This window comes from Tamlana sp. s12, from assembly GCF_016767215.1.
Taxonomy (GTDB): Bacteria; Bacteroidota; Bacteroidia; order Flavobacteriales; family Flavobacteriaceae; genus Pseudotamlana; species Pseudotamlana agarivorans.
In genome coordinates, this window is sequence record NZ_CP068547.1 from 1,557,129 (window position 1) to 1,614,799 (window position 57,671).

Annotated in this window: 52 protein-coding genes (2 of these 52 cut by a window edge); 14 read left to right on the forward strand and 38 right to left on the reverse strand. The window is 35.7% G+C overall.

The window, feature by feature from the left end; genetic code table 11:
* From JJL45_RS06735 to JJL45_RS06745, 3 genes are all read left to right on the forward strand, one after another.
* Window positions 1–1,327, forward strand: partial view of a M1 family metallopeptidase gene (locus JJL45_RS06735; RefSeq protein WP_068602522.1) — the 3' portion only. It extends 980 nt beyond the left edge of the window; 1,327 of the gene's 2,307 nt are visible here — the last part of the coding sequence; its start codon lies beyond the left edge, outside the window; the stop codon is at window positions 1,325–1,327.
* Between the two features lie 93 nt (window positions 1,328–1,420).
* Window positions 1,421–1,708, forward strand: coding sequence for a twin-arginine translocase TatA/TatE family subunit (locus JJL45_RS06740; RefSeq protein ID WP_068602521.1), 288 nt, complete (start codon window positions 1,421–1,423; stop codon window positions 1,706–1,708).
* Window positions 1,709–1,965: 257 nt separating this feature from the next.
* The gene (locus JJL45_RS06745) at window positions 1,966–2,616 is read left to right on the forward strand and encodes a peroxiredoxin-like family protein (RefSeq protein ID WP_068602520.1); all 651 of its coding nucleotides are present in this window, start codon (window positions 1,966–1,968) and stop codon (window positions 2,614–2,616) included.
* A gap of 90 nt (window positions 2,617–2,706) precedes the next feature.
* On the opposite strand, the gene JJL45_RS06750 is transcribed toward JJL45_RS06745, so the two are convergent.
* The 13 genes from JJL45_RS06750 to JJL45_RS06810 form a co-directional block, all read right to left on the reverse strand.
* The gene (locus tag JJL45_RS06750; RefSeq protein ID WP_068602519.1) at window positions 2,707–3,348 is read right to left on the reverse strand and encodes an O-methyltransferase; all 642 of its coding nucleotides are present in this window, start codon (window positions 3,346–3,348) and stop codon (window positions 2,707–2,709) included.
* 29 nt (window positions 3,349–3,377) lie between these two features.
* A complete protein-coding gene (locus JJL45_RS06755; RefSeq protein WP_068602518.1) occupies window positions 3,378–4,463 on the reverse strand; it encodes an amidohydrolase family protein in 1,086 nt (361 codons plus the stop codon).
* An 88-nt stretch (window positions 4,464–4,551) separates the two neighbouring features.
* Window positions 4,552–5,085, reverse strand: coding sequence for a 3-hydroxyanthranilate 3,4-dioxygenase (locus JJL45_RS06760; RefSeq protein WP_067149616.1), 534 nt, complete (start codon window positions 5,083–5,085; stop codon window positions 4,552–4,554).
* A 154-nt stretch (window positions 5,086–5,239) separates the two neighbouring features.
* Window positions 5,240–6,022 (reverse strand): SDR family oxidoreductase, encoded by a 783-nt coding sequence (locus JJL45_RS06765; RefSeq protein WP_068602517.1) that lies wholly within the window; start codon window positions 6,020–6,022, stop codon window positions 5,240–5,242.
* 15 nt (window positions 6,023–6,037) lie between these two features.
* Window positions 6,038–7,474 (reverse strand): aldehyde dehydrogenase, encoded by a 1,437-nt coding sequence (locus JJL45_RS06770; protein ID WP_068602516.1) that lies wholly within the window; start codon window positions 7,472–7,474, stop codon window positions 6,038–6,040.
* Between the two features lie 62 nt (window positions 7,475–7,536).
* Entirely contained in the window at window positions 7,537–7,941 is a 405-nt protein-coding gene (locus JJL45_RS06775) for a RidA family protein (protein WP_068602515.1), read from the reverse strand.
* A 5-nt stretch (window positions 7,942–7,946) separates the two neighbouring features.
* Complete coding sequence (locus JJL45_RS06780; RefSeq protein ID WP_068602514.1) at window positions 7,947–9,365, reverse strand: FAD-dependent oxidoreductase; 1,419 nt, start codon at window positions 9,363–9,365, stop codon at window positions 7,947–7,949.
* 35 nt (window positions 9,366–9,400) lie between these two features.
* Window positions 9,401–10,675 carry a kynureninase gene (gene kynU / locus JJL45_RS06785; RefSeq protein ID WP_068602513.1) on the reverse strand — a complete coding sequence of 425 codons (1,275 nt, stop codon included), beginning with the start codon at window positions 10,673–10,675 and terminating at the stop codon, window positions 9,401–9,403.
* Window positions 10,676–10,900: 225 nt separating this feature from the next.
* Window positions 10,901–11,551 (reverse strand): hypothetical protein, encoded by a 651-nt coding sequence (locus JJL45_RS06790; protein WP_068602512.1) that lies wholly within the window; start codon window positions 11,549–11,551, stop codon window positions 10,901–10,903.
* Window positions 11,552–11,606: 55 nt separating this feature from the next.
* Complete coding sequence (gene msrA / locus JJL45_RS06795; protein WP_068602511.1) at window positions 11,607–12,266, reverse strand: peptide-methionine (S)-S-oxide reductase MsrA; 660 nt, start codon at window positions 12,264–12,266, stop codon at window positions 11,607–11,609.
* Window positions 12,267–12,504: 238 nt separating this feature from the next.
* The gene (locus JJL45_RS06800) at window positions 12,505–12,963 is read right to left on the reverse strand and encodes a hypothetical protein (protein WP_068602510.1); all 459 of its coding nucleotides are present in this window, start codon (window positions 12,961–12,963) and stop codon (window positions 12,505–12,507) included.
* Window positions 12,964–13,060: 97 nt separating this feature from the next.
* Window positions 13,061–13,840: a zinc ribbon domain-containing protein gene (locus JJL45_RS06805; RefSeq protein ID WP_068602509.1), complete on the reverse strand. Its 780-nt coding sequence runs from the start codon at window positions 13,838–13,840 to the stop codon at window positions 13,061–13,063.
* Between the two features lie 3 nt (window positions 13,841–13,843).
* Window positions 13,844–14,938 (reverse strand): Nif3-like dinuclear metal center hexameric protein, encoded by a 1,095-nt coding sequence (locus JJL45_RS06810; RefSeq protein ID WP_068602508.1) that lies wholly within the window; start codon window positions 14,936–14,938, stop codon window positions 13,844–13,846.
* Between the two features lie 215 nt (window positions 14,939–15,153).
* On the opposite strand from JJL45_RS06810, the gene lpxK reads away from it, so the two are divergent.
* A complete protein-coding gene (gene lpxK / locus JJL45_RS06815) occupies window positions 15,154–16,161 on the forward strand; it encodes a tetraacyldisaccharide 4'-kinase (protein ID WP_068602507.1) in 1,008 nt (335 codons plus the stop codon).
* Here the strand turns inward: lpxK and JJL45_RS06820 are convergent.
* The 6 genes from JJL45_RS06820 to JJL45_RS06845 all read right to left on the reverse strand — a co-directional run bounded on the left by JJL45_RS06820 (window position 16,148) and on the right by JJL45_RS06845 (window position 22,467).
* A complete protein-coding gene (locus JJL45_RS06820) occupies window positions 16,148–18,385 on the reverse strand; it encodes an ATP-binding protein (RefSeq protein WP_068602506.1) in 2,238 nt (745 codons plus the stop codon). The two genes, lpxK and JJL45_RS06820, sit on opposite strands and share 14 nt — an antisense overlap.
* A gap of 32 nt (window positions 18,386–18,417) precedes the next feature.
* Complete coding sequence (gap, locus tag JJL45_RS06825) at window positions 18,418–19,428, reverse strand: type I glyceraldehyde-3-phosphate dehydrogenase (protein ID WP_068602505.1); 1,011 nt, start codon at window positions 19,426–19,428, stop codon at window positions 18,418–18,420.
* A 2-nt stretch (window positions 19,429–19,430) separates the two neighbouring features.
* A complete protein-coding gene (gene lipA, locus JJL45_RS06830) occupies window positions 19,431–20,312 on the reverse strand; it encodes a lipoyl synthase (protein WP_068602504.1) in 882 nt (293 codons plus the stop codon).
* Window positions 20,313–20,607: 295 nt separating this feature from the next.
* A complete protein-coding gene (locus tag JJL45_RS06835) occupies window positions 20,608–21,153 on the reverse strand; it encodes an RNA polymerase sigma factor (protein WP_068602503.1) in 546 nt (181 codons plus the stop codon).
* Entirely contained in the window at window positions 21,144–22,256 is a 1,113-nt protein-coding gene (locus JJL45_RS06840) for a glycosyltransferase (RefSeq protein WP_068602502.1), read from the reverse strand. Before JJL45_RS06840 ends, JJL45_RS06835 begins: the two co-directional genes overlap by 10 nt.
* A 7-nt stretch (window positions 22,257–22,263) precedes the next feature.
* Window positions 22,264–22,467: a membrane or secreted protein gene (locus JJL45_RS06845; protein ID WP_067149645.1), complete on the reverse strand. Its 204-nt coding sequence runs from the start codon at window positions 22,465–22,467 to the stop codon at window positions 22,264–22,266.
* Window positions 22,468–22,621: 154 nt separating this feature from the next.
* Between JJL45_RS06845 and aqpZ the strand changes: the two genes are divergently transcribed.
* The gene (aqpZ, locus tag JJL45_RS06850) at window positions 22,622–23,308 is read left to right on the forward strand and encodes an aquaporin Z (RefSeq protein WP_068602501.1); all 687 of its coding nucleotides are present in this window, start codon (window positions 22,622–22,624) and stop codon (window positions 23,306–23,308) included.
* A gap of 73 nt (window positions 23,309–23,381) precedes the next feature.
* Here the strand turns inward: aqpZ and JJL45_RS06855 are convergent, their stop codons facing one another.
* The 5 genes from JJL45_RS06855 to JJL45_RS06875 all read right to left on the reverse strand — a co-directional run bounded on the left by JJL45_RS06855 (window position 23,382) and on the right by JJL45_RS06875 (window position 27,599).
* The gene (locus JJL45_RS06855) at window positions 23,382–24,170 is read right to left on the reverse strand and encodes an anti-sigma factor (RefSeq protein WP_067149648.1); all 789 of its coding nucleotides are present in this window, start codon (window positions 24,168–24,170) and stop codon (window positions 23,382–23,384) included.
* Window positions 24,171–24,182: 12 nt separating this feature from the next.
* Complete coding sequence (locus JJL45_RS06860) at window positions 24,183–24,713, reverse strand: RNA polymerase sigma factor (RefSeq protein ID WP_068602500.1); 531 nt, start codon at window positions 24,711–24,713, stop codon at window positions 24,183–24,185.
* Window positions 24,714–24,777: 64 nt separating this feature from the next.
* The gene (gene murB / locus JJL45_RS06865; protein ID WP_068602499.1) at window positions 24,778–25,791 is read right to left on the reverse strand and encodes a UDP-N-acetylmuramate dehydrogenase; all 1,014 of its coding nucleotides are present in this window, start codon (window positions 25,789–25,791) and stop codon (window positions 24,778–24,780) included.
* 5 nt (window positions 25,792–25,796) lie between these two features.
* Window positions 25,797–26,987: a pyridoxal phosphate-dependent aminotransferase gene (locus JJL45_RS06870; protein WP_068602498.1), complete on the reverse strand. Its 1,191-nt coding sequence runs from the start codon at window positions 26,985–26,987 to the stop codon at window positions 25,797–25,799.
* A 204-nt stretch (window positions 26,988–27,191) separates the two neighbouring features.
* Window positions 27,192–27,599: a DUF1573 domain-containing protein gene (locus JJL45_RS06875; protein WP_068602497.1), complete on the reverse strand. Its 408-nt coding sequence runs from the start codon at window positions 27,597–27,599 to the stop codon at window positions 27,192–27,194.
* A 306-nt stretch (window positions 27,600–27,905) separates the two neighbouring features.
* Here JJL45_RS06875 and JJL45_RS06880 point away from each other — a divergent pair, with 306 nt between their 5' ends.
* Together JJL45_RS06880 and JJL45_RS06885 are read left to right on the forward strand one after the other, a co-directional pair.
* The gene (locus JJL45_RS06880; protein WP_068602496.1) at window positions 27,906–30,542 is read left to right on the forward strand and encodes a valine--tRNA ligase; all 2,637 of its coding nucleotides are present in this window, start codon (window positions 27,906–27,908) and stop codon (window positions 30,540–30,542) included.
* 396 nt (window positions 30,543–30,938) lie between these two features.
* The gene (locus tag JJL45_RS06885) at window positions 30,939–32,033 is read left to right on the forward strand and encodes an OmpA family protein (RefSeq protein ID WP_068602495.1); all 1,095 of its coding nucleotides are present in this window, start codon (window positions 30,939–30,941) and stop codon (window positions 32,031–32,033) included.
* Window positions 32,034–32,531: 498 nt separating this feature from the next.
* On the opposite strand, the gene JJL45_RS06890 is transcribed toward JJL45_RS06885, so the two are convergent.
* The 6 genes from JJL45_RS06890 to rsfS form a co-directional block, all read right to left on the reverse strand.
* On the reverse strand, window positions 32,532–32,798 hold the full coding sequence (locus JJL45_RS06890; RefSeq protein WP_067149658.1) for an acyl-CoA-binding protein: 267 nt from the start codon (window positions 32,796–32,798) through the stop codon (window positions 32,532–32,534).
* The gene (locus JJL45_RS06895) at window positions 32,798–33,451 is read right to left on the reverse strand and encodes a phosphatidylserine decarboxylase family protein (protein ID WP_068602494.1); all 654 of its coding nucleotides are present in this window, start codon (window positions 33,449–33,451) and stop codon (window positions 32,798–32,800) included. The genes JJL45_RS06890 and JJL45_RS06895 overlap by 1 nt, the downstream gene beginning before the upstream one ends.
* Entirely contained in the window at window positions 33,441–34,262 is an 822-nt protein-coding gene (locus tag JJL45_RS06900; RefSeq protein ID WP_068602493.1) for a phosphatidate cytidylyltransferase, read from the reverse strand. The genes JJL45_RS06895 and JJL45_RS06900 overlap by 11 nt, the downstream gene beginning before the upstream one ends.
* 1 nt (window position 34,263) lies before the next feature.
* Window positions 34,264–34,872, reverse strand: coding sequence for an LUD domain-containing protein (locus JJL45_RS06905; RefSeq protein ID WP_067149661.1), 609 nt, complete (start codon window positions 34,870–34,872; stop codon window positions 34,264–34,266).
* 116 nt (window positions 34,873–34,988) lie between these two features.
* A complete protein-coding gene (ftsH, locus tag JJL45_RS06910; RefSeq protein WP_068602492.1) occupies window positions 34,989–36,956 on the reverse strand; it encodes an ATP-dependent zinc metalloprotease FtsH in 1,968 nt (655 codons plus the stop codon).
* A 9-nt stretch (window positions 36,957–36,965) separates the two neighbouring features.
* Window positions 36,966–37,337, reverse strand: coding sequence for a ribosome silencing factor (gene rsfS / locus JJL45_RS06915; protein WP_067149663.1), 372 nt, complete (start codon window positions 37,335–37,337; stop codon window positions 36,966–36,968).
* A 93-nt stretch (window positions 37,338–37,430) separates the two neighbouring features.
* Between rsfS and JJL45_RS06920 the strand changes: the two genes are divergently transcribed.
* Complete coding sequence (locus tag JJL45_RS06920) at window positions 37,431–38,162, forward strand: biotin--[acetyl-CoA-carboxylase] ligase (RefSeq protein WP_068602491.1); 732 nt, start codon at window positions 37,431–37,433, stop codon at window positions 38,160–38,162.
* Here the strand turns inward: JJL45_RS06920 and JJL45_RS06925 are convergent.
* Both JJL45_RS06925 and pyrE read right to left on the reverse strand, forming a co-directional pair.
* Window positions 38,159–38,554: an orotate phosphoribosyltransferase gene (locus JJL45_RS06925; protein WP_068602490.1), complete on the reverse strand. Its 396-nt coding sequence runs from the start codon at window positions 38,552–38,554 to the stop codon at window positions 38,159–38,161. The genes JJL45_RS06920 and JJL45_RS06925 overlap by 4 nt on opposite strands.
* Window positions 38,555–38,638: 84 nt before the next feature.
* Complete coding sequence (gene pyrE / locus JJL45_RS06930; RefSeq protein WP_067149668.1) at window positions 38,639–39,283, reverse strand: orotate phosphoribosyltransferase; 645 nt, start codon at window positions 39,281–39,283, stop codon at window positions 38,639–38,641.
* A 136-nt stretch (window positions 39,284–39,419) separates the two neighbouring features.
* Between pyrE and JJL45_RS06935 the strand changes: the two genes are divergently transcribed.
* The 4 genes from JJL45_RS06935 to JJL45_RS06950 all read left to right on the forward strand — a co-directional run bounded on the left by JJL45_RS06935 (window position 39,420) and on the right by JJL45_RS06950 (window position 43,164).
* A complete protein-coding gene (locus JJL45_RS06935) occupies window positions 39,420–40,001 on the forward strand; it encodes an NUDIX hydrolase (RefSeq protein WP_068602489.1) in 582 nt (193 codons plus the stop codon).
* A gap of 59 nt (window positions 40,002–40,060) precedes the next feature.
* On the forward strand, window positions 40,061–40,564 hold the full coding sequence (locus JJL45_RS06940; protein WP_068602488.1) for a GNAT family N-acetyltransferase: 504 nt from the start codon (window positions 40,061–40,063) through the stop codon (window positions 40,562–40,564).
* 35 nt (window positions 40,565–40,599) lie between these two features.
* The gene (locus JJL45_RS06945) at window positions 40,600–40,926 is read left to right on the forward strand and encodes a DMT family transporter (RefSeq protein ID WP_067149674.1); all 327 of its coding nucleotides are present in this window, start codon (window positions 40,600–40,602) and stop codon (window positions 40,924–40,926) included.
* A gap of 576 nt (window positions 40,927–41,502) precedes the next feature.
* Window positions 41,503–43,164, forward strand: coding sequence for a SulP family inorganic anion transporter (locus JJL45_RS06950; protein WP_068602487.1), 1,662 nt, complete (start codon window positions 41,503–41,505; stop codon window positions 43,162–43,164).
* Window positions 43,165–43,588: 424 nt separating this feature from the next.
* Here JJL45_RS06950 and coaD read toward each other — a convergent pair whose 3' ends face one another.
* The gene (coaD, locus tag JJL45_RS06955; RefSeq protein ID WP_068602486.1) at window positions 43,589–44,047 is read right to left on the reverse strand and encodes a pantetheine-phosphate adenylyltransferase; all 459 of its coding nucleotides are present in this window, start codon (window positions 44,045–44,047) and stop codon (window positions 43,589–43,591) included.
* A gap of 97 nt (window positions 44,048–44,144) precedes the next feature.
* The gene (locus JJL45_RS06960; RefSeq protein ID WP_068602485.1) at window positions 44,145–45,125 is read right to left on the reverse strand and encodes a D-alanine--D-alanine ligase; all 981 of its coding nucleotides are present in this window, start codon (window positions 45,123–45,125) and stop codon (window positions 44,145–44,147) included.
* 146 nt (window positions 45,126–45,271) lie between these two features.
* Here JJL45_RS06960 and JJL45_RS06965 point away from each other — a divergent pair, with 146 nt between their 5' ends.
* Window positions 45,272–45,829 (forward strand): PASTA domain-containing protein, encoded by a 558-nt coding sequence (locus tag JJL45_RS06965; RefSeq protein WP_068602484.1) that lies wholly within the window; start codon window positions 45,272–45,274, stop codon window positions 45,827–45,829.
* A 2-nt stretch (window positions 45,830–45,831) separates the two neighbouring features.
* Window positions 45,832–46,866 carry an RluA family pseudouridine synthase gene (locus tag JJL45_RS06970; protein WP_068602483.1) on the forward strand — a complete coding sequence of 345 codons (1,035 nt, stop codon included), beginning with the start codon at window positions 45,832–45,834 and terminating at the stop codon, window positions 46,864–46,866.
* A gap of 2,012 nt (window positions 46,867–48,878) precedes the next feature.
* Here the strand turns inward: JJL45_RS06970 and JJL45_RS06975 are convergent.
* The 4 genes from JJL45_RS06975 to JJL45_RS06990 form a co-directional block, all read right to left on the reverse strand.
* On the reverse strand, window positions 48,879–50,384 hold the full coding sequence (locus tag JJL45_RS06975) for an aminotransferase class V-fold PLP-dependent enzyme (RefSeq protein WP_068603126.1): 1,506 nt from the start codon (window positions 50,382–50,384) through the stop codon (window positions 48,879–48,881).
* A 754-nt stretch (window positions 50,385–51,138) separates the two neighbouring features.
* The gene (locus tag JJL45_RS06980) at window positions 51,139–53,127 is read right to left on the reverse strand and encodes a protein-disulfide reductase DsbD family protein (RefSeq protein WP_068603125.1); all 1,989 of its coding nucleotides are present in this window, start codon (window positions 53,125–53,127) and stop codon (window positions 51,139–51,141) included.
* A gap of 1,743 nt (window positions 53,128–54,870) precedes the next feature.
* Window positions 54,871–57,234, reverse strand: coding sequence for a GumC family protein (locus JJL45_RS06985; RefSeq protein ID WP_082935922.1), 2,364 nt, complete (start codon window positions 57,232–57,234; stop codon window positions 54,871–54,873).
* 7 nt (window positions 57,235–57,241) lie between these two features.
* Window positions 57,242–57,671: the 3' portion of a polysaccharide biosynthesis/export family protein gene (locus JJL45_RS06990; protein WP_068603123.1), read on the reverse strand. The gene runs 353 nt beyond the window's last position; 430 of the gene's 783 nt are visible here — the last part of the coding sequence; its start codon lies off the right edge, out of view; the stop codon is at window positions 57,242–57,244.

Sequence of the window (57,671 nt, forward strand, 5' to 3'; positions counted from 1 at the left end):
TGATTTTGGTTTCGCAACTTCTAGAAAGTATATTTTAGATATGATGGCTGTTAAAATTGGCGGCAAAGACGTTATGGCGGTTTCTATGTATTCTAAAGAAGGAAACCCACTTTGGGAACAATGGTCTACTAAAGCTGTTGCAAGTACTTTAGAATCGTACTCTCGAATGACTTTCGATTACCCATACCACAAAGCTATTTCGGTTCATGCGAAACGTCAAGGTATGGAATACCCAATGATTTGCTGGAATTACGGTCGCCCAGATAAAGATGGCACTTATAGCGATCGTGTAAAATACGGTATGATGGGGGTTATCATTCACGAAGTAGGGCATAACTTTTTTCCTATGATTGTGAATAGTGACGAACGTCAATGGACATGGATGGACGAAGGTTTAAATACATTCGTACAGTACGTAGCCGAGCAAGATTTTGGTGAAAAATACCCTGCAGCACTATCTCCAGAACATAAAGCATTTCCTTCCGATCGTGGACCTGCAAAAATGATTATACCTTACATGAGTGGCAACCAAGATCATATTGCGCCTATTATGACTAAAGGTTTAAACACGTATCAGTTTGGAAATAATGCATATGGTAAACCTGCTACAGCACTTAATATTTTAAGAGAAACGGTAATGGGTAGAGATTTGTTCGATTACGCGTTTAAAGAGTATGCTAACCGTTGGAAATTTAAACACCCAACCCCAGAAGATTTCTTTAGAACGATGGAAGATGCTTCAGCTTTCGATTTAGATTGGTATTGGAGAGGTTGGTTTTATACTACCGATTGGGTAGATATAGGAATTAAAGAAGTTAAAAAATTCTATGTCTCTTCAGAACCTAATGCTTATGTTAGAAAAATGGCTAAAGAACAAGGCTTCAAGCTAGAAAATTTACGTCCATTAGTATATATGGTAGAAGAAGGTAGTGAAGACTATAAAGAAGAATTATCTCAAGGTTCACTTTTAGAAAACAGCACGCCATTAAAAGAATATATCATGGATAATTTTACCCCAGAGGAGCGTAAAAATTTAAAAAATCCTAAGTATTTCTATAACGTGACGTTTAATAAGCCTGGAGGTTTAGTTATGCCTATTATTGTTGAGTATACCTATGCCGATGGTTCGACTAAAACCGAAACATACCCTGCTCAAATTTGGAGACTTAACGATAAAGAGGTGTCAAAAGCCATTGCTTCCGACAAAGAAATTATCGGTATTAAATTAGATCCAAATGAAGAAACTGCCGATGTGGATACCTCTAATAACATCTGGCCAGCACAAGAGCAAAAAAGTGAATTCGATCAGTTTAAAGAAAGCAACTAAGTTTTTTTAAAAAACAGCATCTCATAAAAAGAAAGTCGATTTTTAAAATCGGCTTTTTTTTATTCTAAACAAACAACTTAGTATATTTGCATTGTGATACAGCAAGCAACATTCTTATTTATTAGCGGTGCAGAAATAGCCTTCATACTATTTATTGCTATCATGGTATTTGGTGCCGATAAATTACCGGAAATCGCAAGAGGTCTAGGTAAAGGCATGCGTACGCTTAAAGATGCTTCAAACGATATTAAGCACGAAATCACAAAAACGGCCGAAAAAAGTGGTCTCGACACTAGCATTACCAGCGATGTTAAAAAGGAACTCGATAAAGTTAAAGACGACCTTGAAGAGTTTACAGGTTCTGTAAGAAGAAAGTTCTAAATCATTATTGTTCTGGGCGTTACCCCGCTCTGGCGGCGTCAGGCTGTCGGCAGTCGCTCTTTGCAAGGAGCTCCAACAATGCCTCAATCCTTAACGCGAATATCCACTAAAACAGTTTAAGCCTAAAAGTTAGTGTGTACTTGCTAAGGAATAACGTATTTGCACAAAAAATAGCCGTAAGTTTAATTAAAAATCATAATGTGTTAGTGAAAAGAATCATGTTTCCTAGCTAACAATGAAACCTATAAAGTCATTCCATGAAAACATTAAAAGAACTCACCGATGCTAAAATAGAATCAGGACGACAAGCTAACCCTAAGTTTATGAGTGGTGTTGATGACATCATTAAAAAAGCAAAAGACTTTGAGCTGGGGAAGGATGCCATTAAAGTAGGACAAAAAGCACCTAGTTTTAATCTGCCTAACGCCGAAGGGAAATCCATTTCGTTAGATGCTTTATTAGAACAAGGTCCTGTTGTCGTTACTTTTTATCGAGGCAGTTGGTGTCCATATTGTAACCTACAACTTAGAGCACTGCAAGCTAAATTAGACGAAATTCATGCATTAGGAGCGACACTTGTTGCTATAAGTCCGCAAGTTCCAGATGGATCATTATCAAAGGATGAGATTAGTAACATGGACTTTACTGTATTGTCCGATCAAGATGCAAAAGTTGCTCAGCAATACGGCGTTGCATGGGAAGTACCAGAGTTTTTAGCAGAACACATGCGCGTAGATCGTAAACTTGATTTAGAAAAAATTAATAATGGCAATGGAAATATCTTGCCAATCCCTGCCACATTTATAATAGGGCAGGACGGCGTTGTAACATGGAGCTATGTTAACGTTGATTACAGAACCCGATCGGAACCCGATGAGATTATGGAAGCCTTGAAAAGTCTATCCTAAAGTATCTGTACTTATAAAGTTCACCATAATAATTTAGAGCTCATTTATTTCTGTAAAACCGAATGTAATGAGCTCTTTTTTGTTTTAGTATTACAGTTTTCTACTAATCGTTAAACCATCACGAATGGGTAATAAAACGGTTTCTACTCTTGGATCCTCTTTTAAAAGGGCGTTGTATTCTAAAAGGGCCTTAGTTGAGGTGTCGTCTTTTTTTAAGGTTTCAAGCACCTTACCACTCCATAATACGTTATCCGATAAAATGATGCCTCCTACATTAAGTTTGTCTATAATGACATTAAAATAGTTGGGGTAATTGTCTTTATCGGCATCAATAAATATTAAATCGAAGGTTTTGTCAAGTTTTGGTATGATATCCATGGCATCTCCTAAATGTTGAAAAATCTGTGTACCATATGCCGATTTATCAAAATATTTCCTCTGAAAATCGAACAATTCTTCATTAATATCTAGGGTGTGTAATTCGCCATCTTTTTGCATACCCTCAGCTAAACAAAGCGCTGAATACCCTGTGTATGTTCCAATTTCTAAAATGTTTTTAGGATTAACAAGTTTTGAAATCATACTTAAAACACGCCCTTGATAATGCCCACTAAGCATACGTGGTTGTAATATTTTTTGATAGGTTTCGCGAGTTAATTGCTGTAATAATTCAGGTTCATTTTCAGAATGTTTTACAACGTACTCGTCTAAGGCTTCAGGAATAAAATGCATGCTTGTTATCTTTTAGTGCAGCTTCAAAATTAATTTAAAATTCTTTCAATAAGCTTTTCTTTAGCCAATTTATCTTCACCACATAACCACTGTATCACATTATCTTCCCAAATGGCTTCGTATTCTGTTTGATTGATAATCTTTCTTTCTTTAGCTAAATCTAAAATTTTACCAGGGTACGACGATTGTTTTTCGTTTTCCATTTCTCCTAACGGATAAGGGTCATCAAGCCCCATAATCACTTGTTTCGAACTGTGATTGTTTATAAGGAGTTCTAAACTTCCTGTATCATGCACTAATGTATCAAAAAATATGTTTTTATGCCCCACCGCTTTTCTTGGGTGGTGTTTGCCTTCAAATAAATCGGGTCTGCCATCAAATCCCTGAATACGACGTCCTAAATTAATTTGAGCTAATTGGCCACCATGAGCGAAACAAGTTCGCATGTTAGGGTATTTTTCTTGATAACCATTAAGGGTTAAAAAGTGGTAAGCATCAGCACATTGGGCAAGCATCCAAATGAGGTGAAATCGCCAAGACGTATTTTCTAATTTTATAAACTTTTCACCATCATAAGGGTGAATTTCAACAGCTAAGTTGTATTTGTTAGCGAGTTCAAAAATGGGGTCGTTGGCTTCATCAAAAATACAGCGCCAGGTGCCTATGGTATCCATGTAATGCGTTGGTAGGCAAAGTAACTGTAGGCCTAAGGTTTCTACACAACGTTCAATTTCCCAACACGCGCTATTTACAAATCCAGGGTGTACTACGAACCCACAAGTAAATTTACTTGGGTGCTGGTGTTGTACGCCTGCATTAAAATCATTTTGGAAACGCAAGGCCTTTTTCATTTCTTCAACACGTAAACCATTTCCGTAAAGTTGCGAGAGATTTAAAACTACCGCGTGATCAATTTTGTTGCGCGCCATCCACTCTAATTTTTCATCTAGAAAAAAACTGGAATGTGTTACTGGGCGGCTCCAATCTTTTTGAAGCATGAATTTACGGTCTTTATCAACCCAAAAGATCTCTTTTTCTCTCATGAAATCTGGAATGTCTTCCGGGTAGGGTAAAAGGTGTGAGTGGCCGTTTATACGAAGTTTACGTTTTTCCATGTTATTCTTTCTACTTGGGTAGCGGTCTGTTTTAATTTTTGGTTACAATGAATATCATGAGTTTCTAGATGGTACTAGCCTAAATTGTTTACTCGATTTTAACTTGCTTTGGAGGCTGCATAACGTTTCCGCAGTTAGGGCAATGCCGTTTAGTTTCATCGCTGTAAAATTTATCGAATATTTTAGGCATATCGGTTTCGATGTTTTCTAAGGTGAAATCTTCTTCATAGAGCTTCGTAACACAATTTTCACAAAACCATAAAAGCGCATCTCGCATGCCTTCTGGACGCTTGTATTCAATTACTAATCCAACAGTGTTTGCACCGCGTTGGGGCGAATGAGGTACTTTTGGTGGTAATAAGTAAATATCCCCTTCTTTGATGTGTACATCCTTTGGGGTGCCTTTATCAATAATCTTTAAAATAATATCGCCTTCAACCTGATAGAAAAACTCTGGTGTTTCATTATAATGGTAATCTTTTCGGTTGTTAGGACCGCCAACAACCATCACGATAAAATCGCCATCTTTCCAAACCACTTTATTCCCTACAGGTGGTTTTAGGAGATGTCTGTTTTCTTCAATCCAAGCTTTAAAGTTTATAGGAGATGTTAAATGACTCATGTTGAATATGCCCTTTTAAACTTCCTTTTGATTTTAGCCAATAGAATCAGGCTCTTAAGGAAGAAACTCAAATTGGGTGTTTGAGTTAATTGTCAAACGAAATATGAAGTTAAAGATAAAAAATAAAAAGCTTTAAACATCGTATGAATCTAGTTTAAAGCGACTTCGTTCTGCCACCATCAACCGGAATGTTAACCCCAGTAACATAGCTCGCTGCTTCACTCGCTAAAAAGGTGATGACGTTGGCTGTTTCTTCAGGTTGTGCAAAACGTTTTGCAGGAGCATAGTTTTTCATGGTTTCTGTCATGTTTTCTATACTGGTGTTTTCGGCGTTGGCTTTAATTTTTATAATTTCAGCTAAGCGTTCGGTATCTGTAAACCCAGGAAGCACATTGTTCACCGTGATTCCAAAAGGCGCCACCTCGTTGGAAAGTGTTTTACTCCAATTACCCACAGCCCCTCTAATAGTATTACTTACGCCCAAGCCAGGGATGGGTTCTTTTACAGATGTAGAAATGACGTTGACGATACGGCCAAAACCTTCTGTTTTCATAAAAGGTATTGTGGCCTGAGCTAAAACATGATTGCATTTGATGTGCATGGTAAAGGCATTTTCAAACTCTTCTAGGCTTGCGGTAACAATGGCACCGCTTCTTGGTCCACCTGTATTGTTAATAACGATATGAAACCCATGATTTCTTTCAATGAATTTTATAACCTGCTCCTGTAAATCTCTGGGGTTGGCAAAATCGGCAACAATGTAGCTATGTTGCTCTGTATTTGGTAATTCGGCTAAAACCGCTTTTAATTTGTCTCTATTTCTAGCTACTAAGGTTACGTTTACACCTTCTTGAGCAAGTGCTATGGCTGTTGCTTTACCTATACCTTGAGTGCTTCCACAAACTAAGGCATTTTTATTTTTTATTTTTAAATCCATAAGATGTCTAATTACTTAATATTTAATACATACATTTTTTGTTTCTGTGAAAAACCGCAAAGATTCCAAGCCGCCTTCACGTCCAAGTCCAGAAGCTTTCATACCTCCAAAAGGGGTTCTTAAATCACGGAGTAACCAGGTGTTTACCCAAACAATACCAACGTTTAACTGACGTGTTATTCGCATACAGCGTTTTAAATCATTGGTCCAAATAGTAGCTGATAGTCCGTAATTGGAATCGTTGGAGATATTAACAACCTCTGCAGCAGTTTCAAAAGGCATGATGGTTACTACAGGGCCAAAAATTTCTTCTTGGTTTATACGACAACGGTTTGTTTTTACTTCAATTACCGTAGGTTCTAAATAATAACCGTTTTCAAAACTTGGAACATTAACTGGGTTGCCACCATAAAGTATCTCACCTTCAGTTTTCGCAATTTCTATATATTCTAATATTTTATTTAAGTGATTTTTGGATACGATGGCACCAACATCGGTACTGCTTTCGGATGGATGACCAACTTTAAGTTGTTTTACTTTTTCAATAAAATCGGTTTTAAATTTATCATAAATCGAAGCTTCAACAAAAATACGACTGCCACATAAACATATTTGTCCTTGATTAGCGAACGATGATCGTACCGTGGTGTTAAGCATATCTTCATAATCGCAATCAGCGAAAATGATATTGGGGTTTTTTCCTCCTAATTCTAAAGATGTTTTTTTGAATAGTGGTGCTGTAGTTTTAGCGATTTCAGCACCAGTTTTAGTACCGCCAGTAAAGGATATGGCTTTTATTTTTGAATGTTCTACAATAGCTTGTCCTGCACTGCGACCTTCGCCGTGAACAATGTTTAAAACGCCAGGAGGTAAGCCAGCTTCATTGCAAATATCGCCTAACAAATAAGCCGTCATGGGTGTGATTTCACTGGGTTTAGCTACAACACAGTTCCCTGCTGCTAGTGCAGGTGCTATTTTCCAGGTGAATAAATAAAGTGGTAGATTCCATGGCGAAATACAGCCTACCACACCAATGGGTTGGCGCAAAGTAAAATTTATAGCATCTAACCCGACGCTGTCATGACTTTCACTGGAAAACTGTGTAATTGCCTGTCCAAAAAAACGAAAATTAAGTGCCGCTCGCGGAATATCCATAGACTTGGCTAAATGTAAGGGTTTGCCATTGTCCTTACTTTCAGCTAAGGCAAACTGCTCTAGCTGACTTTCTATGAGTTCCGAAATTTTTATTAAAATCCGGCTGCGGGCTTCATAAGTGGTTTGCGACCATGAGGGAAAAGCTTTTTCGGCTGCTTGATAGGCCAATTCAACATCTTCTTTTGACGAATTAGGGATTTGGCAGTATACTTTTCCGATGGCTGGATTATAATTATCCAACCATGTATCTGACTTAGGATTAGTAAAGATTCCGTTTATGAAGTTTTTAATTTTCATGATTTCTTTTGTAAAGCGTCATATAGATGCGATTCCTTTCAAATGTTTTAACCACGTTCTATTTAATGTACTTTTTTATACGCCATCACTTTTATTTCAATAATCAAATCGGGGTGAGGTAATTGGTGTACGGCAACAGTGGTACGTGTTGGGCCAGTTTCCGTATTGAAAAATTCGGCGTAAGCCTTATTGTATCCAGCAAAATCATTCATATTAACTAAAAAGGTGGTTACATCCACAACATCATCTAAAGTGGCGTTTTCCTGTTTTAAAAGGTGTTCTATATTTTTTAAAACTTCACGGGTTTGAACCTCAATATTTAAGTGCTTGGTGCCTAGATTGTCAATAATATCAACCCCTGCGATACTGTTGTCAGGGCGCCTAGAACTCGTGCCTGAAACAAAAATAAAATCGCCTACGCGTTTAGTAAGTGGATAGGCACCGCGTGGTGTTACAGCTTTTTTCATAGTAGTTAGTATCTTAAATCGGCATTTCTATGATCTTCAAGAATTTTGTTTGTATCGTGGTTTATTTTATCTAATGCCTCTTGCAATTCGCCCATGCTTGCTTTGGAATTTACAGAAATATCGCCGTTTGCTAATAAGTTCAAAATCGCACGATCCTGAGCACGTCCCCTAAGCATCGCTACTTCATAGCCTATGTTTTCATTAAAGGTCACCATAGCGTATTTGGAGTTGTACTGAAGCGGGAACTTTTTTTCAAGTAGCATTTCTAATTTTCTTTTTTCCTGAAAAATAGGGTCTGCAACATGTTCTTTCATTTCATGAAAATTGTCAATGGCTAAATCGGCAATAGCATCGGTGTCTTTTTTACGATGTTTTTCATAGGTTTTAAAAGTGGCCTCCCAATTTTCTAAATTCAAATTTAAAACCGAATCCAGTACCACAACATCTTCAAAAGCAGCATTCATTCCTTGGCCGTAAAACGGAACAATAGCATGGGCCGCATCGCCCATTAAAAGGGTGTTGCCTTTATAATGCCAAGGCGAGCATTTAATAGTGCCTAGTGGCGAAGTGGGGTTTTTGAAAAATTCGGTCGCCAAATTTGGCATGATTAGTAGGGCATCGGGGAATTCTTCTTTGAAAAAATCGAGAACTTTTTGCTCGGTATCCAGATTGTTGAAGTTATAAGTGCCTTCGGTGTAACTTAAAAATAGAGTTACCGTAAAGCTGCCATCAAGGTTTGGTAATGCAATAAGCATAAAACTTAGCCTAGGCCAAATATGAAGGGCATTTTTGTGAGCGAGATACTCACCGTTTTCATTTGGTAGAATACTCAGTTCTTTATAACCATAGCAGAGGTAGTCCTGAGAAAAACTAAACAGAAAATCACGATCCTGAAAATAACTTTTCCTAAGAGCAGAGCCAGCACCATCGGCGGCAATAATAACGTCGGCATCTTCAATGAAATCTTTTTGTGTTTCGCCATCTGTAAACAAAGCCGTAGTTTTTTCTAAATCAACAGACTGACACGTTTTATCAAAATAAAAATTGACATTTTCATGTTTTTCAGCTTCATCTAAAAGAAGGGCATTTAAATCGTTTCTTGATACAGAATTGATGTATTCATGTTTTCTTCCGCTATAATTTGATTGTACCGTATCACCATTTTTATCGTGGAGCATGCGGCCATGCATGGGAATACAAAGCGTCTTTACTTTTTCTTCTAAACCCACTAGTTTCATGGCTTTATTACCACGATCGGAAAAGGCTAAGTTTATTGAACGGCCAGAGCTTAATTTGGTTGTTCTAAGGTCTGGGCGTTTTTCGTAAACTGCAACATTAAAACCACGCTGCCCCAAACGCAAAGCGAGTAGAGCGCCACAAAGTCCAGCGCCAATAATAAGTATGTTTTGTTGTTTGTTATCCATGTTATTTAACTTTTAATGCGGTGACCGGGTTTAAATTATGGCGTACTTAAAATAGTTTTCAACTGCTCAACCAAAAGATATACATCTTGAAAGCTGTTATAAAAAGGCGTTGGAGCGCAGCGAATAACATCGGGTTCGCGCCAATCACTTATAATACCTGCTTGTGTTAATTGGTCGTGTAGCGTTTTATTAGCGTTTTTTACCTGAATGGATAGCTGGGCGCCTCGAGAATTAGGGTTCGTAGGTGTGATAATTCGAATGGTATCTTCGCCTAATTGTTTCAGTAAAAACTCAAAATAACTGGTTAATTTTTGTGATTTCTCTACAAGCCTTTCAATACCCACTTCTTCAAACAGGTCTAATGAGGCTTTAATGGCGGCCATAGATAGGATAGGCGGGTTGCTAAGTTGCCAACCTTCTGCTCCCGGAAGCTGATCAAAGTCATCACGCATGTTAAACCTAGTGGCTTTATTGTGACTCCACCAGCCCGTAAAGCGGTTTAGGTTTTTGTTATGAGCATGGCGTTCGTGAATAAAACAACCTGCAAGACTTCCAGGTCCTGAGTTTAAGTATTTATAGGTACACCAAACTGCAAAATCGGCTCCAGAATCATGTAGATTTAATACCACATTCCCTGCGGCATGAGCACAATCAAAACCTACTTTACATCCGTATTGATGACCAAGTTTGGTAATGCGTTTTAAATCGAAATATTGTCCTGTGTAATAATTGATACCGCCAATTAAAATGAGTGCAATTTGGTCGCCTTCTTTTTGGAGAATTGATTCTAAATCTTCGTAACGTAGTAACTCTTCATTTTCTCTAGGTTTCCATTGGATAACGCCTTCTTGGTCGTCAAACCCATGATGTCTGAGCTGTGATTCAACAGCATATTTGTCTGAAGGAAACGCATCGCTTTCAATTAAAATTTTATAACGAGATTTTGTGGGCTTGTAAAAGGAAACCATCATCAAATGAAGGTTGGTGGTAAGCGTATTCATAACAATAACTTCAATCGGTTTTGCACCGACTACATCAGCCATGTTTTTCGTTAAAAATTCATGATAAGCTAACCATGGTGTATCGCCTGTAGTATGACCTTCAACGCCTAGTTTGGCCCAGTCATCAAGCTCTTTATGTACATAAGCACTGGTTTGTTTGGGTTGCAGGCCTAAGGAATTACCCGTCATGTAGATGAGATTGTTTCCGTGCTTATCCTTAGGAAGATGAAATTGATTTCTATAAGATTTTAATTCGTCGCTTTCATCTTGTTCTAAAGCATATTCAAGACCTAGTTTATGAGTGAACACAGTGGAAATGTTTAGGGTTTATAACAAAAATACGGATTATAATGTTAGAAAAGAAGCTACTTTAAAGCACTTGTCAGTTTAGAAACGAGACTGTTTTAAAAAGGAAAAGCGCTTAAACCATTGATTTAAGCGCTTTAATATATATAGACGCATGACGCGGAATATTTAAAACTATACCTTATATACGTAAATATAATACGTTTTAGATGTCGAGTAACTGATTATTTATTTGGTTACCACGTTGACATCCGAAAAGTAAAGACGCCAAGAGTCTTCAGGTTTTTTGTGTTCTAAAGCCAATTTAAGCCCATTAAAATCTTGATAATTTTCAAAAGTGGTCATCATAGATGGTTCTTCTTGATTGGCTTTTCTGAAAATCCACTCGCGAATTAAATAATCATCATCATAAAAAATATCATAAGCATCGCCAGGGGTATAACCGCCTTTGTTAGGGTAGGTAATGGTTAATTTGTTAAGCTGCTTTTTATTTATTGGGGCTTCCGTTTTTGTTACTTCTGAAAAAGTTATATCGGAATCCCACACCAGCTGAAAAGGGATAAGCAACCAAAATTTATCGTTTATAAAACCGCGATCTGTTTGTGCTAATGTCGAATCTATTTTAGATCCGTTGTATTGTATAGAATCCCTTCTTTTATAATGCGTAATTTCATTGGTGTTCGGGTTCCATTTCCAAGCTCTTTCAAAGTGCATGCTGTCTTTGTCAACATTGAAAGTGAATTGGATTTCTGATACTTGGCTCCAGTTTTCGAAACCATGGGCATCCGCTATGTTTTGTGCGATGTCTTGAGGTGTTAATTCTTTTTTACATGCCAAGCACAACAAGGCTAAACATGAGATTATAAAAATGTTTTTCATGGTTATTTTTTTTCAAAGTTAAAAGAATTTTAGTGTCTTGAAACCATGAAAAAGATTAATGGCTGTCTTTTAATAGTTCTTTAGGGAAATTAGCTTTAAATCTATTAAGACGGGGAATCAATACATTTTTAATATAAGGGTTGTTAGGGTGGTTTTTTTCATAATCTTGATGGTAATCTTCTGCTACCCAAAATTTTTGAAAAGGATAAACCTCTGCGGCAATTTTAACCCCAAGTTGTTGCGCTAACGCCGATTTCTTTTCTAAGATTATTTGTTTTTGTGCATCGTTCTGATAAAAAATGATAGATCGATATTGCGAACCTTTGTCGTTTCCTTGTCCGTTTACCTGAGTGACATCTTGCGAAGCGAAATACACATCAACCAGTGTTTCAAAAGACACAATTTTAGGGTCGTATATAATTTCAACGGCCTCGGCATGGCCAGTTCTTCCGGTGTTGCTTGCTTCGTATGTTGGGTTTTTAGTGTGACCACCAGCATAACCAGAGATCGATTCCTCAACGCCTTTTACACTCTCGTAAATGGCTTCAACGCACCAAAAACAACCACTAGCAAAGTAGGCTTTTGCTTTGCCGTTTTCTATGGGTATTTCTACGGGGTTGGAGTTTATAACTTCTTGTTGTGCTGTGTTGCTTTGAGCGGAATTTTGACAACTAAAAAATAGGATAAAAGTTAAAAGTGGTAATATCTGTTTCATCATAAATAAGTTTCTTAAAGTATAGACGAAAAAATATAGGAAACCTTATTCTGATTTTAGTTTTATAGTTAAGTGATATGATGAGAAAGTAGTCATCTATAGCGCCTTTTAATGGCGTGTTCGTTAGGTTGAGCCTGTCGAAACCCTTATTCGTTATGGATTAAGAGATATTTCGACAGACCCAATATGACATATAATAGAATATCTATTTAAGCCTCAATTTAGGTTCTAATTGGTGCTATTTAGTTTCAACCAAAGGCACATCTAGAGCTAGTTCTGCATTAATTAAGTCGTCAATTTTATTGATGGCTTGAAGAAATTTTGCTGCTTCTGTCGCGGGAATAATCTTTTTCATTTTCTTATAATATTTCTTCTTAAGTTTGAGGTCTTCTGCCTTAAATGCAAGAAGGTCATTTACTAATTCATCTGCTTTTTCGTTAGAAATACTTTCGTAATTTTTAGCATAATCTTTTATTAAAGCTATTCTTTTGTTTTTAACAGAATGATTTTCAGTTTCGTATTGGTTGTATACTTCCCAAAAGGGTGCACTTTGCGTTTCGTTTAAAGTCATGACTTCAGTAATAGCCTCTTTTGTTTCAACGTCTAAGATAGAACGCGTCAATTCAACATAATCATTAGTTTGGGCATAGTTTATATAACTACTTAAAATGGCGGTAAGAATGAATAGTTTTTTCATTTAAAATGGATTTATTAATTAGTTTAGTAAATATAAGGGAAATAAAAAAAGCCTCCACAAAGTGAAGGCTTTAATATTTACAGGTGAAAACGGATTATTACAGTTTAGAAAACAGTTTTTCCATTTTTTCTCTTTGTTCTTCAGCTAAAATAGCGTCTACTAAAATACGACCACTATGCTCGTCTGTAATCACTTTTTTACGTGAAGCAATTTCAACTTGTACTTGTGGTGGAATAGTAAAGAATGATCCTCCAGAAGCACCTCTTTCAATTGGCACTACTGCTAAACCATTTTTTACATTAGTTCTAATTCTGATATAAGCAGCAACTAATCTATCATCAATTTGCTCTTTATATTCTTCAGATTTTTGAATTAAAGCTTGCTCTTCTTTCTCTGTTTCAGATAGAATAGCATCTAATTCACCTTTTTTGTGCTTAAGGTGGTTTTCACGCTCTTTTAAACGCTCTTTAGTTTCAGAGATAACTTCTTTCTTTTGCTCGATTTGAGCTTTGAATTCTTTAATGTGCTTTTCAGCTAATTCAATTTCTAATTCTTGAAATTCAACTTCTTTAGTTAAAGAATTAAATTCTCTGTTATTTCTAACATTTTTTTGTTGCTCGGTATATTTCTTAATTAAAGATTTAGATTCCTCAATTAAGTTTTTCTTTCCTGCGATATCGTTGTCAATTACTTCTAAATTAGAAATAAGTTTATCTAATCTAATGTTTAATCCAGCAACTTCATCTTCTAAATCACGAACTTCTAAAGGAAGTTCACCACGAACATTTCTTATTTCGTCTACACGAGAATCTATGAGTTGTAAATCGTATAAAGCTCTTAAGCGCTCTTCAACAGTTACTTCTTTCTTTTTGGCCATACTTTAAAAATACTTAACAGGATTGGTATTTGTCTTTGATAAAATGATTGCAAAATTAGTAATTTTTTTCTTAAGATATGCTACTAAAAGATTTTTTGTGTACTGTTCACTTTCATAATGTCCGATATCTGTGAGAAGAATGTTATTTTCAGCAGTAAAAAAATCATGATATTTTAAATCGGCTGTTATAAAGGCATCAGCACCAGCCGCTTTAGCCGCAGAAATAGCAAAACTACCCGAGCCGCCTAAAATTGCCACTTTTTTAATGTTTTTATTGAGAAAGGCAGAGTGTCGAATACATTCGGTATTCATTTTGTTTTTAACATATGCTAGGAATTTTTCTTCCTCCATAGCGGTTTCTAGTTCGCCAATCATACCAATACCTATGTCCTGATTTTTGTTTTCTAAAGTGGTAATTTCGTAAGCCACTTCTTCATACGAATGGGTGTCAAAAAGGGTGTGTAGTATTTTCGACTCCAGATGCTTGGCGAATGTTACCGATATTTTTGTTTCTTCTTCGGTATGTACGCGTCCTTTTTCTCCTAGAGTAGGGTTGGAATCTTCGTTACCATTATAGGTGCCGTAACCATCGACATTGAAACTGCATTCGCTGTAATTACCAATATTTCCTGCCCCGGCTTCAAATAAAGCACTACGTAATAAATGTGCTTCGTATTTTGGGACGTAAGTCACTAATTTTTTAATAGTGGCGTTTTGCGGAATTAAAACTTGCTTACCTGTTAAATTTAATTGGTTGCAAATCATGTCATTCACGCCTAACAAAGCATTGTCTAAAGCGGTATGTAAGGTGTAAATAGCAATATCGTGCTTAATGGCTTTTAAAACCACGCGCTCCACATAGGTTTTTCCAGTTATCTTTTTAAGTCCTTTAAAAATAATGGGATGAAAACTAACAATGAGGTTACAGTTCTCTTGTATGGCTTCATCAACAACAGCTTCAAGCGTGTCTAAAGCGACTAAAATCCCTGTAATTTCCGACTGTTTATCGCCTACTAACAGGCCTACGTTGTCAAAATCTTCAGCGTAAGCTAAAGGGGCTAACACTTCTAAATGATTGATGACGTCTTGAACGATCATATAATTTAATGGTATTGGTGTTAATTACCTTTTTATCATAAAAATAACATTTTAAAATTCGATCTTTTTCGCTTATACTTCAAAATAAAACTTAACCGTAGCTATGGCTATGCTTGCGTTTTCTTTTTAGTCTAAACAAAAAATACCTGCTTTTTATTAAAGTCATTTTACAGTGAAAATGGTATAACAAATATAAATATTATATTTTCGTTGTCATGAAAATTTTAAGATACCTATTGCTTCCTGTGGTTCCCATTTATTTTATGGTGACTTGGCTGCGGAATAAATTATACGATTTGGAGATTAAAAAGTCTAAATCTTATAATTTTCCTGTGATATGTGTTGGGAATTTAAGTGCTGGTGGCACGGGAAAAACACCCATGATTGAGTACTTGGTAAGGCTTTTGAAAACTAATTATAAGGTGGCTACCTTAAGTCGTGGTTATAAACGTAAAACAGAAGGTTTCGTGTTGGCCGATGCCCATGCTTCAGCGAAAGCTATAGGTGATGAGCCGTTTCAGTTTTACAATAAATTTAAAGCAGACATTCAGGTTGCTGTAGATTCTAATCGGCAACATGGTATCTCTAAACTGCAAGAATTGCCATCTAAACCAGACATTGTTTTGTTGGATGATGCCTATCAGCACAGAAAAGTAAAAGCTGGTTTTAATGTGCTTTTAACTACTTTTTCTAATCCTTATTTTAATGATATCGTTTTACCAACGGGCGACTTAAGAGAGCCGAGAGCAGGAGCAAAGCGTGCTAATGTTATTGTAGTAACTAAATGTCCTTCGGATTTAAATGCGGCTCAAAAGGAAACGTTTATAAAACGGATAAATCCTGAAAAACATCAGCACGTTTTTTTTAGTACCATTGCCTATTCTGAAACTTTATTTTCTGAAACTAATACCATAACCCTTGATGATTTAAAAACCTTTACTTTGGTTACAGGTATTGCCAATGCTACACCGTTAGTTCAGTTTTTAAATAAACAAGGTTTAAACTTTGAACATTTAAATTTTAGTGATCATCACGATTTTACAGCTCAGGAAATTGATAAACTTCGCGAAAAGCAACACATTGTAACTACCGAAAAGGATTTTATGCGATTAAAGCAGTATGATGTTTTAAAGGATAAGTTGTATTATCTGCCTATTCAGGTTAAGATAGATAACGATGAAAAATTTGATGACTTAATAACCAAATTTATTAAGCGTTATTAGACGTCTTTTTCTTTGAAGCTAAAGCATTATATAGTTTTTTCTCAAACTCATCTTGCTTAAATGGTTTTGGAATAATATCTGTAAATCCAGCGTCTTCAAATTCTTGCATTTTATCTTCTATCGTCACGGCAGTAAGGGCAAAAATGGTTAAGTCTTTATCAAATTCTCGAATACGCTTGGTCGCTTCAATACCACTTATGCCAGGCATATGAATATCCATAAGGATGATATTATAGTCATTCTGACGTATCATTTCAACAGCTTCCTCACCATTATCGATAACATCACAAGATAATTCCATTTTAGAAAGGATTTTTCTTGTAATCATTTGATTTATTTTATTGTCCTCTACCACAAGTATCTTAACCGTAGAGAGGTCTAGTTGCGATTTATCTATTTCAGGATAGTTTGATTTGCCTTCTAAAGCTTCTTCAACCGTTGTATGTTCTAAAGGTATTTCAAAAAAGAATGTGGTGCCCTTATTCAATTCACTATTAACGTATATTTTTCCTTTTAAAATATCTATTAAACCTTTAACAATAGAAAGTCCTAAACCGGTACCACCATATTTTCTGTTGATTTGAATGGAACCTTGAGAAAAACTTTCAAACATATGATCTTGTTTTTCTTGACTGATACCTATACCGTTATCTTCGATTTCAAAACGTAAGGTGTATATTTTATCGTTTTGGGCTATTTTATTAACACGAATCCAAATGTCACCACCTTTCGTAAATTTTATAGAGTTACCGATGAGGTTAATTAGAATTTGTGAAATTTTTAGCTGATCGGCAATGAAATTTTCAGCGAGATCGTGTGGGTATTCAAAATGAATTTTAATATCGTTGTCTTCAGCTGAATTATTTAAAGCCAAAATAATATTGGTGATTTTCTTTTTTAAATTGAATGGCTCGGGCTCAATATCGACTTTATTGGCTTCAATTTTGTTAATTTGAAGGATGTCGTTAATGAAGGTGAGTAAATAATCTCCCGAAAACTTTAAGGACTTTAAATGAGGTATTTGTTCCGGCTTCGGGTCTTCTTCGAGCAACATGTTGCTAAGTCCCGTTACAGCATATAATGGTGTTCGGAGTTCGTGGGTTACGGTAGAAAGGAAATTTGCTTTTGTTTTAGAAGCTAGTTCCGCTTTTTCTTTAGCTATTATTAATTCTCCATTTTTTTTATGGAGCATCGTGTTGGTTTTTAGCCTAATGTTATTGTTTTTATAAAGAGATAAGGTTAAAAGGGAAAGGATGGTAATTAATGCCACACTCAAAATAGAAATTAGTGTTCCTAAGTTTTTGTCTTCTTCTGCTTTTTCTAACTTTTCAACAATCTCGTTGTTTTTTTCTATTTCCTCATTCAGAAGATATTGTGTTTCTTGACTATTCGAAGAGTAGGTTCTGCTTAAACTACGAATGGAATCCGAGAGTTTTAGGTGGTCTTTCAAGTATTTTCTAGAAAGCTTATAGTTGCCAATACTATTGTATAAGTCACTAATTATTAGGTAGCTATCGTTGGTAACATCCATGTACTTATGATTGTTAGCAATATTTAAACCTTCTAAAGCCGAAACAATGGCTTTTTCTGTGTTGCCAAGCTTGCTATAAATAATCGCATGGTTGTTTAAAGCTTCACTTTGTGTTTTATAAAAATCGTAGTTTTTAGAAATCGCTAAGGCTTGTTCTGTAACGTCTCGAGATTTTTTGTAATTTCTTAATTGAAAATATACTTTACCTTCATGTAAGAGGGTTTCTGCAAGTTCTCGATATAAATTTTCTTCTTGGAATTTAGATTTTGCTGCGGTATAAGAATCTAAAGCAGCGTAGTAATCTTGTTTAGAAAAATATACATCACCGTAAATTTTATACGATGTACCCAAGTTTTTATTATCGTTAATAATGCGTTGGATTTCAATAGCTTTATTTAAAGATTTTAGGGCTTTGTCTTCTTGTTGTATGATAAGTTGTAAACGGCCTTTTAGTGCATAAATAACGCCTACACTTTTTTTATTGCCTACTTTTTCGGCAAGTTCTAAGGCTTCATCAAGGTTTTTTTGGGCGTTGTAATAATGGTAGTTTTCTAGTTCGGTTTGCGACTGACTAATGCGGTAATTGATATTATTTTGAACAATTTCAGGGTCTTGTTCAATAGGTATTTGCGCCGAGACTCTTGTGTTCAAGAGCAATACGATGATGTATAAGTAGGTCTTAAATTTTGACATGACGGTTGGTATTCAAAACAAATATAAACTTTTTACCGAGTAGGAGTTTCTTTTTCCGACAAATAACAAATTAAATCAATTATTCGTTTAGAATAGCCAGTTTCATTGTCATACCAACCAATTATTTTAACCATATTTCCTATTACAGAAGTCATTTGAGCATCGAATACACACGAATGGGTATTGCCAACAACATCTATAGAAACAATAGAATCTTCGGTGTATTCTAAAATGTTTTTATATTGATTTTGTGAAGCTTCTTTAAAAGCACGATTAATGTCTTCTGGAGAAACCGTTTTTTTTACATTAAAAGTAATGTCTGTTAACGAGCCATTAATAACTGGCACACGAATACCGCAGCCCCCTATAACATTTGAAATTTCAGGAAATATTTTAGTAAGTGCTTTAGCTGCCCCAGTTGTGGTAGGTACAATAGATTGCGCTGCAGCCCGTGACCTACGTAAATCTCGGTGCGGTACATCATGTAGACTTTGGTCGGTAGTGTAGGAGTGAACTGTGGTTATGTAAGCCTGGTCGATACCACAAAGTTTGTTTATGATATCAATCATGGGCGCTGCGTTATTGGTCGTACATGAGGCATTTGAAATGATGGTTTCACTGCCATCAAGTTCATCGGTGTTTACGCCTAATACAATGGTTTTTATGTCGTCATCTATAGGCGGAACACTTAAAATAACACGTTTTGCACCATTTTTTATATGTTCGTTTAATTCTGATTTGGTTTTGAATTTACCTGTGGATTCAATAACAAAATCGATGGCAAGGTGTTGCCAATTGATATTTTTTGGGTGAGCGGCATTTGTTAATGGTATTTTTTTACCGTTATATATGATGTGAGCTTCATCGGAAGCAAATTCACCTTTTAAAATACCATGTACACTGTCGTATTTTAATAAATGTGCTAAAGTTTTTGAATCAGATAAGTCGTTTATTGCAACAACTTCAATGTTTTCTTGCTCTTGAAGGAGTCGAAAAACACGTCTTCCTATTCTACCAAAACCATTGATAGCAACACGTATCATGATTAGTTAATGTGTTTTTGTGCTTTGTAAGAAGATCTCACCAAAGCACTACTTTCAACATGACGGAATCCTAATTCTAAACCAATTTCTTCAAACTCTTTAAATTCATCTGGGTTGATGAATTTTTTAACAGGCAGGTGTTTTTTGGAAGGTTGTAGGTATTGACCAATAGTTACAACATCAACATCTTGAGCTTTTAAATCGTGAAGGGTTTGGATCACTTCTTCTCGAGTTTCTCCTAGGCCGAGCATGATGCCCGATTTTGTTCTACGCTGACCTTGTTGTTTTAAGTATTTTAAAACGCCCATGCTACGATCGTACTGCGCTTGAATACGTACATCACGAGTTAAACGACGCACGGTTTCAATGTTGTGAGACACCACTTCTGGCGCGACGTCTATAATACGGTCAATGTGTTTTTCTATACCTTGAAAATCAGGAATTAGAGTTTCTAAGGTGGTTTCTGGGTTCATGCGTCGTACAGCTTTTACTGTTTCAGACCACATGATGCTTCCCATATCTTTTAAATCATCACGATCTACGCTAGTTAAAACGGCGTGTTTGATGTTCATGATTTTAATCGAACGGCCTACTTTTTCAGGCTCATCCCAGTCTACCGTTTCTGGTCGTCCTGTTTTTACACCACAAAATCCGCAAGAACGGGTACAAACGTTACCTAAAATCATAAAGGTAGCTGTACCTTCACCCCAGCATTCTCCCATATTTGGACAGCTTCCAGAAGTACAAATTGTATTTAATTTATACTTGTCCACTAAGCCTCTTAATTCAGTGTATTTTTTTCCTGTTGGAAGTTTTACACGAAGCCATTTTGGTTTTGGTGTACGTTCTGCTGGTAATATATTCGAGGTGATTTCGTTATTCATAATCTAAAAAAATAGAATGCAAAGATACAAAGTATTCTATAAAAATACGCTTATATGGTAGTGAGATACCAAACACTAAAAAAGATTAGAAATAATACGCCAATCGAACTAAGAACCTGAAGTTTTATTGAAGTATAACCTAATTTTTGAAGTATACTTATTATAAATTAATGTATGATTTATGAAGAGGGAAAAGATGCCGTTATAAAGGAACGTTAGATGTATTTTATAAAGATGCAAGCAGGAGTTTCAGCAAGCAATAGTCCCGGTCCAAGGTTTTTAAACTTAAAAGACATTATTTTTTTAAAATGATTTCGGCTAGAAGCTTTTTGGCACGTAGAAGTTTGACTTTTACGTTATTGATAGGATCATTAAGTTCTTCCGATATTTCTTTGTAACTCAATTCTTGAAAATAACGCAAGTTTATAATTTCTTGATAATGCGGTTTTAGCTTTTTAATATCCCTTAATAATTTGGCCAAATGTTGCTCGGTGATGAGTTTGTCTTCTGGAGATGGCGATTCGTCTAGAATATCAAAAACTTCACGGTTGTATTTCAATCCCACTTGCGAAATAGAATTCTTTTCTTTTCGAAGTAAATCAATATGAATGTTTTTTGAAATGGTAATGAGCCAAGTTTTAAATGTATAAGTTTCATTAAACGTTTCAATACGATCGAAGGCTCTCGAGAAGGTTTGAATGGTAATATCTTCAGCGTCATTTTCATTCTGTGTACGCTTAAGTTGAAACCCGTAAACATCATCCCAAAACATATCTAACAAATGATTAAAGGCTTTTTGGTCCTTTTGTTTGGCACTTTTGATAATGAGATCTATTTCCAATGCTTGGGTTTTGAAATGATATTATTTATAAAGATAGTTAATTGTGTAATGATTAAGAAAAATTCTAATAAAGGAAATAAAAGAATTAAATCGGTTTCTTTTAGCTTTTTTGAAGCTAGACCTAATATCAAATACTGTAAACTTAATCGTAGGACGAAGGCTCCTAGAATAATTTGCCACTTTATTTGGGCCATAAATAAAACAAGTGCTAAAACCCAAAACAGAAAATTTGATATGTATAATAAAGCTAAAAGGATCTTATGGGAAGCTTTGTAATGCTGTGCAGTCGAAACATGACGTCGTTTTTGAAGATACCAGGCTTTATAGCTTTTTTTTGGAACTGAAAGCGTAAAGCTGTTTTCTGAAAAAGCACAGGCTGTATTTTTTGGAGTAGCGACTTGGTTAACAAATAAATCATCATCACCAGAGCGTACCTTAATGTGATTAATAAATCCGTTAGCATTAAAGAACTCCTCTTTGGTGTAAGCTAAATTTCTACCAACCCCCATATATGGCATCCCTGACATAGCAAATGAAAAATAATTTACTGCAGTGATAAGGGTTTCGTAGCGGATAAGCTTGTTTAAAAATGAATTCTTAATTTTCAAATAGCCACCATAACCTAGTACAATACTTTTTTCTTTTGAAAAATGGTTGCTCATTTCTGAAATCCAATGGGTAGAAACAGGCTCGCAGTCAGCATCCGTAAATAATAAGTATTCATATTTTGCGGCTTTAATACCTAAGGTTAAGGCATATTTCTTATTGCCCCAAAAGGCCTCAATGCTCTTTATGTTAACTATTTTAATGTTGCTGTATTGGCTAGCGAATGCTTCGATGACGTCTAAAGTATCATCCGTGGAATCATCGTTTATAAGAACAATCTCAAAGTTTGGATAATCTTGTTCACAAATTGAGGGTAGAAATGTTTTTAAGTTTTCAGCCTCGTTTTTAGCGCAAATAATAACTGATACAGGAAGACTTGAATTATCACTCTGTTTATCTTTAGAAAACACAAATTTAGAGTAAACGCCTAAGAAAAAGATGGTTTGAATAGCTACTACCACTAAAAAGAGGTAGAGCAGAACAAAAAGTAGGGGCATAGACTAGTTACGAATGTGAAGTTTCATTACAATCGGCAAACTGATCTGGTGTTTTTCCACAAAAACCACAAGACTCACCTTCTTTATTAAGCATAGGGTTTTGACTCGCACAAGTACCAGCAAATTTGCCATCTTTTTTGGCCCAAATTTTAATCGCAATACCTGCAACTCCTAATCCTAACAGAACAATGGTAATTAATAAAAGTTTCATTTTAATCTTGTAATTGTTTGTGCAAAGATACGATTTTTAGATCATGAATATTATAAGATAATCTCCAAAAAAATGTTAAGACACTGCTAAAAAAGTAAGTCTTTGTTTATTAATTATTTGTACATTTAATACACTAATCGAATAACATATTATTATGAAAAAATTATTTGCAGAGTTTTTTGGAACGTTTTGGCTTGTTTTTGGAGGTTGTGGTAGTGCTGTATTTGCGGCTGGATTTCCCGAGCTTGGAATTGGTTTTGCTGGCGTAGCCCTAGCTTTCGGATTAACAGTTTTAACAATGGCTTATGCTGTAGGTCATATTTCTGGCGGACATTTTAATCCAGCCGTGTCCTTTGGCTTATGGGCTGGAGGGAAATTTGAAACCAAAGACTTGTTTGGCTATATTATAGCTCAAGTACTAGGAGGTATTGTGGCAGCAGGAGCTTTGTATGTTATTGTTACAGGGAAATCTGATTTTGAAACTATTGGAGGTTTTGCTTCAAATGGCTATGGGAATTTGTCGCCAGGAGGGTATTCTATGATGTCAGGATTTATAGCTGAATTTCTATTAACCATGTTTTTCCTTCTTATTATTTTAGGAAGTACGAATGAAAGAGCGCCTAAAGGTTTTGCCCCAATAGCTATTGGTTTAGGACTTACATTAATACATTTAATAAGTATCCCTATAACAAATACGTCTGTTAACCCTGCGAGGTCTACAAGTCAGGCTTTATTTGCAGGCGGTGCGTATATCACACAATTATGGTTGTTTTGGTTGGCGCCAATAGCGGGAGCACTTGTGGCAGGCTTTGTGCATAAAGCATTATTTGATAAAGAATAAAATTGTGATATTTCTATAATGAAAAAGCCTCGTTCTGTGAAGAGCGAGGCTTTTTTGAGAGTTATCAAATGGATTAATGTAAACTAATTTCTGCAACAGAGTTTTCTTTAGAGGCTACATTATTGCCTCCTTTAGGTTCAATAGTAATACTTAAACCTTGAACATCTTCCATGTAGGGGATGTTTCTTAATTTTCTGTCAGCTTTATCTAAAATACCTAGATTTACCATTTTACCTTGTAATTCTGCCCAAATTTGGTAACATTGTTCTTCAGGTAGCTGTGGTAGAGAAACCACATCAATCATGGATGTTTTTTCTTTAGCATTAATGTATGCCACCGTTTTTAAATCTTTAGCACGCTCATTTCCTGAAATAATATACTTTTCTGTTTCTGGATTATTGAGCTTTAAAAGCTGTCTCATCATACTGTCAAGCATCTCATTGTGCTTATCGATATCACTACGTAAATCAAATATTTCTTCAACAACCACTTGGTTCTCTTGTGAAAGTTTTTGATTTTGATTGTAAAAGATAAACGATGTTCCAGCAAAAATTAACGCTGCAATACTAGCTGCAACACTAAATTTATACCATTTCTTGTATTTTTTCTGAGGCTTTAATTCAATAACAGGCTTCTCGTCTAATTCATCTAAAATAGAATCTAAGATGTGCTTAGGCGCCTCAATAGCCTGACTTTTTGCAACAACCTCTAGATTAAACTGCAAGGTGTTGTAGGCATTCTGTACTTCTGGATATCTTGAAATATAGGATTCTACTTGTTTCGTTTCTTCAGAAGAAGTATCCCCTAATAGATATTTGTCTAGTAGGCCAGAATTTAAAAAAGCTTGTACTTTCTCATTCATGACTTAAATGTATTAAGGATTGTAAATTTTTTTCAATTCACGCAATCCAATTTTTAATCTTGATTTTATTGTTCCTAACGGAATATCTAATTCTTCGCTAGCTTCTTGCTGCGTCATACCTTCAAAAAAGAGGGCGTTAATCACTATTTGATACTTTTCATCTAAAGTGTTTAGATGTTTTTTGATATCTAAAACATCCTGATTCAGTTCATTGGATGTTACCTTATATACGGTTGAAGTCTCCATCTGGACTTCATTATTTACTTTATTTTTTAATGATCTAACTTTGTCAATAGCAGTGTTATACGCTATTCTGTAAAGCCAAGTAAATAATTTTGCTTTAGTAGCATCGTATTTTTTGGCATAGCGCCATACTTTAACAAAGGTTTCTTGAAGCACATCTTGTGCCATGTCATCGTCGGTAATCACCTTTCGGATAACTCCCAATAGGGCATCGGCATAGTTTTCATAAAGTAAACTTATGGCCCTTTTGTCTTCCTTTTTAAGAAGACTGATTATTTCTTTTTCTATTGCTGAAATCAATTTATAATGACATTATGTAATACTTGCTAAAGCCAAGCGAACAAAGTTAGAAATTTCTTTTTGATTATAGGATATTTACTTCGGCCTCAATACTAATGTTAAAAATACGTTTAACCGTTTTTTGAATGAGTTTAGACAGATTTAAAACTTCTTCTCCTTTAGCACCGCCATAATTTACTAGGACTAAAGCTTGATTTTTGTGAATGCCATAATTTCCGAATGTTTTGCCTTTAAAACCAGCTTTTTCAATGAGCCAACCAGCAGGTACTTTAACTTCATCATCTGAAACAGGATAGGAAGGCATCTCTTCAAAATTCTTTAAAAGCAATTGGTATTGGGCAGTAGAGATGACAGGGTTTTTGAAAAAACTACCACAGTTTCCTATAATTTTCGGATTAGGAAGTTTACTTTCTCGAATAATAATGACGGCTTTTGAAATAGCTTGTATGCTCGGTGTTTTGATGCCTTCTTTTTCGAGCTCTGAAGCGATGGCTCCATAATGCACATGAAGTTTGTGGTTTCTTTTTGTTAGTTTGAAATTAACACTTGTAATGATAAATTTACCTTTAGCTTCTTGTTTAAAGATAGAATTTCTATATCCAAAATGGCAATCTTCCTTGGTGAAGGTATGTAATTCTTGTGTTTCTACGGAAATGGCTTCGCAAGACTCAAAGCAGTCTTTAAGCTCAACACCATAGGCTCCAATATTTTGAATGGGTGCTGTACCAACATTTCCAGGGATCAAAGATAAATTTTCTAATCCGCCATAGTCGTTTTTAATAGTCCAAAGGACTAAGTCATGCCAAACTTCTCCAGCCTGAACCTTTAATGTTACGAAGTTTGAATCTTCTGAAAGTACTTCAATCCCCTTTAATTCGACCTTGATTACTATTCCGTTAAAATCTTGGGTAAGGAGCATATTACTTCCGCCACCTAAAATGAGTTTGTTAGGGTGATTTTCAAGTGATAATACCTCTTTAAGATCTTCAATTGAATGTACAACTACAAACTGTTTAGCTTTTACATCAATGCCAAAAGTATTGTAGGGTTTTAAGGAAGTATTTTGTTCAATTTGCACAGGATTTAGTCTTTATAGATTTTCAGAGCTTCTTTTAATATGTGTACGGCTTTTATTAAGCTTTCTTTGTTAAGTACGTATGCAATTCTAATTTGGTTTAAACCTACATGTGGTGTTGAGTAAAATCCGTTTGCAGGAGCAACCATAATGGTTTCTCCATTAATATCGAATTTTTCTAACAACCATTGTGCAAAATGATCAGAATTTTTAATTGGCAATTCAACAATGCAATAAAAAGCACCTTTAGGTTTCGCCACTTTTATTCCTTCAATTTTCTGTAGTTCAGAAATTAAAGTATTTCTGCGGTCTACATATTCGTGTATCACTTCATCAAAATAGCTCTGTGGAGTATCTAATGCTGCTTCACTAGCAATTTGTGCATAGGTAGGCGGACTTAATCTTGCCTGCGCAAATTTAAGTACCGTTTGCATCACAAGTTTGTTTTTTGAAACTAGGCAGCCAATACGAGCACCACACATACTGTAGCGTTTGGAAACAGAATCGATCATTACGGCATGTTCCTTCAAATTCTCAACTTGCATGATGGAGTAGTGAGTTTCTCCATCATAAATAAACTCCCTGTAAACTTCATCAGCAACTAAAAATAAATCGTGTTTAATGGCTAAGTTGGCAAGTTGTTGTATTTCCTCCTTTGAGTATAAAGAACCCGTAGGGTTTCCTGGGTTACAAATTAGGATCGCTTTTGTTTTTGGCGAAATTAATTTTTCAAACGTTTCTACAGATGGTAATGCAAAATCATCATCAATATTACAAATGGCAGGCACGACTTTAACACCACTCGCTGTTGAAAAGGCTATGTAATTTGCGTAAAAGGGTTCCGAGATGATAACTTCATCTTCAGGATCCATAATACTGCTAAACAAAAAAAGTAAGGCTTCACTAGCTCCGGTGGTTACAATGATATCTTCATGGGATATAGGAATATCATGTTTTTTATAATAATTAGCTAGTTTAACACGGTATTCTTCAGAACCTTCAGATCTGGAATACGATAATATATCTATATCATTTTGCTTTACTGCATTAAGTGCGACTTCAGGCGTTTTTATGTCTGGTTGTCCTATGTTTAAGTAGTAAATATGCTTTCCGTTTTTAATAGCTTGTTCAGCATAAGGAACAAGTTTTCTAATAGGAGAAGCAGGCATTTGGTGGCCTTTTCTAGATATGGTTGGCATTTAAAAAAATTTAGAGTGTAAAGTTGAGAAAATAATATGAAGTTTTTCAATAAACTATCCTAAAATAGCGTGTATGCTTAAGGAATTGAATACTTTTTTAAGAAAAGGCCTAATCTTTTGTTAATTTGTTTTAAACAAAGGGATTAAATGAAAAAGGCTTAAACATGAGTTTAAGCCTTTTTAAATTTTATAATAGAATTGCTACTATTGCATCACGCTTTTACTTTTTTTTTCCATAACACTAGATTTTTCAACAACTAAGCCTTTTATTTTAAGGGCTACTGTTGGAGTTTCAGCGTTAGAAATAACCGTAATCGTTTTTCTAATTGGATTCACACGATTGGTGTCATATTTCACTTCAATTTCTCCTGTTTTTCCTGGTAAAATAGGATCTTTTGGTTTTTTAGGAATGGTACATCCACAGCTTGAAGAAACTTTAGAGATAATAAGAGGTTCATTACCTGTATTTGTAAATTTGAAAATACGTACACCATCTGCACCTTTTTCAATGGTTCCATAATCTATAGTGTCTGATTCAAAGCTGATTTTAGCCTGAGCCTGAGCCGACAAACTTATTAATCCGATAAATAAAATTGTAAATAAAGATTTCATTTTTTATAGTTTTAATGTTTCGTTTTGTATCCTTTTTTTGAATTTGCTTTATGTCTTTACTTGGTAGAAGTTCTTCAAACATACTTACTTTTCCGATAATCTGCAAAAATAAAAGATGAAATGCTGTTTTATGGCATTTCACTAGTCATGCCAAATGTACGGATCACTTCTAAATGAAACCTTATAATAATGTTAAATTATCGCATGAACTTAAGGTTAACTAAGTCTTTAAAAGTTTCACAGAAAAAGAAATATAAGTACTTTTGCGCTTTATTATTTAAAATTTTACAAAAACCATTCCGAAGCATGCAAATTCCATCAAAATATGATGCCCATAAGGTAGAAGACAAGTGGTACAACTATTGGATGAAACATAATTATTTTCATTCAGAACCCGATGAAAGAGAACCTTACACGATAGTTATTCCGCCACCAAATGTTACTGGTGTTTTACATATGGGGCACATGCTTAATAATACTATTCAAGATGTATTAATACGTCGTGCAAGACTATTGGGTAAAAATGCCTGTTGGGTACCAGGAACAGATCATGCTTCCATAGCTACTGAAGCCAAAGTGGTTGCTAAATTAAAAGAACAAGGTATCGATAAAAATGACTTATCTCGAGAAGAGTTTTTAAGTCATGCATGGGACTGGACTCATGAATACGGTGGTGTGATTTTAGAACAACTTAAAAAATTAGGTTGTTCTTGCGATTGGGATCGTACGAAGTTTACCATGGATGATGAGATGAGTGAAGCTGTAATTAAAGTTTTCGTTGATTTATATCAAAAAGGACTGATTTATAGGGGCTATCGTATGGTAAATTGGGATCCTGAGGCCAAAACAACGCTTTCTGATGAGGAGGTGGTACATGAAGAGCGCCAAGGAAATCTATACTATTTAGAATATAAAGTTGAAGGTAGTGATGAAAAACTTACTATAGCTACCACCCGTCCTGAAACGATTTTTGGGGATACAGCTATTTGTATCAATCCTAATGATGAACGTTTTAATCATTTAAAAGGTAAAAAAGCTATTGTGCCTATATGTAACCGTGTCATCCCAATTATAGAAGATGAATATGTGGATATGGAGTTCGGAACAGGTTGTTTAAAAGTAACTCCTGCTCACGATGAGAATGATAAAAATTTAGGCGATAAGCACAAACTAGAAGTTATTGATATTTTTCATGATGATGCCTCTTTAAATAGTTTCGGATTACACTACGAAGGAAAAGACCGTTTTGTTGTTAGAAAAGAGATTACTAAAGAGTTAGAAGATAAAGGCATTTTAGTAAAAACAGAAAGTCATATTAATAAAGTTGGTACTTCTGAAAGAACTAAAGCGGTTATCGAACCACGCTTGAGTGATCAGTGGTTTTTAAAGATGGAGGAATTAGTGAAGCCAGCTATTGATGCTGTTTTAGGTGAAGATGCTGATATCAATTTATTTCCAAAAAAGTTTGAAAACACTTACCGACACTGGATGGAGAATATTCGCGATTGGAATATTTCTCGTCAGTTAATGTGGGGACAACAAATTCCAGCATATTATTATGGTGATGGTAAAAATGATTTTGTAGTGGCTGAAACTGCTGAAAAAGCCCTAGAACTTGCCAAAGAAGCTACTAAAAACCAAGAATTAAAAATTGAAGATTTACAACAGGATAAGGATGCCTTAGATACTTGGTTTTCTTCATGGTTGTGGCCAATGAGTGTGTTTGATGGTATTCGAAATCCTGAAAATGAAGAAATAAAATATTACTATCCTACTAATGATTTAGTTACTGGGCCAGATATTTTATTCTTTTGGGTAGCACGAATGATTATTGCTGGTTACGAATATAAAGGAGAAAAGCCATTTAATAATGTATACTTAACGGGGTTAGTTCGTGATAAGCAACGTCGAAAAATGAGTAAATCCTTAGGAAACTCGCCAGATGCTTTAAAACTTATTGAAGAATATGGCGCCGATGGTGTTCGTGTAGGTTTGCTTTTAAGTTCGGCTGCCGGAAACGATTTGATGTTTGATGAGGCGCTATGTCAGCAAGGAAAAGGTTTCGGAAACAAGATTTGGAATGCTTTCCGTTTAATTCAAGGCTGGGAGATTGATGAAAATATACCGCAGCCAGAAACCTCAAAAATCGGATTGGAATGGTATGAAGCTAAATTCCAAAGTGCTTTAGTTGAAATTGAAGACCATTTTAGTAAGTACAGATTGAGCGATGCTTTGATGGCGATTTATAAATTAATCATGGATGATTTTTCATCGTGGTTGCTAGAAATTATAAAACCTGCTTATCAAAAACCAATTGATGCGCATACTTATAAAGCGGTGATAGAAGCTTTTGAAAATAACTTAAAAGTGTTACATCCATTTATGCCATTTTTATCAGAAGAAATCTGGCAATATATCTCGGAAAGAACACCAGATGAAGCTTTAATAGTAGCAAAATGGCCTGTATTCAAGGATATCAATGAAGAATTAATCTCTGAGTTTGAATTTGCTTCAGAAGTTATTTCGGGGATTAGAAACATTAGAAAACAAAAGAATATTCCTTTTAAAGATGCGATCAGTTTTTCTGTTATTAATAATGGACAGACAAGTAAAACCTTTGATGGCGTTATTGCAAAAATTGGCAACTTAGAAAACATTGAATACACCGAGGAAACGGTAGAGGGGGCTTTAACTTTTAGAGTAAAATCTAATGAGTATTTTATTCCTATGGTAGGTGCTATTGATGTTGAAGCTGAGGTTGTAAAACTTAGCGAAGAATTGAAATATACAGAAGGTTTCTTGAAATCTGTTCAGAAGAAGTTATCTAACGAACGCTTTGTTGCTGGTGCTCCAGAACAGGTAGTAGCCGCCGAAAAGAAAAAGGAAGCTGATGCTTTAGCAAAAATTGAAACTTTAAAAGCGAGTTTAGCAAGTTTGAATTAAGTATTAGTTTTTTTGACACGACTAATATTTTAAAAGTTCTTCAATGAAGTTTGTAACGACATTGAAGAACTTTTTGTTTTGGTGTCAATGATACCAAAAGCCTTTATTTTATAGTGAAATTTTGAATCTTACATTTAATAATTCTCACTTGTTGAATCATTGATGATTCTTTATAAATATGGAGTCCAAAATATCGATTTGTAGTTTTGTCTTAGTATAAATTGCATATTTAGTAAATGATTCGGTTTTAGGTTGTTGTTTTTAAATTTAATAAAGATTTTTAAGATTTTACTGGGAATAATCTTACCAGTTTTCTATATTTGATACTCAAATCAAGTAATATTGACGCAATAGACTCACTGTTGATAGTCAGTTATTTACATTAATTAATTCATTATGAAAAAAATTTACTTATTTAGTTTACTCATGCTTATCATGGGGTCCCTTTCGACTATCACCGCTCAATCGAGTGGAGAAAGTAAAGAAAGCGGTTGGTTTTTTGGCTTAGGATATAACTTTATTGATGATTCAGGGTCAGCAGGAAAAGATGCTTTTAAATTTGACAATTGGCATACAACAGCTTATCCGAATAGATTAAACATTGGCTATGAATTGGGTGCCGGTTTTACTATTCAAGCTATTGGAACCATTAACAAATTAAAAGAAGGAAAACCTGCTCAAGGAATGATTTTAACACAAGACGAAGACTATTGGGCTGTTGATGGTATGCTTACTTACCAATTGAACAAATTTTTTTCAAAGCAAGGATGGTTTGATCCATACTTACAAGCAGGTATGGGAGGTTCTTCTCTTATTAACAATAGAGTATTAACTTTTAATGCTGGAGCAGGATCTAACTTTTGGTTAAGTAAAAATTTCGCTATTAACCTAAATACAATGGGTAAATGGGGAATTAACAAAAATGATAAAGGTAATAACCATATCCAACATTCAGCGGGTATAGTGTTTAAGCCAGGTCTTTTTGCTAAGAAAAAACCAGCACCAGTACCACCTCCAGTTGAAGAAGAGCCAACTCCAGAGCCAGAACCAGTAGTTGAACCTACTCCAGTAGTAGAGCCAACTCCAGAGCCTGAAGTAGATCAAGAAGCTATTTTACGTGAAAATATGGAATCAGATCTTAGTGAATTACGTCGTGTGTACTACCACTTCGATTCTTCAACGTTAACATCTGATGATAAAGATATCGTTGATGAATTAGTAGAATACATGAATAAGTATCCTACAGCTGTTCTAGATATTAAATCTCACGCTGATAGTAGAGGAGCAAAAGATTATAACCTTAGTTTATCTCAAAAAAGATCGAAAAGTATCTTAGAGTATGCTGTAAGTAAAGGTATTGATCGTTCTAGATTCCAAGCTGAAGGATTCGGTGAAACTCAATTAAACAACGGATGTTCAGATGGTGTTAAGTGTACTTCTGCAGAACACAGAGAAAACCGTAGAACAGATTATGAGTTAATCTGGAAATAAATAAACAAGAATAAATTTTAAGTAGAAAAAGGCTTTCTGGTTCACCAGAAAGCCTTTTTTATTTGGGACTTATGTGCCTTCAAAATTTTTATTGTCCTTGTCTTGTACTAATGATTTTTATCAAAGAGGCACTTCTGAATAATATCAGTGAATGAAATTATATTTTATATAATCTCTATCTGAAGGTGGTTGTGTAATATTGAATAAAGCGTAATTGCATTAGATTTCGATTTCAATATTAGTAGCAAAGTATGCTAAATTTCAAAAGGAATTTAAAGGAGTTTTTATTGGATGCTTGTTATTACATATAAAAACCGATATCACAAGGAGTAGGCTCTTGATATGGATATAAATCTGCTATACGGTTAGATTGAAGAAGTGTAATGATACGATGTTGTTTACACCTGAAAATCTAGATCGAGCATAATTTTAACCAAACCCATTGATTTCGTGTAGAGAGCGTTCTAGATAAAGGAATTTTAAATAGTGTGTACCGAACTATTTTCTATATAAAAAATAGCTGTTTACTAAGTCGATATAGCGTTGTTTGGCTTCGTCTTCAGTCAGACCTTTCGCTTGAAACAAGGCATTCGTTTTAAAAGCATTTATGATTGGTTTCTTACTTTTAGGACGGCCATAATCGTTTGTAGCTTTCTTGTAGTAAGCATATAGTTTTAGTAGCGTATCGGCGGGAAATGGCTCTGTATAGGCATTTACGCGATCAACGGCCTGATTAAACTCTATATCTAAATCACTTTTACTCATTATTTTAATTCGGCAATGACACTTTCGCCTCCTCTTACTTTTTGGTTCAATGTCACGTTAATTTTTGTGTCTAAAGGTAAAAATAAGTCGACACGAGAACCAAATTTGATAAAGCCAGAATCGGTACCTTGGGTTACCTTATCGTTTAATTGGGCATAATTTACGATACGTTTTGCTAAAGCTCCAGCAATTTGTCTGAATAAAACCTTTCCATAGGTTTCATTTTCAACAACCACAGTAGTGCGTTCGTTTTCTTCACTTGCCTTAGGATGCCATGCTACTAAGTATTTTCCAGGGTGGTATTTGCTAAAAATAACATTTCCACCAATAGGATAACGGGTAACATGCACATTTATTGGAGACATAAATACACTGACTTGTAATCGTTTTTCTTTGAAGTATTCTTTTTCAAAAACTTCTTCAATAACGACAACTTTTCCATCTACAGGAGATAAAACCTGAGCATTATTTAAGACAGTATGTCTTTTTGGGTTCCTGAAAAACTGAAGAATTAAAACTAAGAATATGATTAGGGCTATAAAAAGGCTTATTTTAAGCCAGTTTATATCTATAAATCGATCAATAAGTAAAGCTGTGCCTACAACTATTATAAACGTTACTAAAATGATTTTATACCCTTCTTTATGAAACATAATGTAAAATTCTTAAAAATAAATATATAAAAGGAGCTGCAAAAATAATGCTATCCAATCGGTCTAACAAGCCTCCGTGCCCAGGCATAATAACGCCACTATCTTTCACATTTGCTTGTCTTTTAAACTTAGATTCGATTAAGTCACCCAAAGTTCCAAAAACACTAACAATGATACTTAAAACTAGCCAGCTAGCCGAGTTTAAAGATTGTGTAAAGGTAGCAATAAAATAACTTGCTACGCAGGAAAAAAATAGGCCACCAAGAAAACCTTCTACTGTTTTTTTAGGAGAAATAGATTCAAAAAGTTTCTGTTTTCCAAAATTTTTACCCACCAAATAAGCAAAAGTATCATTAACCCAGATCAGAATAAATGCTCCAAGTAATATTTTAGGATTGTATTCTTGATGGTTGGTGGTGATTAGTATTAGAAAGACGAAGGCACTTGATAGATAGAATGTTGTCAATAAAAATCTTTTTGTACTAAAAAGAGGGATGGTTTTTTCTGAAAACAAATCTTTTATTAAAAAGAGGTTGACAAAAATAGAAAGCACCAGGAGTATTTGTGTAGCCTCAGTTAAGCCCTCGTTAGTATTTAAAACGGTTTGCCAATACCCAAAGAAGATATAAAGTATAATGAATATAATATAAGGGATATTACTTTTTAACTGAATGAGCTTTTGAAATTCTGCTAAACATAGCAGGCCAAATATGCAAAATAAAGCGATTAATAAATGCTCAAAATATAATGAAACAAGTAAAATGGATATGTAAAGTAATCCAGAAAGTGATCGAATAACTATTTCTTTCATTCTATAAATCTTCTAAGAGTAGGAGGTATAGGTTTTTAGCGCTACTGCCATAACTTAGGAAGTTATTATCTTCGCCAGATTTAAAGTGTTTTATAGTTGTGATATTTGTAGGTATTTGTTTGCTGTTTTTAGATTTGATCCCTTTTAAACCTTCGCCTATAGTTTCCACTAATTGACTTGTTGTGGCAAAAACGATAAAGCTGAATGGTAATTCAAGAAGTTTTTTCTCAAAAATCTGTTTTGATGAAATTAAAATTGAACCATCGTTAGCTATAAGATTTTCGCATGTTGTTAAGAAAAAAGGAGCTTGATTAAGTTTTTTAGTTGCTTTAAGCTTAAGGCTTTTAAACTTGTTTTCTAATTCAGAATCCAATAATAGCACGTCTTCTTCTTGCCACTCATTCTCGTTAATAATCAGTTTGAGGTTTTGGTAAACTTCATTTATGTCTTCGCAGTAAAGAAATTTACCTCCATTACCTTTAAAATTTATAGTAAACCTCTCGTCTATAGGAAGCTTAAGCTCTGGCATGTATTTGCCTCTATCATCTGATGTAATCTCCTCGTCAGGTTTCTTAGATTTTGAACCAAAAATTTTTTTAAAAAGACTCATTAAATACCGCTATTATAAAGAATTTGTGTTGAGAAGGAACACCAAATATAAAAAATCTTAAATTAATCATATGATTAATTTAAGATTTTTGTTTTGTACTTAATTTTAAAAAGCTATTACGCCTCTTCTTCAGTGTTATTGATGGCTGATTTAGAAGTGATAGCTTCCTCTTTTAGGAAGGCACGTTTACCAAATATTTTTTCAAGGTTGTCTTTGAAAATTACCTCTTTTTCTAGAAGTACTTCAGCAAGTTCGGTAAGCTTGTCTTTGTTCTCTTCTAGTAATTTGATGGCACGCTGGTATTGTTCTTCAATAATTTTAGAAATTTCTTTATCAATCAGAACTGCAGTTTCTTCACTGTATGGCTTAGTAAAACCGTGATCACTTTGGCCAGAATCGTAATAGGTTAAATTCCCAATTTTGTCACTTAACCCATAAATGGTTACCATGGCTCTTGCTTGTTTGGTAACTTTTTCTAAATCACTTAAAGCACCAGTAGAAATCTTGTTGAAGATTACTTTTTCAGCAGCACGACCACCTAGGGCAGCACACATTTCATCAAGCATTTGTTCAGGACGCACAATAAGTCTTTCCTCTGGTAAGTACCAAGCAGCTCCTAATGATCGTCCACGAGGAACAATGGTTACTTTTACTAAAGGAGCAGCATGCTCTAGCATCCAACTCACTGTGGCATGACCCGCTTCGTGATACGCTACAGCTTTTTTCTCGCTAGGAGTAATGATTTTATTTTTCTTCTCAAGACCACCAATAATACGATCTACAGCATCTAAAAAGTCTTGTTTATCTACCGCTTTTTTGTTGTTTCTTGCAGCAATTAAAGCCGCTTCATTACAAACGTTAGCAATATCGGCACCTGAAAAACCAGGCGTTTGTTTAGATAGGAAGTCTAAATCTAAGTTCTCGGCTTTTTTTAACGGTCTAAGGTGAACTTCAAAAATTTCTTCACGTTCTCTTACATCCGGTAAATCAACAAAAATTTGTCTATCAAAACGCCCAGCACGCATAAGAGCTTTGTCTAAAATATCAGCTCTATTGGTTGCGGCAATAACAATCACATTGGTATTGGTTCCAAAACCATCCATTTCAGTTAATAGCTGATTTAGCGTGTTTTCACGCTCATCGTTACTTCCCGACATGGCATTCTTTCCTCTAGCACGACCAATGGCGTCAATCTCGTCAATAAAGATGATGGAAGGCGATTTTTCTTTGGCTTGCTTAAATAAATCTCTAACTCGAGATGCTCCAACACCAACAAACATTTCAACAAAATCTGAACCTGATAACGAGAAGAAAGGTACTTTAGCTTCACCGGCAACGGCTTTTGCTAATAAAGTTTTTCCTGTTCCTGGAGGTCCTACAAGTAAGGCCCCTTTTGGGATTTTACCACCTAAGGTTGTATATTTTTCAGGGAATTTAAGGAAATCTACAATTTCTTGTACTTCTTCTTTAGCACCTTCAAGTCCTGCTACATCTTTGAATGTTGTTTTAACTTCAGTTTTTTCATCAAAAAGCTTGGCTTTCGATTTCCCGATGTTAAAAATTTGTCCGCCAGCACCACCGCCAGCACCACCAGACATACGTCTCATGATAAAAATCCAAACTCCAATAAGTAAGATAAAAGGAAGAATCCCCATTAATAAGTTACCTAAGTCATTGGTTTCGGTATCAAAAGTTACCGATGGTTTTGTTGGTAAATCTTTAATGATAAGATTAACTTCATTTTCGAAGTTTTGAAGATCACCAAATTCAAATTTATAATTAGGAAGTTCTGTTGCCGAAGGAATTATAGATTGCGGCTTTGAACCTTTATGAATTTCTTTAGTTTGAGCTTCAGGAGTTAAATATACTTTAGCAACACGGGTGTTTTTTACAATATTAACACGAGCGACATCGCCGTCTTTTAAATAATTAAAAAACTCTTGAGGTGTTGTCGTATTACCGCCCTCATAACTATCGCCACTAAATAATTGAAATCCTAAAAATAAAGCAATTAATGCGCCGTAAACCCAGTACGGACTAAATTTTGGTTTTTTGTCTTTTGGTTTTTTATTGTCTTTTGCCATTTGATTTTTTTAGTAATTGGTTTCTATTACGGTAGTTTTTGCATCACCCCAAAGACTTTCGATGTCGTAAAACTCTCTAATGTGTTTTTGGAATACATGAACAACTACATTGACGTAATCAATTAAAACCCACTCGGCGTTATCCATACCTTCAGTATGCCATGGGTTATCCTTAAGTTCTTTGCTTACTTTTTTCTGAATGGAGTTAACAATAGCGCTTACTTGTGTATTTGACGTTCCTTCGCAAATAATAAAGTAATCACAAACCGTATTTTCAATCTCTCTTAAATCTAGAATATTTATTTCTTTTCCCTTAACATCCTCAATTCCACTAATTATAACGGATATTAACTGGTCTGCGCTTATTTCTTCTTTCGCCATTAAATTTATTTAATTTGTGCAAAGTTATTATTTTTTTAGTTCTTTATACTTGAAAAATATGATAAGATTTCTTCATATCCTAATAACTTGTTTATGACTATTATCAAACTTGGTGCCACCGATTCTACTAATAGCTATTTGAAGCGGCTTCAAACAACTGAAAGCGTTGAGGATTTTACGACGGTCATTGCTGAAAAGCAAACGCATGGCCGCGGACAAATGGGAGCAGAATGGGAGTCGCAAGCTTCAAAAAACCTTACGTTTAGTGTGTTTAAAGACCTAAGTGATTTTTCATTAGAAACTACCTTTGGTATCAGTTTAGCGGTTTCCTTAGCGATAAGAAAGGCACTTCAGTCGTTTTTAATTCCGCAATTATCTGTGAAATGGCCAAACGACATTTTGTCAGTAGACAAGAAGATTTGTGGCGTATTGATAGAAAATGTCATAAAACAAAATACCATTACCGGATCAATTATTGGTATTGGGCTAAATGTGAATCAGGTTGCCTTTGATGATTTACCAAGAGCGTCCTCATTAAAAGTGATAACGGGAACTCTTTTTGATTTGGATGAAGTTGCTCATGCTATCCTAAATCAATTAAAAGTTCATTTTGATCTTTTAAAAAGAGGAGAGTTTACAGCTCTAAAGGCGGATTATGAATCGTGTTTATTTCGAAAAAATAAGCCTTCAACATTTAAAGATGCTGAAGGCTCGCTGTTTTCTGGTTTTATAAAAGGGGTTTCTAATTTTGGAAATCTTCAGGTTTTAGTTGAAGATAATATCATCAAAGAATTTGATTTAAAAGAAGTCTCCTTAATGTATTAAACGTTTTGAGGGATATTCGTGGCTAGTGTTTCAATGAATTTTGTAATCGGATTTTTAATCATCATGGCCATCATCGGATTAATATCTCCAGTAAAATGAAGTTGCACTTCGCTAGAGGCATCATCAATATTATCGATATTCACGGTTAAGGCAAAATCAATTTTCCCACCTGCAGCTCCTAAAACAATTTTATTTGGAGCAATAACCTCTTTCTTTTTAAGTACAATTTCTGGCATGCCTTTTAGAGCAAAAAGAAATTTGTCATCTTCAAGAAGTTCAAATTTGCTAATGTTTTCAGGCATTAACGATTCGAAGTTTTTAACATCAGAAAGCGTGTTAAAAACGGCTTCAGGTGATTTACTAACTTTAACTTTTGGGGATTGTAAATTCATAATATTTTAGCTTTTATTCCTTATGTGATTTCTAATTAATATGTTTTAATAGCACTTCAAATTAAAGTGCCTATATAAAATGTATCAATTAGCGTTCCATTCACTAGGATTTGTATTCCACTCTGATAAAGTTTTTACTTCTTTTTCAGAAATGTAATTGGTGTCTAAGGCTTGCTCTAGCAAGTTTTCGTAATTACTTAAAGTGTTTAAATCTACGTTTTCTTGCTTAAAGTTTTCTGCAGCGACATCAAACCCATAGGTAAAAATAGCCACCATGCCTTTTACATTAACTTGAGCTTCTTTAAGCGCTTTAACAGCATTCAAGCTGCTTTTTCCAGTGCTTATCAAGTCTTCTACAACCACTACGTTTTGACCTTTTTCAATAAAACCTTCAATTTGGTTTTTTCTGCCATGGCCTTTTGCGTCAGGTCGAACATAAATAAAAGGGAGTCCCAAATATTCGGCAACTAGGATGCCGATACCGATAGCCCCAGTAGCTACACCTGCGATAACATCAGGTTTGCCATAGTGGTTTTCGATATATTTACCCATGGTTTCTCGAATATAGTTACGCACAGGAGGGAAAGATAAAATAATACGGTTATCGCAATAAATTGGCGATTTCCAGCCCGATGCCCACGTAAATGGTTCTTGCGGACTCAGTTTTATAGCATTTATTTGCAATAGAACTTCGGCTGTTTTTTTAGCTGTGTCTTTGTTAAAAATCATGTTGGCAAAATTACGGATAAATTTAATTTTAATTGAATCGAGTTTTATTTTTAATGAAAATATTTTTTGAACAACGCTGGCAATGTGAACAAAATTAATATTTTTACCTTAAAGAAATTGTTAATTAAAATTGGCTATGTATAAAGTTTTTGTTGGAGATAAACCTATGATTTTGACCTCTATTGTAGAGCAAGAAACCAATTTTAAAAACTATTTGCTTAACACCGTAAACCTTGTTAAAGTAATAAGAAAACTTAATTCTGGAGCTTTGCAAGAGGCACGCTTAATTCATAAAAACCCAGATAAGTTACTTAAAAAGTTTTTAAAGAAACTACCAAATGTCGTTGCTGGAGGTGGCAAAGTATATAATGCAGAAGGAGATATTCTTTTTATTTATAGAAATGATAAATGGGATTTGCCAAAAGGAAAGGCCGAACGTAATGAATCTATTGAAGAAACTGCTATTCGTGAAGTCACCGAAGAAACAGGTGTTGCAGGTCTTAAGATTACCAAACCTTTAGATACGACTTACCATATATTTAAACGTAACGGACGCTATAAAATTAAAATAACCCACTGGTTTGAAATGAAAACGAGCTTCACGGGAAATTTATATGCTCAGGAAGAAGAAGGCATCACCAAAGTTTCATGGCTAAATAATGAAGAAGCTCATGAAGCGCTTAATAATTCCTATGCGAATATTAAGTTGTTAGTTTAGTTTCTTTTAGAAGTAGTAAAGCCTTAGATGAATTAAAAATTTAAAATCTTTGAATCTAAATGGATTTAATATTCGAACAAATACATATTAAGGACATTGAAGCGGTTTTAAAATTATTTAAAGAAGCAGCCGAAAAAATTTCAAAAAAGAAAGTTGACCATTGGCAATATTGGACAAACCCGCCCATTGAGAAAATTAAATGGGTAGAAGCTGGTATTAAAAATGGTGAATTCTACTTTATTAAAAACAAAGATGCTGTAACTATTGGCATGGTTAGGGTTTTAGATGAAGATGAATTGTATTGGGGTAAAAAGGACGATCTATCGAAATATATTCATTCTTTAGTGGTCATTGAAACGTTTGAAGGACAAGGTATTGGTAAACTAGTGCTTCAAAAAATTGAGAATGAGGCTAAAAATAACGGATTTGATTACTTAAGATTGGATGCCGACTCTAAAAACCCAAAGCTTTGTAAATATTATGAAAATCAAGGTTTTGAAAAGGTTGGTGTAAAAGAATTGCCACTTTCAATCTATAATTTATATCAAAAAGAAATACGTTAATGTTAATGCTCTAAACCTATTGCCGTTTTATAAAAGTGAATTGGATTTTATTAATTATTGCAGGTTTATTTGAAGTTGCTTTTGCGGCCTGTCTTGGGAAAGCGAAAACAGCCTCTGGAGCAGAAACCACCTATTGGTATTTGGGTTTTTTGCTCTGCTTATGCATAAGCATGTATCTTCTAGTAAAAGTAACTCAAGAATTACCTATCGGCACAGCTTATGCCGTTTGGACGGGTATAGGTGCCGTGGGCACCGTACTAGTAGGCATTTTTGTGTTTAAGGAACCCGCTACATTCTGGCGCTTATTCTTTATTACCACCTTAATAGCGTCCATTGTTGGACTAAAATTTGTTTCTAACTAGTAGTGTTTTCACTTTTTTCTAGTTTACTGTTTGTATGACATGTTATTCAGAAGGAGGCACGACTGAAGAATCATTTTGAGCATGTTTTGGCCCCCTAACGGAACACCCCTATGGTCCCCTTACTAGGGGGCAGGTCTCCGTCCTATTTTTGGAGCATTAATAGTTTAGAAGTGTACTTTTTCTTTATCATTCAGAATGAGGTACGACTGAAGAATCTCTAGTCGAAAATTTATGGCATTTATCCAAAATTTTATACAAAGTCCTAATTGAAAGTGTGCGTTATATCCCCTAAAAAGGGGATTATAGGGGTGTTTCCAGGGAAGATTACTATTGAGAAATTGTGTAGCAGAAAGAGATTCTTCACTGCGATCAGAATGACAGTGGCGTTTAGCAACTGTAATATTCCTAACTTAAATTTTTAATTTTTAACTATTAACTATTAACTATTAACTATTAACTATTAACTATTCACGAATGATAAATCAAACGTTATAGTTTCTACTTCTTGTAAATTAAATAGGTATGTCTTGCTAAACAAGATTTTAAACTTATTTTTGCAGCCTCAACAAACGAACCATGACCGATTTTATTATCAAACGTGCGGCCAACGCAAAAAACGATGTTTTAGCCGGAATTACGGTGTCTTTAGCAATGGTACCCGAAGTGGTAGCCTTTGCTTTTGTGGCACAAATAGACCCTTTAATGGCACTATCGGGTGCTTTTATAGTAGGTTTAATAGCCGCTATTTTCGGAGGTCGACCAGGATTAATTTCTGGTGCAGCAGGAGCAGTAGCCGTTATTTTTGTTGGTATGATTGCCGAAGGGCATACCCGTGGCATGTTATTCGATCAGCCTATAGAAAATATGGGCTTTTTCTATTTAATGGCCTGTGTGATTTTAATGGGTGTTATACAAATATTTGCAGGTGTATTTAAACTAGGACGTTTTGTTAGGTTGATTCCACATCCCGTAATGATGGGCTTTGTAAACGGATTGGCCATTGTTATCTTTTGGGCTCAGGTTAAAATGTTTTCTCATAAAAGCTTACATGTTTCAGCAGAAGGCGTTAAAGAATACGTCAACACGTTTATGCAGGGCGCCGAACTGTACACCATGATTGGCTTAGTGGCTTTAACCATGGGAATTATCTGGTTATTACCAAAAATTACTACTAAAATTCCAGCAGCTTTAACAGCCATATTGGTTACATCTTTAGTCGTAGTTGGTTTCGGTATGGATGTTTCAACCGTAGGATCGTATATTATAGAAGGTGGCGGAACGGGCTTAAAAGGGGAGTTACCTATGCCTAATTTAGAGTTGTGGGATAAGTTACCATTCAATTTAGATACCTTAAGTTTTATTTTACCATATGCCTTTTTAGCAGCCTGTGTGGGATTAATTGAGTCGTTAATGACTATGAATTTAGTTGATGAACTTATCGACAGTCGTGGTGATGGTAACAGAGAATGTATCGCTCAAGGTGCAGGAAATATCATGTCCGGACTCTTTGGAGGTACCGGAGGTTGTGGTATGATCGGGCAAACCGTGATTAATATTAAAGCTGGCGGACGCGGAAGACTTTCTGGAATCATGATGGCAGTTACTTTATTAACCTTCATTTTATTTACCGATAAATTAATCGAGCAGGTGCCTATTGCCGCTTTAATTGGTGTGATGTTCATGATGGTTATCGAAACTTTTGCTTGGTCTAGTTTCCGTATTATGCGAAAAATACCAAAATCAGATGCTGTGGTGCTTATTGTTGTTTCAGCGGTTACGGTAATTTTCGATTTGGCCATTGCGGTTTTCGTAGGGGTTATTATTTCAGCCTTAGCCTTTGCTTGGGAAAACGCCAAACGTATTCGTGCGCGCAAGCGTATGCGCAAAGATGGTACAAAGGTTTATGAAATTTGGGGACCTTTATTCTTCGGTTCAATTACCGCTTTCAACGAGAAATTTGATGTAAAAAATGATCCAGATAAGGTGGAAATCGATTTTGTAGAATCCCGTGTAAGTGATCATTCTGCCATGGAAGCCATTTTTAATTTGGTAAACAAATACGAAGCCGCTGGAAAGCAAATTAAACTGAAGCACCTTAGCGAAGACTGTAAATTGTTACTTTATAAATCGAATCCTAAATTTAGAGAAGTGGTTATTGAGGATATCGACGATCCAAGGTACCATTTGGCCGAAAATCCAGAAGCATTCACGAAAGGTTTATCGGAGTATAAATTTTAGATTTTAGTGGGCGTTACCCAAGGGTCGGGCTTTCCGCTATATCTTTTTTTTTATTAAGAGTCCTTGATTAATTTGTCGTTTTTTAAACATGAAGTGTCTCGTAGTTCCATTAACTTTTTTGTTAAAAAAAGGATGCCGCTGCAATCCCTAACGCGGCGTAGATGCTTCAGTCGTTCCTCCTTAAGAATTACACCCATACAGACTAAAAGCTTCACAATGTCACCTGAGTATTTTTCAGCTACCAATTTTGGTTAGAAACATAACGAGTTCAAAAAGGGAGCTCTTAAAAGTTCATTTTACGTCAATCTGAATTTATTTCAGATTCTCATAATCTTTGAATTCCAATTACATGAGACTCTGTGTCGAACACAGAATGACGAATGGTTTAATCTAGAATTCAACCCCTTTTTTATATTCAAATAACTTATTGTTTTACTCTAACACTATCAGGAACTAGCTTGGTATAATCACCATGGTTTCTAATCACATCACGTACAATGTTCGAGGCAATATAGGACGTTTGTGCCGAGGTTAATAAAAAGATGGTTTCAATAGGCGCTAAATCTCTGTTGGTATGGGCTATGGCCTTTTCAAATTCGAAGTCTGCTGGATTTCTAAGCCCTCTTAAAATAAAGTCTACCCCAATTTCTTTACAAAAATCCACAGTTAAGCCTTTGTACGTAGCCACCTTGATTTTTGGGTTGTGAGCAAAGGTCTCTTCAATAAACGTTTTACGCTGCTCTAATGAAAACATGTATTTTTTATCGGCATTGACACCAATAGCCACTATAATTTCATCAAATAAAGTAGACGCCCGTGTGATGATGTCTACATGACCTAAGGTTAGTGGGTCAAAAGAACCTGGAAATAATGCTTTTTTCATAGTTTAAATTTCTAATTCCCGCGAAAGCGGGAATCTTAATTTATTAAATATAGAGTTTTAATATTTATCCACATGGAGGCTTCTCTGTCTAGAGGAATTAGGCACCCTTCAAAGCTTCTTCAATAGCATTCGAGAATAAATCAGCTAATGAAATATTCGCAGCCGCAGCCTGTTGAGGTAAAATGCTCTCACGGGTTAAACCAGGAATGGTATTCATTTCTAGCATATGAGGCTCGCCATCTTTAAAAATAAACTCACTACGACTAAAGCCTTTCATTTTTAAAATTTCGTAAACTTTTTTGGCTTCGGTACTCACTTTTTCTTCTTGTTCTTTTGATAATCGCGCTGGCGTTATTTCTTGAGATTTGCCTTCATATTTGGCTTGGTAATCAAAAAAGTCATTTTCAGAAACAATTTCAGTGATAGGAAGCACTATAATTTCTCCTTTGTAGCTAATCACTCCAACCGAAACTTCTGTGCCTTCTAAAAAGGATTCAATAATAATTTCATCATCTTCTTTAAAAGCCACATCAATAGCATCTTGTAACTCGGTTTTTTTGTACACTTTACTTACACCAAAACTGCTCCCCGCTTTATTAGCCTTTACAAAGCAAGGTAAACCTACTTTAGTAACAATGGCTTCAGTGTCTACAGCATCACCAAGGTTTAGGTAGTAAGATTCGGCCGTTTTTATACCATATGGTTTTAAAACACTTAATAAATCACGTTTGTTATAGGTCAAGGCTGCTTGATACATATTACAGCTGGTATGCGGTAAATTAAGCATCTGAAAATAGGCCTGCATAAAGCCATCTTCTCCTGGAGATCCGTGAATGGCGTTAAAAACACAATCAAAAGTATATTTTTCGCCATGTGCAGTAGTCGAAAAATCATTTTTATCAATAGGGTGTTCAAGCCCTTCATCATCAACGTAAACCCATCTGTCTTTAAAAATATGAATACGGAACGGCGTGTATTTCGATTTATCTAAGGTCTCGTAAACCACATTTCCGCTGGTTAGAGAGATTTTATATTCGCTGGAATAACCTCCCATAATGATGGCAATGTTTTTTTTCATTGTTACTTTTATTATAGTTTCCTTTAGTTTACACCTTAATCTTGCAATAAATGGTGTTTATTATAAGTTAAGCTAAAATATCATATAAATGGCAAAAGAAAAAACAGTTCTGTTTTTATATATTTGCCTAATCGAAATTTCTGTAAATGAGCTTAGTTAAATTTATTACGAGTAAAACATTTTTAAAACAAATAGGCTTAGCATTAGTCGCTTTATTTGTATTGTGCTATGTTATTTTAAAATGGTTAAATATCACAACCAATCATGGTAAATTTGAAACCGTTCCAGACTTAAAAGGCAAGTCTATTAACGTGGCTAAACTGGAATTGGAAGATAATAACTTGGTTATGAAAATTCAGGATTCAGCGAATTATAATCCAGAATATCCAAAGTTTTCTGTAATAGAACAAGAGCCTGCTTCGGGTACGAAAGTTAAAGAAGATAGAAAAATATACATCACACTAAATCCTTCAGGATATCGTAAAATGACCATTCCTGATGGTTTGATTGACAAAACGTTCCGACAAGTAAAACCAACGCTAGAAGCCTTTGGGTTTAAAATTGGTAAAATCACTTACGTTGATAATATCGGAAAGGACATGGTTTTAAAATTAACCCACAAAGGTACCACGCTTAATGCTGGCGATAAATTAGCAAAAACTTCGGTAATCGACTTACAACTTGGTAACGGTAACCGCCCTTAATTATGGATGACTATACGCCTCAACTTCCCGACGAAGACAACCTGTTCGAACATCATGCTTTTACAGTAGATAAAGGGCAGACGCCGCTTCGAATCGATAAATATTTAATGAATTTTGTTGAAAATGCCACGCGTAATAAAATTCAGGCAGCAGCAAAAAATGGCAGTATTCATGTGAATGGCGAACCTATAAAATCGAATTACAAGGTAAAGCCCAACGATAATATTCGTGTGTTATTTGCACATCCGCCTCATGAAAATTTATTGGTAGGGGAAGACATTCCGCTTGATGTGGTTTATGAAGATGATGACCTATTAGTTGTGAATAAGCCTGCAGGTATGGTGGTTCATCCTGGTCATGGTAATTATTCTGGAACGCTTATCAACGGATTAATTCACCGTTTTGAAAACTTACCCAACAATTCTAGTGAGCGCCCTGGCTTGGTACACCGTATCGATAAGGATACCAGTGGGTTGTTAGTCATTGCTAAAACAGAAGAAGCGATGGCACATTTATCCATGCAGTTTGCAGAAAAAACTAGCGAGCGCGAATACGTAGCTTTGGTTTGGGGAAATGTTGAAGAAGAAGAAGGTACCGTGGAAGGCAATATTGGCCGTCATCCTAAAAACAGACTACAAAACACGGTTTTCACAGATGATGAAGCTGATAAAGGAAAGCCGGCCGTAACACATTATAAAGTCATCGAACGCTTGGGCTATGTGACCTTAGTATCGTGTAAGTTAGAGACGGGGAGAACCCATCAAATACGTGTCCATATGAAACATATTGGGCATACGTTATTTAACGACGAGCGCTATGGTGGTGAGAAAATACTAAAAGGTACCACATTTACCAAGTATAAACAATTTGTAGATAATTGCTTTAAAGTCTTACCAAGACAAGCGCTGCATGCTAAAACCTTAGGTTTTGTACATCCTAGAACAGGGAAATTCATGAGTTTTGATAGTCCGATTCCAGAGGACATCGTTGCCTGCGTTGAAAAATGGCGCGGCTATGCGAAGCATGTAGGGGATTAAGGAGATTGTTGAAGAGGAGGTTGATTCGTTTAATTGTTGAAGCGTGTCATTGTAGCTTCAACAGTTTGATTTGTAATTCAGAAGGGGGCATGACTGGAGAATCTTTTTGTGTTTGTGTTGTGGAGTGAGATTCTTCACTGCGTTCAGAATGACAGTACATGTTTAGCGTAAGCCAGTCTCGAACACCCCTGTGGTCCCCTTATTAGGGGACAGGGCACTACTCTAATTTTGGAACATTAAGGTAAGTAGAATACATTTTTTGGCATTCAGATGGAGGTACGACTGAAGAATCTCTAAGCCGAATTTCATGGCATTGCCCCAAATTTTTAAACAAGCTCCTAATCGAAAACGTAGGTTATATCCCCTTAAAAGGGGATTATAGGGGTGTTTTAAAAGAAGGAGCTAGAATTAAAGGTTTTTTAGGAGACCAAGAGATTCTTCACTGCGTTTAGAATGACAGTACATGTTTAGCGTAAGCCAATCTCGAACACCCCTGTGGTCGCCTTATTAGGGGACAGAGCTCCGTACTTTTTTTTGAGCATCAAGGATAGTAGATTACATTTTTTGTCATTCAGAAGGAGGTACGACTGATGAATCTCTAAGCCGAATTTCATGGCATTGACCCAAATTTTTAAACGAGCTCCCAATTGAAAATGTAGGTTGTATCTCCTAAAAAGGGGATTATAGGGGGTGTTTTAAAAGAAGGAGCTAGAATTGAAGGTTTTTTAGGAGACCAAGAGATTCTTCACTGCGTTCAGAATGACAGTACATGTTTAGCGTAAGCCAGTCTCGAACACCCCTGTGGTCCCCTTATTTGGGGACAGAGCTCCGTACTTTTTTTTGAGCATCAAGGATAGTAGAATAGATTTTTTTTGTCATTCAGAAGGAGGCACGACTGAAGAATCTCTAAGCCGAATTTCATGGCATTGACCCAAATTTTTAAACGAGCTCCTAATCGAAAACGTAGGTTATATCCCCTTAAAAGGGGATTATAGGGGTGTTTTAAAAGAAGGAGCTAGAATTAAAGGTTTTTTAGGAGACCAAGAGATTCTTCACTGCGTTCAGAATGACAGTACTTGTTTAGCGTAAGATAGTCTCGAACATCCCTATGGTCCCCTTTTTAGGGGGCAGGGCACTATCCTGATATTTGTCATTAAGGTTTTAAAGAATACATTTTTTGTCATTCTGAAGGAGGTACGACTGAAGAATCTCTAGGTGAATTTCATGGCATTGACCCAAATTTTTAAACGAGCTCCCAATTGAAAATGTAGGTTGTATCCCCTAAAAAGGGGATTATAGGGGTGTTTTAAAAGAAGGAGTCAAAATTAAAGGTTTTTTAGGAGACCAAGAGATTCTTCACTGCGTTCAGAATGACAGTACATGTTTAGCGTAAGCCAGTCTCGAACACCCCTGTGGTCCCCTTATTAGGGGACAGAGCTCCGTACTTTTTTTTGAGCATCAAGGATAGTAGAATAGATTTTTTTTGTCATTCAGAAGGAGGCACGACTGAAGAATCTCTAAGCCGAATTTCATGGCATTGACCCAAATTTTTAAACGAGCTCCTAATCGAAAACGTAGGTTATATCCCCTTAAAAGGGGATTATAGGGGTGTTTTAAAAGAAGGAGCTAGAATTAAAGGTTTTTTAGGAGACCAAGAGATTCTTCACTGCGTTCAGAATGACAGTACTTGTTTAGCGTAAGATAGTCTCGAACATCCCTATGGTCCCCTTTTTAGGGGGCAGGGCACTATCCTGATATTTGTCATTAAGGTTTTAAAGAATACATTTTTTGTCATTCTGAAGGAGGTACGACTGAAGAATCTCTAGGTGAATTTCATGGCATTGACCCAAATTTTTAAACGAGCTCCCAATCGAAAACGTAGGTTATATCCCCTAAAAAGGGGATTATAGGGGGGGGCAAGTTATGTTTGATTTTGCGTCACGAGATTCTTCACTGCGTTCAGAATGACAAGTGATGCTCAATATGACATTTAATTTTACTTTTCAAGGGGCTTAATTAAACCACTTCTCAGTAATCGTCTTTTCAACATTCAAATGATTTTTATGGATGTATTCATTTTTGGAGGCGTGGTATTCGTAATCTTCACCCCACGCTTTATGGTTTTTAGAAACTTTAGCAATAGCATCGCAGATGAAGGTTATTTCGGCATTGGTCATAGTCGGGTGAATAGACATTCTAATCCAACCCGGACGCTCAATTAAACAGCCTTCTAAAATTTTCTTTTCGATGGATTTTGAAGTGGATTCATCTACATTCAAAAGGTAATGCCCATAGGTTCCAGCACAAGAGCAGCCGCCACGTGTTTGTATACCGAATCTATCGTTTAATAGTTTTACTATTAAATTATAATGTACATTTTCAATATAGAAAGAGAAAACACCCAGCCTGTCGGTGTGGTTTGGTGCTAAAATGTTTAGGTTAGCTATTTTTGAAAGTTTCTTAAATACGATAGCGTTTAATTCGTGCTCTCTATCTAGGATGTTTTTAGTACCCATCTCTTCTTTCAACTGAATAGCTAGGGCCACTTTTATGGCTTGTAAAAAACCTGGTGTACCACCATCCTCACGAGTTTCAATATCATCAATATAATCATGGTCTCCCCATGGGTTGGTATAGCTAACGGTTCCTCCGCCTGGGTTATCTGGAACCAAGTTTTTGTAAAGTTTTTTGTTAAAAACTAAAACCCCTGATGTTCCTGGACCACCAAGGAATTTATGAGGCGAAAAGGTAATAGCATCTAAATAGGCATCTTCATTTTTCGGGTGCATATCGATATCCACGTATGGCGCAGAACATGCAAAATCGACAAAACATAAACCGTTGTTTTGGTGCATGATTTTAGCAATTTCATGATAGTTGGTTCTAATACCAGTCACGTTAGAACAGCCTGTAACCGCAGCTATTTTTAGAGGTGTTTCACTATATTCTTCAAGTAATTTTTTTAGGCCTTTTGTACATGGAATGCCTTCTTTATTGGAAGGAATAACCTTTACACGCGCAATGGTCTCTAACCAAGAGGTTTGATTCGAGTGGTGCTCCATGTGAGACACAAAAATAATAGGTCGTTTCTCTTCAGGGATATTGGTGTGCTCTTTTAAGTTTTCACTTAGTTTAAGCCCTAGAATACGCTGAAACTTGTTTATAGCACCTGTCATTCCTGTACCTACAGTGATTAAAACATCGTCCTTAGAGGCATTTACATGAGTTTTTATAATCTGTCTGGCATCATGATAAGCCAGAGTCATTGCAGAACCTGTAATAGATGTTTCCGTATGTGTGTTGGCCACAAAGGGACCAATATCGTTAACTAGCTTGTCTTCAATAGGTCTATATAAGCGTCCACTAGCGGTCCAGTCAGCATAAATGATTTTTTGTCTGCCATAAGGCGAATCAAAATACGTGTCGTTACCCACTATTTGTTCTCTAAATGGTGCAAAATAGGCTTCTAATTTACTTGGTTTTATATTTTTATTTATAAGGTTGGATAGGAAACTCATGTTGATAATCGTTAGGTACTTGGTTGATAAATAAATGTGTTGTGTTAGGTCAGTTTACTTGCTGTAAAGGGTGATTTTTGATGGTGTTAAGTTCTCGACTCCGCTCGAACACCGTTTGTAGTTGCCGTTTTTTAGGTCTTCGAGAGGAGTCGAGAAGCTATGATCATCAGAAGCAAATTTCGATAAATTCATAAAATAACTTTTAAATATTACGTTATATTAGAGGTGAAACTAATTTGTTTGAACAGTTCTCGACTCCGCTCGAACACCGTTTGTTGTTGCCGTTTTTAGGGTCTTCGAGCGGAGTCGAGAAGCCAAGACGATCAGAAGTACATTTTGATAAATTCATAAGGTAACTTTTAAATATTACGTCATATTAGAGGTGAAACTAATTTGTTTGAACCGTTCTCGACTCTGCTCGAACACCGTCTGTTGTTGCCGTTTTCAGGGTCTTCGAGCGGAGTCGAGAAGCTATGATCATCAGAAGTACATTTTGATAAATTCATAAGATAACTTTTTAATATTACGTCATATTAGAGGTGAAACTAATTTGTTTGAACCGTTCTCGACTCTGCTCGAACACCGTTTGTTGTTGCCGTTTTTAAGGTCTTCGAGCGGAGTCGAGAAGCTATGACGATCAGAAGTACATTTTGATAAATTCATAAGATAGCTTTTAAATATTACTTCATATTAGAGGTGAAACTAATTTGTTTGAAACTGTTCTCGACTTCGCTCGAACATCAAGTTTTGTGACCTACTTTTTAAACGATGAAATACCTGCCTTCAACCAATTGTAATATTCATCGGCATCGGGAGTATAGGCAACAGGCTCTATTAAGTTTTCTTCATCATGCCCCATCAGCACATAAAAAGGTTGCGAATTGGTTTTGTATTTAATGGTTTGTAATTCACTCCATTTCTGACCGATGTACTTTAACTGTTTTCCAGGTTTTAGCTTGGAATCAACAATCTCATCATCTTCCAGTTTACGTTTGTCATCAACATACAATGAAATTAAAATCACATCATTTTTTAAAATGCTTAGGATGTTTGGTTTTACCCATACATTTTGTTCCATTTTTCTGCAGTTTACACATGCGTGTCCTGTAAAATCTAGCATTACTGGTTTCCCTACTTTTTTAGCATAAGCGAGGCCTTTATCGTAATCGTCGAAAGCTAAAATATTGTGTGGTGGCATTAAATGCGCCCCTTCAGGAACTTCATCATGATGTCCACCAGGTACATTTGAAGAACCTAACTGTGTATACCCAACACCATAAGGCGATTCACTATAATGCTGTGGCGGTGGGAAGGCACTAATTAAATTTAGAGGCGCCCCCCAAAGTCCAGGAATCATATAAATGGTAAACGATAAGGTTATAAGTGCTAAAGACAAACGACCTACAGAAATGTGTGTTATTGGTGAATCGTGAGGCAGCTGTATTTTTCCAAATAAATAGAAGGCTAATGCTCCAAAAACAGCAATCCAAATGGCAATAAACACTTCACGCTCTAACCAATGTAACTGTAGTACCAAATCGGCGTTTGATAAAAATTTAAAGGCTAAAGCCAATTCTAAGAATCCTAAAACCACTTTCACGGTGTTTAACCAGCCGCCCGATTTTGGTAAAGAATTTAACCACCCCGGAAAGGCTGCAAAAAGCGCAAATGGTAAGGCAATTGCGAATGAAAATCCTAACATCCCTACAATAGGACCAATCTGACTTCCACCAGCAGCGGCTTGAACAAGTAAGGTCCCTACAATAGGCCCCGTACAAGAAAAAGAAACAATAGCTAAAGCTAATGCCATAAAAAAGATACCAATTAATCCGCCTCTATCGGCTTGGCTATCCACTTTATTCGCCCATGAATTAGGAAGCATAATTTCGAAAGCACCTAAAAAAGAAGCTGCAAAAACGAGTAATAGTAAGAAGAATATAATATTAAACCATACATTTGTTGATAAGGCATTTAGGGCATCAGCACCAAAAATAAGACTCACGAGAATCCCTAAAAGCACATAAATAACAATAATAGACAACCCGTAAATAACAGCATTTCTAATGCCTGCGGCTTTGTTTTTACTTTGTTTGGTAAAGAAACTTACCGTCATTGGAATCATCGGGAATACACAAGGTGTTAACAAGGCTGCAAATCCTGAAAAGAAGGCAATAAAAAAGATACCCCATAAGGTTTTTTCTGATTTTTTAGCAGGAAGCTTAGTGGTGTTACCTTCAGTAGGATTGCTATCAGCCTCCGCGTTCTCAGAAGTCGAAACAGCAGCTGCTGCATTACTTTCCTCAAGATTAAAAGGTAAATCCACTTCGGTAGGAGGTAAGCAACGGGTATCGTCGCAAACCATATATTCTACAAAGCCATTGATGGTTTTTTCATCACCTACAACGGCTATTTTTTGTTCAAAAACAGCGGTGTCTTCAAAAAAGGTGATTTCCATTTCAAAAACAGGATCGTTAATGGTATGGCCTTTTTCTTCTGTGGTATTTCCTATGATTTTAAATTGCCCATTTGCATCATCATATATAAAGCTTGTAGGAACCGGACCGTTTTCAGGTACGTTTTGAGAATATAAGTGCCAGCCTTTTTCTATGGTTGCTTTTGAAATTAACTTGTATTCGGTGTCAGATAGTTTCTCAACTGAAGTGCTCCATTTTACGGGGTTGAAAATTTGAGCTTGCCCTAGCATGGTAAATAAGAAAGCACAGAGTAGAAATATTTTTTTCATAGTTAATGGGTATGTTAAAAAATGGTTGTTAGCTTATATCGAGCAGCTGTGTTAAAAATGTGTATTTCTGTTTTTTACAAAGCTACCAATTGTCATTTAATTTTTAATGGCTGACTATTTTGATCTAGGAAGCCTGATTTCAATATATAATATTTTAATGAAGCCGTCTTAATGAAGTAATTACGAAGGGATTTGTTTCACTCCATGCTTAAGGCTATATATAAGAGATGACAAAAATCGTGTTTACCCTTATTAATGAAATGTTAAATATTGGATTTTGGTGTTAAAGTTATGGTTTTGTGGTTGTATTGTCATCCAGAAGGAGTCACGAGTGAAGGATCTTTATGTTGAGTTTTGGGGTATTTGTTCAGTTTTTACACAAGACTTGAATTGAAAACGTAATTCAGTATCCCCTAGAGGGGATTATAGGGGTGTTTTTAGAGACGAAGAGATTCTTCACTGCGTTCAGAATGACATGGGAGCGTTCAGAGTTACAGAATAGAGGTGAGCCTTAGTTGAACACCCCTATTGTCCCCTCAAGGGGACAGTACTATGTTCTATTTTTTGAGCGTTTAAGTTAATAGGGAACTTATTCGGGTTTGTCATCCAGAAGGAGGATCGACTGAAGGATCTATATGTTGAATATTAGGGAATCTTTACCAATTTTAGACAGGACTTGAATTGAAAGCTTGTGTTATTATCCCCTAGAGGGGATTATGGGGGGGTTAGGGATGCTTAACACGAACACCCCTGTGGTCCCCTCAAGGGGACATGGCTCTGGTTTATTTTTTGAGCGTTTAAGTTAAAATGGAGGTTTGTTGAGTTTGTCATCCAGAAGGAAGTACGACTGAAGGATCTCAATGTTGGATTTCACAGCTATTGTTCAATTTTACACCAGACCTCAATTGAAAGCGTATGTAAGTATCCTCTAGAGGACTATCGAGATGAAAACATCGTTTTTACGGAAGATACCTAGCGTAGCTAATAGGGGTGTTTTTAGAAGAAAAAACTAGGACTAAAGGTTTTTTTAGAGACGAAGAGATTCTTCACTGCGTTCAGAATGACATTGGAGCGTTCAGAATGATAGAAAAGGGTGTGTTTTGGTTGAACACCCCTGTAGTCCCCTTATTAGGGGACATTGGCTCCGTCCTATTTTTTGAGCGTTTAAGTTAAAATGGAGGTATATCGGGATTGTCATCCAGAAGGAGGCACGAAAGAAGGAACTTTTGTTGAGTATTACGGTAACTGTTCCATGTTTACACCACACTTCAATTGAAAGGGTATGTTATTATCCCCTAGAGGGGATTATGGGGTGTTTTTTAGGGATGCTTAACACGAACACCCCTGAGGTCCCCTTTTTCGGGGACAGTACTATGTTCTATTTTTTGAGCGTTTAAGTTAATAGGGAACTTATTCGGGTATGTCATCCAAAAGGATGAACGACTGAAGGATCTATATGTTGAATTTTAGGGAATCTTTACCAATTTTAGACAGGACTTGAATTGAAAGCTTGTGTTATTATCCCCTAGAGGGGATTATGGGGGGTAGGGATGCTTAACACGAACACCCCTGTTGTCCCCTTATTAGGTGACAAGGCACTGCTCTATGTTTATACAATTAGTTTTATTAGTAACTATTACCACATATTAACCGTTACCAATCCTCCTAAAAACAAAACACCCTCTGAAGCCAATTAAAATCTTCAAAGGGTGTTTTATTAAGAAGGGAAACTAATTTAGAAAACTAGCTTCTAAATTTCCACCAAGGTTTTTTAGTTTCTTCGGCTTCCCCGTAGCCGTAGCCGCCATATCCGTAGCCATATCCTTTTTTAGGATCTGTGCCATTCATGACTAAGGCCATGTTTTGTACGCGTTTTTCATTATGTATATGTTTTGGAATATCTAGTAGTCGCTTATCAAGGTAATTGGCTCTTACCACATATAAAAACAAGTCAGCTTTAGAGGCAATTTGCATAGTGTCGGTTACGGCATTAATAGGTGCCGTATCTACGATAATAAAGTCGTAGTTTGCTTTACCATAGGCTAATAATTCATCTAATCGGCCATTCATTAATAACTCGGCCGGGTTAGGTGGGATGGTCCCTGATTGAATCACATCAAAGCCCCATTTTTGATGAGAAATAATATCTTGAGGTTCTATGGTTGTGTCGGCTAAGTACTCGGTAAGTCCCAGTTTAGCTGTTTCAATGTTTAGGTATTCTATAAATTTAGGTTTACGAATATCGGCACCAATAAGCAATACTTTTTTATTAGTCATAGCATAAACAGTTGCCAAGTTAATAGAAATAAAGGTTTTACCTTCTCCAGGAATGGTAGACGTAACGAAAATGATTTGTCCTTCATCTCCCGTATTGCCAAGTAGAAAATTTAAATTGGTTCTTAACATTCTAAAAGCCTCTGCCTGACTGCCTCGATCGTCTTTGTTTAGCATGCGATCTTGTTTTACTGTGATAGGCACATCACCAACAAAAGGAGCTTTAACCAGTTCTTCAAGTTCTTTTTGGGTGTGTATTTTATTATCTAAAAGATTACGGATGTAGACGATGGCGAAAGGAACAATTAGCCCTAAAATAAGTGCACCAAGGTAGATTATTTTACGTTTCGGACTTACCGGCAGGGTACTGCTTTCTGCTTTGTCAATAAGCTTAGAATTAGGTACGGTTACCGCTAGAGAAATGGCATTTTCTTCTCTTTTTTGTAATAAAAACAAGTAAAGGGTTTCAATAATTTGCTGTTGCCTTTGGATGTCTCGGTATTCACGCTCTTGTTTAGGCACCGATGTAATCCGTGCCGACATGCGCTGTTCCTGTACCATAGCATCTTTTAAAGCAATGTTTAATTGGGTCTTTAAGTTATCTAAACTCTGACTAATACTTCCTCTAATTTGTTCTAATTGGGTATCTAAGTTTATGATTACGGGGTTGTTTTTACCCGAACTTTTAGCGATACGTGTACGCTCTAAAAGCATTTCATTATATTTAGAACTGTTGGCACTCACATCGGAGGCATTTAACCCTAAATTTTGAGGGATTAAGGCTTCTGTATTGGATGCCAATAGGTTTTGAACAAAATCGACCATTTTAAGTTGGGTGTTTAGATCGATGATTTGCTTTTCGACTTCCGAGTTGGTTTCTAAAACAATTCCGGTTTCTGTAGGAATGTCACTAAGTTTGTTGGTGGTTTTAAAAATTTCGGCGGTTTTATCAACTTCCATTAAGTCTTCCTTAATGAGCTCCAAACGCTCGGTAATAAAGGTGTTGGTGTTTTTACCAATTAAACTTTTGTACTCTACGGCATCTTCATTGTATTGACGTACCAATTCATCTAGAATATATTGGGCCTTTTCCTTTAAAGTGCTTTGTAGTTTTAACTCAAGAACGGTGGCGTTTTTATTAAGTAGGTTTACTTGAATGGCGCTTCTAAGGCCTTCGGTAACTTTTTTTAACGATATAATTTTTACAGTATACTCATGACTAGCATCCATGTTGTTTGATGTACTATTTGGAGTGACGATAAAATCAATGCCATCCAAAATAATATTGTCTCCAAAATTATAAGTTTTACTATGTTCCGTACTAATCGGGGTTAATTTAAATTGTGTAGGCGATAGGGCTTCAATTTTAAATTCGGTTTCTTGGGTGTAAAAAATAGAGTCCTTTTTTAGAAAGTTTATTTTAAAGGGTAACGCACTGGCAAGCTCTTCTGAACTTCGTACTTGGCCTTCTTTAAAATAGGCCACATTAAAGTCTAAGTTTTTAATTACGCGCTCTAGGAGGTTACGGGACTTAAGAATAGTAATCTCATTTTCAATATTCTTTTTGTTTCCTCCTATGCCTAGCTCTTCAAAAACGGCCAATTCACTAGGAAGTCCGCCACTAGATTCGTCTTCAATTAGAATGGTGGTTGAGGTTTCGTATACATTGGGAGTATAGCGTAAGTAAATAAAAGCCCCGATTAAGGCTATTATTATGCCAAGGGCAAACCATTTCCAGTGAAAGAGGTATTTTTCAATTTCTTGGCGTATGTTGGTGGTTTCTTCGTCTACAAACATAAAACTTGTAGGGTTTTCTAGATTCTGATGCTGCATAATACGACTAAATAAGTAAACCTATTACGGTTAGTAATATGGATAGGGATGAGAGAATAACACTAGTGTTTGGGCCTACAACGGATGCGTTGACCTTGGTTTTATTGGGGTTGATATAAATAATATCGTTTTGTTTCACGTAAAAATAAGGTGAATCTAAAATAGTTTTTTGTGTAAGATCCAGGGGAATGTATTTTTTTGTGCCATTTTCCATACGTATTAAAAGCACTTCATCACGTTTACCATAAATAGTTAAATCACCTGCTAGCGTAATAGCCTCTATAATCGATAGGTGTTCGTTGGTGACTGGAAATGTCCCAGGACGGTTTACTTCCCCCAATACAGATACTCTAAAATTGGTGAAACGAATATTTATAACAGGATCTTGGATGTAACTGCTTAGTTGTTCTTTTAAAAGCGTATTTAATTCTTTGGTC

Coding starts and splice junctions, on each gene's coding strand:
- JJL45_RS06940 (WP_068602488.1), top strand. CDS start 40,061: ATGGATTTAATATTCGAACAAATACATATTAAGGACATTGAAGCGGTT.
- JJL45_RS06920 (WP_068602491.1), top strand. CDS start 37,431: ATGACTATTATCAAACTTGGTGCCACCGATTCTACTAATAGCTATTTG.
- JJL45_RS06760 (WP_067149616.1), bottom strand. CDS start 5,085: ATGAGTCATTTAACATCTCCTATAAACTTTAAAGCTTGGATTGAAGAA.
- JJL45_RS06855 (WP_067149648.1), bottom strand. CDS start 24,170: ATGAATGAGAAAGTACAAGCTTTTTTAAATTCTGGCCTACTAGACAAA.
- rsfS (WP_067149663.1), bottom strand. CDS start 37,337: ATGGCGAAAGAAGAAATAAGCGCAGACCAGTTAATATCCGTTATAATT.
- JJL45_RS06820 (WP_068602506.1), bottom strand. CDS start 18,385: ATGTCAAAATTTAAGACCTACTTATACATCATCGTATTGCTCTTGAAC.
- gap (WP_068602505.1), bottom strand. CDS start 19,428: ATGATACGTGTTGCTATCAATGGTTTTGGTAGAATAGGAAGACGTGTT.
- JJL45_RS06985 (WP_082935922.1), bottom strand. CDS start 57,234: ATGCAGCATCAGAATCTAGAAAACCCTACAAGTTTTATGTTTGTAGAC.
- JJL45_RS06895 (WP_068602494.1), bottom strand. CDS start 33,451: ATGTTTCATAAAGAAGGGTATAAAATCATTTTAGTAACGTTTATAATA.
- JJL45_RS06925 (WP_068602490.1), bottom strand. CDS start 38,554: ATGAATTTACAATCCCCAAAAGTTAAAGTTAGTAAATCACCTGAAGCC.
- JJL45_RS06805 (WP_068602509.1), bottom strand. CDS start 13,840: ATGGCCAAAAAGAAAGAAGTAACTGTTGAAGAGCGCTTAAGAGCTTTA.
- JJL45_RS06755 (WP_068602518.1), bottom strand. CDS start 4,463: ATGGAAAAACGTAAACTTCGTATAAACGGCCACTCACACCTTTTACCC.
- aqpZ (WP_068602501.1), top strand. CDS start 22,622: ATGAAAAAATTATTTGCAGAGTTTTTTGGAACGTTTTGGCTTGTTTTT.
- JJL45_RS06780 (WP_068602514.1), bottom strand. CDS start 9,365: ATGGATAACAAACAACAAAACATACTTATTATTGGCGCTGGACTTTGT.
- JJL45_RS06900 (WP_068602493.1), bottom strand. CDS start 34,262: ATGAAAGAAATAGTTATTCGATCACTTTCTGGATTACTTTACATATCC.
- JJL45_RS06970 (WP_068602483.1), top strand. CDS start 45,832: ATGGATGACTATACGCCTCAACTTCCCGACGAAGACAACCTGTTCGAA.
- JJL45_RS06875 (WP_068602497.1), bottom strand. CDS start 27,599: ATGAAATCTTTATTTACAATTTTATTTATCGGATTAATAAGTTTGTCG.
- lipA (WP_068602504.1), bottom strand. CDS start 20,312: ATGAATAACGAAATCACCTCGAATATATTACCAGCAGAACGTACACCA.
- msrA (WP_068602511.1), bottom strand. CDS start 12,266: ATGAAACAGATATTACCACTTTTAACTTTTATCCTATTTTTTAGTTGT.
- JJL45_RS06960 (WP_068602485.1), bottom strand. CDS start 45,125: ATGAAAAAAAACATTGCCATCATTATGGGAGGTTATTCCAGCGAATAT.
- JJL45_RS06975 (WP_068603126.1), bottom strand. CDS start 50,384: ATGAGTTTCCTATCCAACCTTATAAATAAAAATATAAAACCAAGTAAA.
- JJL45_RS06950 (WP_068602487.1), top strand. CDS start 41,503: ATGACCGATTTTATTATCAAACGTGCGGCCAACGCAAAAAACGATGTT.
- JJL45_RS06845 (WP_067149645.1), bottom strand. CDS start 22,467: ATGAAACTTTTATTAATTACCATTGTTCTGTTAGGATTAGGAGTTGCA.
- JJL45_RS06800 (WP_068602510.1), bottom strand. CDS start 12,963: ATGAAAAAACTATTCATTCTTACCGCCATTTTAAGTAGTTATATAAAC.
- JJL45_RS06810 (WP_068602508.1), bottom strand. CDS start 14,938: ATGATCGTTCAAGACGTCATCAATCATTTAGAAGTGTTAGCCCCTTTA.
- lpxK (WP_068602507.1), top strand. CDS start 15,154: ATGAAAATTTTAAGATACCTATTGCTTCCTGTGGTTCCCATTTATTTT.
- JJL45_RS06935 (WP_068602489.1), top strand. CDS start 39,420: ATGTATAAAGTTTTTGTTGGAGATAAACCTATGATTTTGACCTCTATT.
- pyrE (WP_067149668.1), bottom strand. CDS start 39,283: ATGATTTTTAACAAAGACACAGCTAAAAAAACAGCCGAAGTTCTATTG.
- ftsH (WP_068602492.1), bottom strand. CDS start 36,956: ATGGCAAAAGACAATAAAAAACCAAAAGACAAAAAACCAAAATTTAGT.
- coaD (WP_068602486.1), bottom strand. CDS start 44,047: ATGAAAAAAGCATTATTTCCAGGTTCTTTTGACCCACTAACCTTAGGT.
- JJL45_RS06765 (WP_068602517.1), bottom strand. CDS start 6,022: ATGGATTTAAAAATAAAAAATAAAAATGCCTTAGTTTGTGGAAGCACT.
- JJL45_RS06870 (WP_068602498.1), bottom strand. CDS start 26,987: ATGCCAACCATATCTAGAAAAGGCCACCAAATGCCTGCTTCTCCTATT.
- JJL45_RS06885 (WP_068602495.1), top strand. CDS start 30,939: ATGAAAAAAATTTACTTATTTAGTTTACTCATGCTTATCATGGGGTCC.
- JJL45_RS06770 (WP_068602516.1), bottom strand. CDS start 7,474: ATGAAAATTAAAAACTTCATAAACGGAATCTTTACTAATCCTAAGTCA.
- JJL45_RS06965 (WP_068602484.1), top strand. CDS start 45,272: ATGAGCTTAGTTAAATTTATTACGAGTAAAACATTTTTAAAACAAATA.
- JJL45_RS06840 (WP_068602502.1), bottom strand. CDS start 22,256: ATGCCCCTACTTTTTGTTCTGCTCTACCTCTTTTTAGTGGTAGTAGCT.
- JJL45_RS06880 (WP_068602496.1), top strand. CDS start 27,906: ATGCAAATTCCATCAAAATATGATGCCCATAAGGTAGAAGACAAGTGG.
- JJL45_RS06790 (WP_068602512.1), bottom strand. CDS start 11,551: ATGAAAAACATTTTTATAATCTCATGTTTAGCCTTGTTGTGCTTGGCA.
- JJL45_RS06775 (WP_068602515.1), bottom strand. CDS start 7,941: ATGAAAAAAGCTGTAACACCACGCGGTGCCTATCCACTTACTAAACGC.
- JJL45_RS06745 (WP_068602520.1), top strand. CDS start 1,966: ATGAAAACATTAAAAGAACTCACCGATGCTAAAATAGAATCAGGACGA.
- JJL45_RS06980 (WP_068603125.1), bottom strand. CDS start 53,127: ATGAAAAAAATATTTCTACTCTGTGCTTTCTTATTTACCATGCTAGGG.
- JJL45_RS06905 (WP_067149661.1), bottom strand. CDS start 34,872: ATGAGTCTTTTTAAAAAAATTTTTGGTTCAAAATCTAAGAAACCTGAC.
- JJL45_RS06750 (WP_068602519.1), bottom strand. CDS start 3,348: ATGCATTTTATTCCTGAAGCCTTAGACGAGTACGTTGTAAAACATTCT.
- JJL45_RS06890 (WP_067149658.1), bottom strand. CDS start 32,798: ATGAGTAAAAGTGATTTAGATATAGAGTTTAATCAGGCCGTTGATCGC.